Origin of the sequence: Bacillus sp. S2(2024), assembly GCF_050474045.1 — a bacterium.
GTDB classification, from domain to species: domain Bacteria; phylum Bacillota; class Bacilli; order Bacillales; family Bacillaceae_G; genus Bacillus_A; species Bacillus_A yunxiaonensis.
Genome location: NZ_JBFLUS010000003.1, coordinates 57,672 through 115,342, shown reverse-complemented (window position 1 = coordinate 115,342; position 57,671 = coordinate 57,672). Strand labels below are relative to the sequence as shown.

Annotated in this window: 52 protein-coding genes and 6 pseudogenes (2 of these 58 cut by a window edge); 23 read left to right on the top strand and 35 right to left on the bottom strand. The window is 36.1% G+C overall.

Annotated elements, in window-relative coordinates; all coding sequences use genetic code 11:
- Nucleotides 1-953, top strand: partial view of a glutamate synthase-related protein gene (locus AB1284_RS00735; RefSeq protein ID WP_429752432.1) — the final stretch only. It extends 3,487 nt beyond the left edge of the window; 953 of the gene's 4,440 nt are visible here — the last part of the coding sequence; its start codon lies beyond the left edge, outside the window; the stop codon is at nt 951-953.
- 346 nt (nt 954-1,299) lie between these two features.
- Complete coding sequence (locus tag AB1284_RS00730; protein WP_429752434.1) at nt 1,300-2,388, top strand: FUSC family protein; 1,089 nt, start codon at nt 1,300-1,302, stop codon at nt 2,386-2,388.
- 20 nt (nt 2,389-2,408) lie between these two features.
- Here AB1284_RS00730 and AB1284_RS00725 read toward each other — a convergent pair whose 3' ends face one another.
- From AB1284_RS00725 to AB1284_RS00710, 4 genes are all read right to left on the bottom strand, one after another.
- Entirely contained in the window at nt 2,409-4,166 is a 1,758-nt protein-coding gene (locus AB1284_RS00725; protein WP_429752435.1) for an ABC transporter ATP-binding protein, read from the bottom strand.
- A 56-nt stretch (nt 4,167-4,222) separates the two neighbouring features.
- The gene (gene ntdP, locus AB1284_RS00720; RefSeq protein WP_098306903.1) at nt 4,223-4,753 is read right to left on the bottom strand and encodes a nucleoside tri-diphosphate phosphatase; all 531 of its coding nucleotides are present in this window, start codon (nt 4,751-4,753) and stop codon (nt 4,223-4,225) included.
- A gap of 166 nt (nt 4,754-4,919) precedes the next feature.
- Entirely contained in the window at nt 4,920-5,165 is a 246-nt protein-coding gene (locus AB1284_RS00715) for a YgaB family protein (protein ID WP_429752437.1), read from the bottom strand.
- A 345-nt stretch (nt 5,166-5,510) separates the two neighbouring features.
- Nucleotides 5,511-5,807 carry a gamma-type small acid-soluble spore protein gene (locus AB1284_RS00710; protein WP_429754380.1) on the bottom strand — a complete coding sequence of 99 codons (297 nt, stop codon included), beginning with the start codon at nt 5,805-5,807 and terminating at the stop codon, nt 5,511-5,513.
- A 120-nt stretch (nt 5,808-5,927) separates the two neighbouring features.
- Here AB1284_RS00710 and AB1284_RS00705 point away from each other — a divergent pair, with 120 nt between their 5' ends.
- Entirely contained in the window at nt 5,928-6,113 is a 186-nt protein-coding gene (locus tag AB1284_RS00705; RefSeq protein ID WP_429752439.1) for a hypothetical protein, read from the top strand.
- Nucleotides 6,114-6,164: 51 nt separating this feature from the next.
- On the opposite strand, the gene mutY is transcribed toward AB1284_RS00705, so the two are convergent.
- Complete coding sequence (mutY, locus tag AB1284_RS00700) at nt 6,165-7,259, bottom strand: A/G-specific adenine glycosylase (protein ID WP_429752441.1); 1,095 nt, start codon at nt 7,257-7,259, stop codon at nt 6,165-6,167.
- Between the two features lie 146 nt (nt 7,260-7,405).
- On the opposite strand from mutY, the gene AB1284_RS00695 reads away from it, so the two are divergent.
- Entirely contained in the window at nt 7,406-8,386 is a 981-nt protein-coding gene (locus AB1284_RS00695) for a metal-dependent hydrolase (protein WP_429752443.1), read from the top strand.
- 27 nt (nt 8,387-8,413) lie between these two features.
- On the opposite strand, the gene AB1284_RS00690 is transcribed toward AB1284_RS00695, so the two are convergent.
- Nucleotides 8,414-8,680: a YfhJ family protein gene (locus AB1284_RS00690; protein ID WP_429752445.1), complete on the bottom strand. Its 267-nt coding sequence runs from the start codon at nt 8,678-8,680 to the stop codon at nt 8,414-8,416.
- Between the two features lie 225 nt (nt 8,681-8,905).
- On the opposite strand from AB1284_RS00690, the gene AB1284_RS00685 reads away from it, so the two are divergent.
- Complete coding sequence (locus AB1284_RS00685) at nt 8,906-9,064, top strand: small, acid-soluble spore protein K (protein ID WP_242220646.1); 159 nt, start codon at nt 8,906-8,908, stop codon at nt 9,062-9,064.
- Between the two features lie 38 nt (nt 9,065-9,102).
- Nucleotides 9,103-9,255, top strand: a complete 153-nt coding sequence (locus tag AB1284_RS00680; protein WP_429752447.1) for a YpzG family protein — start codon at nt 9,103-9,105, stop codon at nt 9,253-9,255.
- 62 nt (nt 9,256-9,317) lie between these two features.
- Here the strand turns inward: AB1284_RS00680 and AB1284_RS00675 are convergent, their stop codons facing one another.
- A complete protein-coding gene (locus tag AB1284_RS00675; RefSeq protein ID WP_429752449.1) occupies nt 9,318-9,638 on the bottom strand; it encodes a YfhH family protein in 321 nt (106 codons plus the stop codon).
- 8 nt (nt 9,639-9,646) lie between these two features.
- Nucleotides 9,647-10,459, bottom strand: coding sequence for a recombination regulator RecX (recX, locus tag AB1284_RS00670; protein WP_429752450.1), 813 nt, complete (start codon nt 10,457-10,459; stop codon nt 9,647-9,649).
- A gap of 80 nt (nt 10,460-10,539) precedes the next feature.
- Between recX and AB1284_RS00665 the strand changes: the two genes are divergently transcribed.
- The 4 genes from AB1284_RS00665 to AB1284_RS00650 all read left to right on the top strand — a co-directional run bounded on the left by AB1284_RS00665 (nt 10,540) and on the right by AB1284_RS00650 (nt 13,619).
- Nucleotides 10,540-11,442, top strand: coding sequence for a TIGR01777 family oxidoreductase (locus tag AB1284_RS00665; RefSeq protein WP_429752452.1), 903 nt, complete (start codon nt 10,540-10,542; stop codon nt 11,440-11,442).
- Nucleotides 11,443-11,497: 55 nt separating this feature from the next.
- Nucleotides 11,498-12,628 carry an amidohydrolase gene (locus AB1284_RS00660; RefSeq protein ID WP_429752454.1) on the top strand — a complete coding sequence of 377 codons (1,131 nt, stop codon included), beginning with the start codon at nt 11,498-11,500 and terminating at the stop codon, nt 12,626-12,628.
- Nucleotides 12,629-12,871: 243 nt separating this feature from the next.
- Nucleotides 12,872-13,429: a GNAT family N-acetyltransferase gene (locus AB1284_RS00655; RefSeq protein ID WP_429752456.1), complete on the top strand. Its 558-nt coding sequence runs from the start codon at nt 12,872-12,874 to the stop codon at nt 13,427-13,429.
- Between the two features lie 67 nt (nt 13,430-13,496).
- Nucleotides 13,497-13,619, top strand: coding sequence for a YfhE family protein (locus AB1284_RS00650; protein WP_429752458.1), 123 nt, complete (start codon nt 13,497-13,499; stop codon nt 13,617-13,619).
- Nucleotides 13,620-14,159: 540 nt separating this feature from the next.
- On the opposite strand, the gene AB1284_RS00645 is transcribed toward AB1284_RS00650, so the two are convergent.
- The 3 genes from AB1284_RS00645 to pflB form a co-directional block, all read right to left on the bottom strand.
- Nucleotides 14,160-15,323 carry a diglucosyl diacylglycerol synthase gene (locus AB1284_RS00645; RefSeq protein ID WP_429752460.1) on the bottom strand — a complete coding sequence of 388 codons (1,164 nt, stop codon included), beginning with the start codon at nt 15,321-15,323 and terminating at the stop codon, nt 14,160-14,162.
- Nucleotides 15,324-15,735: 412 nt separating this feature from the next.
- Nucleotides 15,736-16,467 (bottom strand): pyruvate formate-lyase-activating protein, encoded by a 732-nt coding sequence (pflA, locus tag AB1284_RS00640; RefSeq protein ID WP_429752461.1) that lies wholly within the window; start codon nt 16,465-16,467, stop codon nt 15,736-15,738.
- A 66-nt stretch (nt 16,468-16,533) separates the two neighbouring features.
- On the bottom strand, nt 16,534-18,783 hold the full coding sequence (gene pflB, locus AB1284_RS00635; protein WP_429752463.1) for a formate C-acetyltransferase: 2,250 nt from the start codon (nt 18,781-18,783) through the stop codon (nt 16,534-16,536).
- Between the two features lie 595 nt (nt 18,784-19,378).
- Between pflB and pyk the strand changes: the two are divergent.
- Nucleotides 19,379-20,788, top strand: a pseudogene (gene pyk, locus AB1284_RS00630) (pyruvate kinase); the annotation flags it as partial.
- 42 nt (nt 20,789-20,830) lie between these two features.
- Here pyk and AB1284_RS00625 read toward each other — a convergent pair.
- The 4 genes from AB1284_RS00625 to nagE all read right to left on the bottom strand — a co-directional run bounded on the left by AB1284_RS00625 (nt 20,831) and on the right by nagE (nt 25,469).
- Nucleotides 20,831-21,481: a DsbA family oxidoreductase gene (locus AB1284_RS00625; RefSeq protein WP_429752465.1), complete on the bottom strand. Its 651-nt coding sequence runs from the start codon at nt 21,479-21,481 to the stop codon at nt 20,831-20,833.
- Between the two features lie 93 nt (nt 21,482-21,574).
- Nucleotides 21,575-22,393, bottom strand: a complete 819-nt coding sequence (locus AB1284_RS00620) for a sugar ABC transporter ATP-binding protein (RefSeq protein ID WP_429752467.1) — start codon at nt 22,391-22,393, stop codon at nt 21,575-21,577.
- A gap of 90 nt (nt 22,394-22,483) precedes the next feature.
- Entirely contained in the window at nt 22,484-23,683 is a 1,200-nt protein-coding gene (locus AB1284_RS00615; protein WP_429754381.1) for a serine hydrolase domain-containing protein, read from the bottom strand.
- 286 nt (nt 23,684-23,969) lie between these two features.
- Nucleotides 23,970-25,469 carry an N-acetylglucosamine-specific PTS transporter subunit IIBC gene (gene nagE, locus AB1284_RS00610; RefSeq protein WP_429752469.1) on the bottom strand — a complete coding sequence of 500 codons (1,500 nt, stop codon included), beginning with the start codon at nt 25,467-25,469 and terminating at the stop codon, nt 23,970-23,972.
- A 343-nt stretch (nt 25,470-25,812) separates the two neighbouring features.
- Between nagE and glsA the strand changes: the two genes are divergently transcribed.
- A complete protein-coding gene (gene glsA / locus AB1284_RS00605; RefSeq protein WP_429752471.1) occupies nt 25,813-26,742 on the top strand; it encodes a glutaminase A in 930 nt (309 codons plus the stop codon).
- A gap of 183 nt (nt 26,743-26,925) precedes the next feature.
- The gene (locus tag AB1284_RS00600) at nt 26,926-27,267 is read left to right on the top strand and encodes a DUF3969 family protein (protein ID WP_336483774.1); all 342 of its coding nucleotides are present in this window, start codon (nt 26,926-26,928) and stop codon (nt 27,265-27,267) included.
- Between the two features lie 69 nt (nt 27,268-27,336).
- On the opposite strand, the gene AB1284_RS00595 is transcribed toward AB1284_RS00600, so the two are convergent.
- Nucleotides 27,337-27,495 carry a hypothetical protein gene (locus AB1284_RS00595; RefSeq protein WP_020061179.1) on the bottom strand — a complete coding sequence of 53 codons (159 nt, stop codon included), beginning with the start codon at nt 27,493-27,495 and terminating at the stop codon, nt 27,337-27,339.
- Nucleotides 27,496-27,657: 162 nt separating this feature from the next.
- A pseudogene (locus AB1284_RS00590) lies at nt 27,658-28,032 on the bottom strand (manganese efflux pump); the annotation flags it as partial.
- 157 nt (nt 28,033-28,189) lie between these two features.
- Here AB1284_RS00590 and AB1284_RS00585 point away from each other — a divergent pair.
- Nucleotides 28,190-28,858: a helix-turn-helix domain-containing protein gene (locus AB1284_RS00585; RefSeq protein WP_429752474.1), complete on the top strand. Its 669-nt coding sequence runs from the start codon at nt 28,190-28,192 to the stop codon at nt 28,856-28,858.
- 222 nt (nt 28,859-29,080) lie between these two features.
- Here AB1284_RS00585 and AB1284_RS00580 read toward each other — a convergent pair whose 3' ends face one another.
- A complete protein-coding gene (locus AB1284_RS00580; protein WP_429752476.1) occupies nt 29,081-30,502 on the bottom strand; it encodes an amino acid permease in 1,422 nt (473 codons plus the stop codon).
- 329 nt (nt 30,503-30,831) lie between these two features.
- Complete coding sequence (locus tag AB1284_RS00575) at nt 30,832-31,086, bottom strand: biotin/lipoyl-containing protein (protein ID WP_429752478.1); 255 nt, start codon at nt 31,084-31,086, stop codon at nt 30,832-30,834.
- A 283-nt stretch (nt 31,087-31,369) separates the two neighbouring features.
- Between AB1284_RS00575 and AB1284_RS00570 the strand changes: the two genes are divergently transcribed.
- The gene (locus AB1284_RS00570) at nt 31,370-32,785 is read left to right on the top strand and encodes a sigma-54 interaction domain-containing protein (protein WP_429752480.1); all 1,416 of its coding nucleotides are present in this window, start codon (nt 31,370-31,372) and stop codon (nt 32,783-32,785) included.
- Nucleotides 32,786-32,876: 91 nt separating this feature from the next.
- Here AB1284_RS00570 and AB1284_RS00565 read toward each other — a convergent pair whose 3' ends face one another.
- The 4 genes and pseudogenes from AB1284_RS00565 to AB1284_RS00550 form a co-directional block, all read right to left on the bottom strand.
- Nucleotides 32,877-34,160, bottom strand: a complete 1,284-nt coding sequence (locus tag AB1284_RS00565; RefSeq protein WP_429752482.1) for an acetylornithine deacetylase — start codon at nt 34,158-34,160, stop codon at nt 32,877-32,879.
- A gap of 176 nt (nt 34,161-34,336) precedes the next feature.
- Nucleotides 34,337-35,074 carry a tRNA pseudouridine(38-40) synthase TruA gene (gene truA, locus AB1284_RS00560; RefSeq protein ID WP_429752484.1) on the bottom strand — a complete coding sequence of 246 codons (738 nt, stop codon included), beginning with the start codon at nt 35,072-35,074 and terminating at the stop codon, nt 34,337-34,339.
- 214 nt (nt 35,075-35,288) lie between these two features.
- Nucleotides 35,289-35,492, bottom strand: a pseudogene (locus AB1284_RS00555) (DnaD domain-containing protein); the annotation flags it as partial.
- Between the two features lie 147 nt (nt 35,493-35,639).
- A pseudogene (locus tag AB1284_RS00550) lies at nt 35,640-36,263 on the bottom strand (DnaD domain protein); the annotation flags it as partial.
- 437 nt (nt 36,264-36,700) lie between these two features.
- Here AB1284_RS00550 and AB1284_RS00545 point away from each other — a divergent pair.
- On the top strand, nt 36,701-38,149 hold the full coding sequence (locus AB1284_RS00545) for a L,D-transpeptidase family protein (protein ID WP_429752485.1): 1,449 nt from the start codon (nt 36,701-36,703) through the stop codon (nt 38,147-38,149).
- A 178-nt stretch (nt 38,150-38,327) separates the two neighbouring features.
- On the opposite strand, the gene AB1284_RS00540 is transcribed toward AB1284_RS00545, so the two are convergent.
- Together AB1284_RS00540 and AB1284_RS00535 are read right to left on the bottom strand one after the other, a co-directional pair.
- Nucleotides 38,328-39,110 carry a COG4705 family protein gene (locus AB1284_RS00540; protein WP_429752487.1) on the bottom strand — a complete coding sequence of 261 codons (783 nt, stop codon included), beginning with the start codon at nt 39,108-39,110 and terminating at the stop codon, nt 38,328-38,330.
- Nucleotides 39,111-39,474: 364 nt separating this feature from the next.
- Nucleotides 39,475-40,032: pseudogene (locus AB1284_RS00535) on the bottom strand (NAD(P)H-dependent oxidoreductase); the annotation flags it as partial.
- A 19-nt stretch (nt 40,033-40,051) separates the two neighbouring features.
- Here AB1284_RS00535 and AB1284_RS00530 point away from each other — a divergent pair.
- Nucleotides 40,052-40,426 (top strand): annotated as a pseudogene (locus AB1284_RS00530) (MarR family winged helix-turn-helix transcriptional regulator); the annotation flags it as partial.
- Nucleotides 40,427-40,614: 188 nt separating this feature from the next.
- Here the strand turns inward: AB1284_RS00530 and yeiL are convergent.
- Entirely contained in the window at nt 40,615-41,286 is a 672-nt protein-coding gene (gene yeiL / locus AB1284_RS00525) for a transcriptional regulator YeiL (protein WP_429752489.1), read from the bottom strand.
- 81 nt (nt 41,287-41,367) lie between these two features.
- On the opposite strand from yeiL, the gene AB1284_RS00520 reads away from it, so the two are divergent.
- Nucleotides 41,368-42,540: an MFS transporter gene (locus AB1284_RS00520; protein WP_429752491.1), complete on the top strand. Its 1,173-nt coding sequence runs from the start codon at nt 41,368-41,370 to the stop codon at nt 42,538-42,540.
- Nucleotides 42,541-42,800: 260 nt separating this feature from the next.
- Here the strand turns inward: AB1284_RS00520 and rlmD are convergent, their stop codons facing one another.
- The 5 genes from rlmD to AB1284_RS00495 all read right to left on the bottom strand — a co-directional run bounded on the left by rlmD (nt 42,801) and on the right by AB1284_RS00495 (nt 47,863).
- Nucleotides 42,801-44,186: a 23S rRNA (uracil(1939)-C(5))-methyltransferase RlmD gene (rlmD, locus tag AB1284_RS00515; protein WP_429752493.1), complete on the bottom strand. Its 1,386-nt coding sequence runs from the start codon at nt 44,184-44,186 to the stop codon at nt 42,801-42,803.
- A gap of 10 nt (nt 44,187-44,196) precedes the next feature.
- Entirely contained in the window at nt 44,197-45,060 is an 864-nt protein-coding gene (locus tag AB1284_RS00510; RefSeq protein ID WP_429752495.1) for a DNA-3-methyladenine glycosylase family protein, read from the bottom strand.
- Nucleotides 45,061-45,118: 58 nt separating this feature from the next.
- On the bottom strand, nt 45,119-45,901 hold the full coding sequence (gene pdaA, locus AB1284_RS00505; protein WP_429752497.1) for a delta-lactam-biosynthetic de-N-acetylase: 783 nt from the start codon (nt 45,899-45,901) through the stop codon (nt 45,119-45,121).
- Between the two features lie 135 nt (nt 45,902-46,036).
- A complete protein-coding gene (gene fumA, locus AB1284_RS00500) occupies nt 46,037-47,563 on the bottom strand; it encodes a class I fumarate hydratase (RefSeq protein ID WP_429752499.1) in 1,527 nt (508 codons plus the stop codon).
- A gap of 117 nt (nt 47,564-47,680) precedes the next feature.
- Nucleotides 47,681-47,863 (bottom strand): SE1561 family protein, encoded by a 183-nt coding sequence (locus AB1284_RS00495; RefSeq protein ID WP_251229065.1) that lies wholly within the window; start codon nt 47,861-47,863, stop codon nt 47,681-47,683.
- Between the two features lie 438 nt (nt 47,864-48,301).
- On the opposite strand from AB1284_RS00495, the gene yfkAB reads away from it, so the two are divergent.
- Nucleotides 48,302-49,429 (top strand): radical SAM/CxCxxxxC motif protein YfkAB, encoded by a 1,128-nt coding sequence (yfkAB, locus tag AB1284_RS00490; RefSeq protein WP_429752501.1) that lies wholly within the window; start codon nt 48,302-48,304, stop codon nt 49,427-49,429.
- Between the two features lie 187 nt (nt 49,430-49,616).
- On the opposite strand, the gene AB1284_RS00485 is transcribed toward yfkAB, so the two are convergent.
- From AB1284_RS00485 to AB1284_RS00475, 3 genes are all read right to left on the bottom strand, one after another.
- A complete protein-coding gene (locus AB1284_RS00485; protein WP_429752502.1) occupies nt 49,617-50,414 on the bottom strand; it encodes a YfkD family protein in 798 nt (265 codons plus the stop codon).
- Nucleotides 50,415-50,594: 180 nt separating this feature from the next.
- Entirely contained in the window at nt 50,595-51,653 is a 1,059-nt protein-coding gene (cax, locus tag AB1284_RS00480; RefSeq protein WP_429752503.1) for a calcium/proton exchanger, read from the bottom strand.
- A gap of 233 nt (nt 51,654-51,886) precedes the next feature.
- Nucleotides 51,887-53,005, bottom strand: a complete 1,119-nt coding sequence (locus AB1284_RS00475; protein ID WP_429752505.1) for an RNA-guided endonuclease InsQ/TnpB family protein — start codon at nt 53,003-53,005, stop codon at nt 51,887-51,889.
- A gap of 358 nt (nt 53,006-53,363) precedes the next feature.
- Between AB1284_RS00475 and AB1284_RS00470 the strand changes: the two genes are divergently transcribed.
- The 3 genes from AB1284_RS00470 (at nt 53,364) to AB1284_RS00460 (ending at nt 54,586) form a co-directional block, all read left to right on the top strand.
- A complete protein-coding gene (locus tag AB1284_RS00470; protein WP_429752507.1) occupies nt 53,364-53,780 on the top strand; it encodes a pyridoxamine 5'-phosphate oxidase family protein in 417 nt (138 codons plus the stop codon).
- Nucleotides 53,781-53,941: 161 nt separating this feature from the next.
- Nucleotides 53,942-54,088 (top strand): BH0509 family protein, encoded by a 147-nt coding sequence (locus AB1284_RS00465; protein WP_028411195.1) that lies wholly within the window; start codon nt 53,942-53,944, stop codon nt 54,086-54,088.
- A gap of 69 nt (nt 54,089-54,157) precedes the next feature.
- Entirely contained in the window at nt 54,158-54,586 is a 429-nt protein-coding gene (locus AB1284_RS00460; RefSeq protein ID WP_429752509.1) for an EamA family transporter, read from the top strand.
- 70 nt (nt 54,587-54,656) lie between these two features.
- Here AB1284_RS00460 and AB1284_RS00455 read toward each other — a convergent pair whose 3' ends face one another.
- Complete coding sequence (locus AB1284_RS00455; RefSeq protein ID WP_429752511.1) at nt 54,657-55,259, bottom strand: DedA family protein; 603 nt, start codon at nt 55,257-55,259, stop codon at nt 54,657-54,659.
- A 364-nt stretch (nt 55,260-55,623) separates the two neighbouring features.
- Here AB1284_RS00455 and AB1284_RS00450 point away from each other — a divergent pair, with 364 nt between their 5' ends.
- Nucleotides 55,624-57,671, top strand: the 5' portion of a protein-coding gene (locus tag AB1284_RS00450) for a dynamin family protein (protein ID WP_429752513.1). 751 nt of this gene lie beyond the right edge of the window; the window shows 2,048 of its 2,799 coding nt (coding positions 1-2,048); it begins with the start codon at nt 55,624-55,626; the stop codon falls past the right edge of the window.

The following is a 57,671-nucleotide window of genomic DNA, read 5'->3' as shown; positions in this document are numbered from 1 at the left end:
TATTAGAACAAGCAAGCGGCAAGCATTTACTTAACTTACATTACCTATTACAAACATTAGAAGATGTAACATACCATGCCTTGCAAACAACATCACAGCAAAAACATGATGAAACCCCTTATGCCATTGAATCAAAAGAACTTGTTAGTGTTGGCGTTGATCAGCGTGTAATGGGCGGCATGGAATCTTGCTACCGCGTGCGTAGTAAATTGTATGAAAATCATATATTAGAGCCAATTACATTAAAGTACACAAATGGTTCCATTCCCGGAAATGGCTTAGGGGCCTATAATAGTGAAAATCTATTCATTCATGTCAATGGCGGCGCGCAAGATGGCATCGGAAAAACAGCTTTTGGAGGCGGTATTTACATTACAAAAACAAAAGGAAAAGACGATAAATACTATAACGGTTCTGTTGGAAAAGGATTCGGATACGGTGCGCAAAAAGGAGCATTATACGTACAAGGAAATGCTGACGCCAGAGCTGGGATTCGTCTATCAGGGGCTGATATGATTATTGGCGGAAGAATGACAAAACCACTCCCAAAAGAAGAGTATGGAAATATTGGTGTTCACGCTAATATAAAAGGATTTGCTTTTGAATATATGACAAACGGCCGCGCGCTCGTCCTCGGTGACCCTGGCCCGTGGATTTGTGCCGGAATGACAGGAGGAGTTGTATACTTACGTCATGAGCCTGATCTCGGATTAACAGAACAAGCACTAGAGCGACGAATTGCAAAAGGAGCGAATGTTACTCTTCGTCCACTCAGCAAAATAGGAGAATCTGATGTGAAAGAGTTATTATTAGACTATCTTCGTATATTAAATGAGCATGAACAATATGAAGAAGTTGCTCTTCTTTCACCCTTGTTAGAAGATATGAATTCGCATTTTTACGAAGTAATTCCAGCAAAAGAACAAGCTGATCCGTCTGTTTCAACAGAGTAAAATAAAGTGAAACTTCCATCAGCGAGAGGTTTCTTCCTCCCACTGATGGTTAGTTGAATCAATCAAGCACAGACCAGTTCCCCACTTCAAGATTCTTAGGGTTCCTCACAATCTTGAGGCGGGGCTTATTGCCTGCAAATAGCGGAATAAAATTTTCATTATTTGAGAATAACAGTTTTCTAATTGACGACTTATGATTCTCGTAGTACTCTATAACAAATAAAAAAACCTGCTGAATTTCAGCAGGTTTTTTTATTAAAATATTACTTGCTAACATAAGTTAATGAATGTATAGTATCATGTTGTACATTCATTATGACAAGAAAGAAAGGATATAAAAAAGAGTATGAAACTTGGTGCTCGCGTTTTAAAAACGGGTATTGCCATTACATTAGCTTTATTTGCATGTTTATTGTTTAAATTACCAAGCCCTGTATTCGCTGGGATCTCAGCAATTTTTGCTGTACAACCCTCTGTATACCGATCGTATTTAACAGCTCTAGAACAAATTCAAGCAAATGTAATTGGAGCAATTTTTGCCATTGTCTTTGTGTTTGCTTTTGGAAACAACCCTTTTATTATTGGATTAACATGTATATTAGTTATTGCACTTGCTTTACAATTACATTTAGAAAATACAATTTCTATCGCCCTCGTAACTGTTATTGCCATTATGGAATATCAAGGTGCAAATTTCTTTGATTTTGCCCTATTACGCTTTGCAACAATTATGGTTGGGATTATCGCGGCATCTCTCGTAAATCTAATATTTATGCCGCCAAAATACGAAACAAAACTTTATCACAAAATCGTCGATAGTACAGAAGAAATTGTAAAATGGATTCGTATGAGCAGCAGGCAAGCATCTGATTTCACAACATTGAAAACAGATATTGACCATATGAAAGAAAAAATGATTCGTCTAAATCATTACTACTTACTGTATAAGGAAGAAAGAAGCTACACGAAAAAAGTACAAGTTGCTAAAATTCGTAAGCTAGTTTTATTTAGACAAATGTTAACGACAACTAATCGTGCTTTGAGCACATTAAAAGCATTACATCGAACAGAAAACGAATTACGTTATATGCCAGAATCGTTTCAAGAATCGATTCAAAATGAACTTGATTCATTAACACATTATCATGAACAAGTATTGCTGAAATTTATCGGGAAATCCAAAAAACAACAATCTGTTGAATTTCTTGACGAGATTTCTATTGGTAAACAACAACTAATCGATATGTTTATGAACTATCAAAATAAAGAAGATGAAGAAAGCTATAAAATATGGCTTCACCTATTCCCTCTCGTTTCAGCTATTATTAATTATAGCGAGGAAGTAGAACATTTAGATTTACTTGTAGACAGTTTCTATACGTATCATAATCCAGAAAATGAACTACAAATTCAAGATAAACAAGAAGATGAATAATAAAAAACGACCCTTTCACATTACGAAGGGGTCGTTTCTTTTATATGTTGAATCTGATATAAATTATAATAATGACCACGCTTTTGCATTAATTGCTGATGAGAACCCTTTTCTTTTATCTCACCGTCTTCTAAATAAATGATTGTATCTACATGTGTAATTGTTGATAATCTATGTGCAATAATAATTGTAGTTCGATCAGCAGCTAGCGTTTGCAGGGCTTCTTGAATATAACGTTCATTTTCTAAATCTAACGCAGATGTAGCTTCATCTAAAATAAGTAATGACGGATTTTTTAAAAATACACGTGCAATCGCGATGCGTTGTCTTTGTCCACCTGACAATTTCACACCTCTTTCTCCGACCACTGTTTCATATCCATCAGGTAAACTCATAATAAAATCATGAATATGTGCAGCTTTAGCTGCTTCTACTACCTCTTCTTCTGTTGCTTCAGGCTTTCCGTATAAAATATTCGCTCCAACTGTATCACTAAATAAAATGTTATCTTGCAACACAAGACCAATATGACTGCGTAAATTACGCACAGCGTAATTCCTAACATCAATCTTATCTACACAAATTGATCCTTTCGAAACATCATAAAAGCGAGGGATTAAACTTGCAAGTGAAGACTTTCCACCCCCACTTAAACCGACAAGTGCTACTTTTTCACCTGGTGAAATAGATAAAGAAATATTTCGAAGTACATCTTGGTCATCTTCATTGTAGCGAAATGAAACATTTTTAAATACGACCTCACCTCGAAGTGAGTTCTTTACAATAGCATCTGGGCAATCTATAATATCATACTCCTCATCTAGCAATTCAAAAACACGGTCCATAGAGGCAAAAGATTGCGTAAGTGTGGTCGAAGAGTTTACAAGACGGCGTAACGGACTATATAAACTATCCATATATCCAACAAAGGCTACCATTGTACCGAGCGTTAACGATCCATGAATGACTTCATAAGCAGCAAAAGCGATGACGATTAAAGGACCAAGATCCGTTAATGTGTTTACAGTAGAGAATGTCCTCGCTGTCCAGCTCGTATGTGTTAGTGCCTTCGTTAAGAATCTATTATTCTTCTCTTGAAATTGCTCTTCTTCATACTCCTCTAACGCAAAGCTACGTGTCACTGGCATACCTTGAATACGCTCATGTAAGTATCCTTGCATCGTTGCCAGTGCTTGCGAACGCTCACGTGTTAATGTTCGAAGACGACTGAAAAAATATTTGACTGCAACTACATAAACAGGCAATACGAGTAAGGAAACAAGTGTTAATTTCACATTCATCGAAAACATAACCGCAATTGCAATAAAAACTGTTGCTGTGTCCAGCCAAACATTCATTAACCCAGTAATAACAAAGTCTTTCGTCTGCTCAACATCATTAATTACACGAGAAATAATTTCACCGGTCTTCGTATTAGAGTAATAACGTAAGCTTAATTTTTGTAAGTGCGCGAAAATATATTTTCTCAAATCATACAACACTTCATTTCCGATACGCTGCGCAAAATATTGACGATAATATTCAATTGGAGGCCGTAGCACCGCAAAAATAAACAATGCAATTCCAATCGCTGTAAATAATTGAGATGTTTTCTGTTCTAGTGAACTTCCTCCTTGAATAATATCGTCAATAATATACTTTAATAACCACGGCATAATAAGCGGAATACCAAATTTAATGAGGCCTATTACAATAGTAATTGTAATGGACAACCGATATGGCTTTACGAATTGCAGATACCGTTTTATTCCTTTCATGCCACTCCCCCGTTCTAACAAGACAAAACCTGCAGGATGTCCTAGCAGGTTTTTCTCTAGTCTCTATACATTAAATATCGTTCATACCACATATCAATAAAATCAGGAGCAAATGGGCCCTTTCGTTGATGAATCCACTGCGTTAAATACTCAACGTTTCGTTTTAATATCGTATCAATTACAGCTGGATAGTTCATAAGCTCACGATGTTTCTCATACTCATCTTCATCTAACAATGTATACGTCATATCAGGATACACCTTAATGTCTAAATCATAGTCAATATATTTTAGCGCTTCATAATCGTAGGCAAATGGCGAACTTAAATTACAATAGTAGTACACACCTTCCTGCCTCAGCATTCCAATAATATTAAACCAATAATTCGAATGAAAATAACAAATAGCCGGCTCACGAGTAATCCACGTTCTTCCATCTGCTTCTGTTACCATCGTTCGATCATTTGCTCCAATAACAAAACTTTGTGTACCTTTTAAAACCGTTGTCTCTTCCCACATTCTATGAATAGAGCCATTATGTTTATAACTATGTATTTGTATTTTTTCTCCTTCTTTGGGAAACCCCATACTTTCTCCCTTCTTTCGTCGTGAACGCTCTTCTAAAGTTGTTACCTGGTATACTTTTCATTTTTACTTTTTTCTCAAAACATATTGAGTCGAATTCACTTTTCTTTTTATTATAACGGTTCTGTCGAAATTTTAAAACAAAAGAGCCGATTTACAAAATCGTCTCTTAGTTCGAAAGCATTTTCTCATTTTCAAAGGAATGAATCACCGCTGCTGTTTGTTGCTCAAATTTCTGCTGTAAAGCTTTTAAAGTTTTTTCTGTTCTTTGAATTTCCTGCCGAATAAAATGAAGTTCTTTCATATCTTGCTTATCCATTTCAAGGTTTTGGTATTTCTCTAGATGAACTTGTAACTTTAACAATTCGTCCATCGTCCTTAATTGTTCTTCAACTAGTTCATCAAACTGTTTCATTTCATACCTCCTTAGAAATACTATTACATAGTTTCGAATAAAGACGGCACTTCTCCTTTGACTATATTTGTTGACTTATTAGAAGTTGTGTCAGCTTTTACAAATAAAATGAAACTTCCATCAATGAGGGGCCTACTGCCTGTTCATGCGGGATAAAGTGAAACTTCCTTCTGGGAGCGTTTTTTCCCAGAAGGTTAGTTGAACCAATAGGGCTTTTACGGACAGTTATCCCCCACCTGTCTTCTTCGATTTTCCCTGAATCTTGAGGTGGGGTCTTACTGTCCGTTAATGCAGGATAAAAAAGAAAAACACTCCTCTTACATAAAAAGGAGTGTTTTTTTGTGATTAAGATTGTGTTTTCTTTGCTGCTGATTTTGCGTTTTGTTGTTTTACTGCTTGTACATTTGTTTCTGTTGCAAACTCTGTACCATAGCTAGCAGCTGCACTTTGAGCGCTAGCAGCACCAGAAGCTTGTGATTTCTTAGCTTCTGCTTGTGCATTTTGTTGTCTTACTTCTTGTGCATTTGTTTCTGTTGCAAATTCTGTGCCATAGCTAGCGCTTTGTTGTTTTGCGCTTTGAACGCTAGCACCAGAAGTTGTTTTTCCAAAACCTTGTTGTTTGTTCATCTTTCTCACCTCCACAACACATAATGTAACCATCCTGCACTGAACATATCCGTAAAAAATCTGAAAGAAATATATTTTTTTACGCATACAGACAAAAATGTTCATTCAAACTAACTGTGATGGAGGTGTGAATATATGTATCTTGGACGTGATATGACAGAATTATCAATGACTCCGAAAGATCATTGGAAAAAACATGAACTCGCTTATTTTCATCATTCTTTGCAGCAAATGATGCCATACTTAAATGTAGAAGGCCAAACTATTTATAAAGAGATTGTAAAAGAAATTGAAGTACGCGGTGGCCTGCAGCGGCAATAAGCTGGCTAGACACACAGGACAAAAATATCCTATGATTAAAAACTCCAGCCGCTACGGCTGGAGTTTTTTTACACACTCTTCAAAAATTGTTCGATGCGATTTAGAAATTGGTAACTGTTCAAATTCCTGAACCGTTATCGCCTTTAAAATATCTGTTTCAACAATTGAATTTGTTACTGTACCATAAAATACAAATATATCCCACGTTCTATGCGTAAATGTATGCTGAACATTCATTGCATAATCATCAATAGAAACAGAAAGAGAAAACTTCTCTTTCATATAATCTGTCAATTGTTGTTTGTGGTTACGAATCCCTTCTTCAATTTCTACGTTAGGAAATTCCCACATGTTAGCAAGCAGCCCTGTGCTCTCTCTTTTATTAACCACATATTTACCATCTTCTGTACGCAATACACCAGCAACGATCGGAACCATCTTCGGTGCTTTCGCTTTACTTTTCACAGGTAATTCCTTTTGTACTCCTTCTGCAAACGCACGGCAGTGCTCTCTAACAGGACATAGAAGACAAGATGGATTTTTAGGAACACAAATAAGTGCACCTAATTCCATCAATCCTTGGTTAAAATAAGATGGATTTTCTTTTGAAATGATTTCACGAACAATATCTTCAAATACTTTACGTGTCTTTGGTTTAGCGATATCATCCCAAATCGATAAAATTCGTGATAATACACGCATCACATTTCCGTCAACAGCCGGCTCTGGAATTCCGTAAGCAATACTTAAAATTGCTCCTTTTGTATACGGTCCTACACCTTTTAATTTTTCAATTTGTTTTACATCGCTTGGGACTTTTCCACCATATTGTTCTTTTACTTCTTTTACTGCAGCGTGTAAATTACGTGCTCTTGAGTAATAGCCCAGTCCTTCCCACGCTTTTAACACTTCTTCATCCTCAGCATTAGCTAACGCTTCGAGTGTTGGGAACTTCCCCATGAAGTTTGCGTAATATGGTTTTACAGCTTCAACTCTTGTTTGCTGAAGCATAATTTCCGAAACCCAAACGCGATACGGATCTTTATTGATACGCCATGGTAAATCACGTTGCTCCGTTTCAAACCAACTGATCAAATCATGTTGATATTTTTCTATGTTAAAGTCATTTAATATCTCAAGTTTCAAACTTGATCCCCCTCATTTTTGCATATACGTACTATTATAAAGAATTTAGGAGAAAATTTAAGTAAGATGATGTAAGAAATAAAAGGTAAATGCCTTGTGATATAAAATAAAAAGAGTTACATTAATAAAAAACGGAGGTGGTTTTCATGGACACAGCCACTCATCTTGTCATGGGCGTTACATTAGGAAGCTTAGCCACACTAGATCCAGCGCTCAGCCAAAGTGACTTAGGACCTCAAGCTGTGATGTTTGCAACAATTGTTGGTTCGAATATCCCTGATATTGATACTGTCTTAAAATTACGAAACAATGCGAAATACATTCGAAATCACCGGGGAATTACTCACTCTATCCCTGCTGTTATGCTTTGGTCATTTCTGATTAGCGGGATTACCTTTGCAATATTTCAAGGAACTCCTTATCTTCATCTTCTTCTATGGTCATTTATTGCTGTTTTCATTCATGTTTTTGTTGATATTTTTAATGCATACGGTACACAAGCGCTGCGGCCCTTTACTAAGAGATGGGTGGCATTAGGCGTCATTAATACATTTGATGCAGTGATTTTCTTCATTCATACATTAGCGATTGCATGTATGCTTGTCGGCGCAAATAAAGGTTATACGGCTGCTGCTGCTTATATATTAATGACCGTTTATTATATTGGCCGAATTATGATGCGCCAAAACGTAAAAAGTGTCGTAAATAAACGGTTCCGTGATGTTGAACAAGTCATTATTTCACCATCATACCGCTTTTATCATTATCGCCTAGCTATTGTGACAAAAGATCATTACTTTGTTGCTCATTGGCATCGCGGTCATATTATGGTTCATGATAAATTCGAGCGCATTCCCTTACCTAATAACGATGTCATTCGTGCCGCTCAAAAAGATGAAAATATTTCAGCGTTCTTATCATTTTCTCCTGTCTATCGTTGGGATATTTTTGAATACAACGATCATTATGAAGTTCGATTTATTGATCTGCGCTATCGAAGCAAAGGTTATTATCCATTTGTTGCAATCGTTCAGCTTAATAAAGAGCTCGATATTATGAGTTCGTACACAGGATGGATTTTCAGTGAAGAAAAACTAAGAAAAAAATTAGAATTAATTCCCCATTAAAAAAACGACCGCAATTGGTCGTTTTTTTTAATGTTTTAAATGATTATCTTGATTAATTAAATGACTATACTTTAGATTATTCGTTTGAATTTCATGCAAACGAGCCCCTTGGTTGTTAATCCACGCTCGTACAACCTTCTCTGTCATTTCAATCCCTTGATACGTTCCTGTCTTTGCATATGTTGCACCAAAGTCCTCCCATAACAACTCAACCCAAGTACGCGCCTGAGAATAAGAAAGGGAAGCATTTTTTTCAAGAAGTTCTTTCGTTAATTTTTCAAAAATATCGTTCATTTTATGTCTCCTTAAGTCAATTCATTCATTTTTTTACATATAATTCACAGCTATGCAAAATACAACATGACCGCTTCTATGCACGGCCAGGTGCTCTCGTCCCTCCTAAAAAGAAAAGGGTTTTTAAATCGTTTTTATTTGAATTTATATAGCATATTTTCTCTCACATTGCACATTCTATAAGTGATACTTTTTGTATCAATTTGTAGCGAGGGGGAGTTCCTCTTGGGCAAACAATCTGAAATTTGGTCTGAAGCTAGAAATAACAATAAGTTAGACGGTTCTCCAAAAGCAAAAGCTCGTTTTGCTTCAAAACGACCTAACGGCACTATTAATACGCATCCGCAAGAGCGAATGCATGCCGCTAATCAAGACGAAGCATAATAAATGTCTATCGATAACTTCTTACACGAGGTGATAAGATGAGTTACCGCGATCATTTAGACCATCGTTCCGAATTATTTAACCCTACATGGGCCCGTCCAAAGCATGCAAAGGCACAAGTGAATGGACAAACGCAACAAACTCAATCTCTTATTATTTTGGCAAATGAGATGAGAAAACGCCAATTTTAACTGTCCATCTCCTTTAACAACTACGAAAAGTGAAAACCAGAGCAGCCAAGGCTCTCTGGTTTTTATTTCTTTTGTAATAGCGAAATAGGAATACCAATTTCCTCTGTTTCATTCTGTTTGTGACCCCAAGCAAATACTCCATTAAAATACGTAATGGTAAAAGATACTCCTGGCTCTTCCATAAGTTCATATGTTTCACCAATCTTAAATGCATCGATATCTGTCATATAAGCACGAGCCATTGCTATTTTTCTCATTAATACATCAAATTCATTTACAATACCAAGTTGCTCTGCCTTTACTGCCTGTTCTTTTAAAATGCCAATTTCTTCTCTTAACTCATGTGGTGTCATCTCGCTATAGCGCTTTGGCATATTTCTCATATTTTCCCTCATCCCTCTTCACGTTTCATTTGAATAAGCACTTCTATTTCATCAATTGAAAAACCCTTTCGATATAGCGCTTGCTTCATCTTATTTTCATACGTCCAGCTATCATATTTCTTGTATTTTTCATGATATTTATTACCATGATATATAAGGGCTTCTTCTTGCTTTTTATCATCCTTTTCATCCTGTAGTTCTTCTAAACAAATTTGAATGATATCACGCCCATACCCTTTGCGTACTAGCGTCTCTTCTAATTTTTGTTTCATTTGCAGAAAAGAATGTTTTTGATAAGACTTTTTCTTTTTTTCTATAAGTCCAAGACCATTTTCAATTTGTTTTTCTTGTGGATACTCCTGTAAACTATGAGTAATAATTATATCCGAAATACCCTTACTTAGCAGTTCACGTCTAATAACAATCGGTCCTTTTTGGCTCACATTGCTATGAGTACGTACATATGCAATTGCATACTCCTTATCATTAATATAACGATCATGCAATAGTTTTGAAATAACTTCAGAGATGATGGCTTGTCCAATTTCTTTTTTCCGTAATTGGTCTTCTACCTCTTGTTTCGTTCTCATTTGATGCGATAAATAAGTAATGGCGTATAAATATGCTTTTTGTACTTCTTCATCATATAAAATATTTGCTAATTCAACATCATCAAATTCTAAACCTTTTTGAAGTCCGTATTTAATTAAGGTCACTTGATCTACACTGAAACCATATTCTTCTCCATGACCTTTATCAACATAAATATTAAACCTTTCTTTTGTTCGCTTTTGTACTTCTATTTTTGTAATGACAGCCATAAAATTCACCTCAACATCATTTTAACATATATGCAACAAATTTAAATTTCTTGAATATACATAATAAGGAGGGATTTCTCTTGGAAATTGCTATTTCTGGAGGAACAGGTTTTATTGGAAAAGCACTCACTTTATATTTAGCAAGCAACGGACATACCGTATACATTTTGACGCGTCAACTGAGAGAAAATCATTCACCTTCAACTATCCAATATATAAAATGGGATGCTGCCGATTCAAAATTCCCCCTTCCTTCCATTGATGTTGTTATTAATCTTGCCGGGGAATCTATTAACAATGGACGTTGGACTAAGAAACAAAAAGAAAGAATCATCAATAGTCGCTTACAAACGACAAAAGGATTAATTGAGCAACTACAAACGTTGCCCCAATCTCCGCACACATTTATAAATGCAAGTGCAATCGGCTATTATGGTACATCAGAGACAGAAATATTTACAGAAGACTGCCCAAAATCAGGTAATGATTTTTTAGCTACTACAGTAAAGCTATGGGAAGAAGAAGCAAGCAAAGCCGCAGCACTTGATATTCGCACTGTCTATACACGCTTTGGTGTTGTTCTTGGAAAAGATGGAGGGGCGCTACCGAAAATGCTACTTCCCTATCAATTGTTTATTGGAGGAACAATTGGATCAGGTAACCAATTGCTTTCTTGGGTTCATCTTGAAGATGTTGTTCGAATGATTGATTTTGCTATTCATACAAAAGAAGTGAACGGTGCATTAAATATTACAGCTCCTCATCCCGTAACAATGAAGGAATTCGGCAGAACCATCGCAAAAGTAATGCATAGACCACATTGGTTACCGGTACCTGCATTTGCACTCAAAAGCCTTCTCGGTGAAATGAGCACCCTTATTTTACAAGGACAAAATGTATTACCTCAAAAAGCAATACAACATGGATATACACATTCTTATGATACTTTAGAACACGCGCTTCAAAATATTGTACCGTACTAATAATTTCTAAACTTCCTCAAGAGAAAAAACTCGTATGCAGAATAAAGAGGTTATTATGAAAATATTATTTAAGCAAGCCACTGTTTACCCTATTACATCTCCTAAATTGCAAGGCGATGTATTAGTAGAAAATAACAAGATTACAGCATTAGAACGATTTATTGAATCTAGCGAAGATATGACCGTTATTGATGCACGTGGTCTTCATCTTCTTCCAGGCTTTATCGATGTGCATACACATCTTGGCCTATATGATGAAGGAACTGGATGGGCTGGAAATGATGCAAATGAAACAGCTGAAATGCTAACTCCTCATATTCGCTCTTTAGATGGCATTCATCCTCTTGATATGGGTTTTCAAGATGCTGTACAAAGCGGTATTACAACCGTACATGTTATGCCTGGAAGTCAAAATGTAATTGGCGGAACAACATGCGTCATAAAAACAGCGGGAAACAGTATTGATCATATGGTCATTCAAGAGCCCGCAGGTCTGAAAATTGCATTTGGAGAAAACCCAAAAGGAATGCATAGTAATGGAAACAAAGAATCCATTACCCGCATGGGAATTATGGGGATGCTGCGCGAAGCTTTTTATGAAGCAAAGCATTATGGAAATGATGCGGACTTTCGAATGGTTCCTATATTACAAGCGCTCCGCCGTGAAATTCCTATACGTGCCCACGCCCACCGCGCAGATGATATTCTATCTGCTCTTCGCTTTGCTAAGGAATTTAATCTTGATTTACGTATTGAACACTGTACAGAAGGTCATCTTGTTGCTGATAAATTAGCAAACCACGATTTAAAAGTATCTGTCGGCCCAACATTAACACGTCGTTCAAAAATTGAATTAAAAAACAAATCTTGGCAAACGTATCATGTTTTATCGAATCATGGAATTGAAGTTTCTATTACGACAGATCACCCCTATACACCAATTCAGTACTTAAATGTTTGCGCAGCTATCGCTGTAAGGGAAGGATTAGATGAGCATAAAGCTCTAGAAGGAATTACAATTATCCCTGCTCGCAACTTACGTTTAGAAAAGAAAATTGGTAGTATCGAGCCTAGAAAAGACGCCGATCTTGTCCTATGGACTCATCATCCTTTTCACTATTTAGCCAAGCCTGTGTTAACGATGATAGACGGAAAAATTATCCATACAAAAAATCATAAAAACTAGTTTATTTTTTTGACTAGATGAAGTATTATACGATTATAAACTGAATGAAACCATGATCAATTTGTGTCGTGTTGAGTAATTTCAAATTGATGAATGGGGAAGGCAAATGGTGCGCCACCAGCATTATAGACTGGTTCTAGTGGGTTCGATTCCCACCCCGAAATTTTTTTAAGTTTTATATAAAAATTTCGAGGGTGGGGTGTTTTTTGTCGTCATGCTGCCCTCTTTTTAGGAGGAGATAGTATGTTAAAAAAACGTGACCTACATGACAGCCACGTTCTATATGATTTGATGATTCACCCTGATGTCTTCCCCTTTGTGCGTCAGAAGGCATCTTCTTATGACGAATTTTTATTTTTAACAAAACAAACAATTGAAGCTGAAGAGCGCGGAGAACTAATTTCACGCACAATTGTTGATGAATGGGGAAACCCTATTGGAACAATAACTTTATTTGATGTGCAAGAAAAGGCAGGTTTTCTTGGCACTTGGCTTGGCAAACCGTACCACGGAAAAGGTTATAATAAACCAGCAAAAGATGCTTTCTTTAGTGAACTTTTCTATGAATTAGATATTGAGACTATTTTTATGCGAATTCGCAAATTAAATACTCGCTCTATTAAAGCTGCCGAAAAATTGCCATACGTGAATCTAGCAAATGAAACAAGAAAATGTGTATATGATCAAATTAACGCGAATGATGAAGTATATAACTTATATGAAATTCCAAAAGATCAATACACACTACACACAATGCGCGAAGCAACATTCCAAGACGCTCATCATTTAAAAGAAGCATAATCTATGTATATCTCCCTCTGTCATTGGTAACGATAGGTAATGACTTTATGACACGAGGTGAACTGTAATGGATAAGAAAAGACGTGAAAAATCAAGAAATACATTATCTAGCACACAAGAAGTTCTCTATCAACGTGAATTTAAAAGGGCAGATCGTGCAGCTGGGTATAAGCCAAAAGGAATTTATTAACATACAGCTACCTCTTATTCATAGGAGGTAGCTTTTTTTGTGGAAAACTTTATCCACAAGATCGATAGAATTGTGTATAAATTCTAATATCTTTTCTATAAAAGGGAACTTTAACCACAGTTACCTTGTTTGTTTTGTGGATATATTTACTAAAAATTGTGGATATTGTGGATAGTTTTGTTAATATTTGAAGTTTACTGTATATTGTAAGCGGATTCTTTTGTGGATAAAGTGAAACTTCCATCAGTGGAGAGACTTTTTTATCCCCACCCTATCTTCTGTAGAAAAGCGGAAGCGGCTCGCTCAGAATCGCAGGACGCCCGCGCCAAAGGCAGGGAGGCGTCCGAGAGAGCGAAACGACTGAAGATTCTAGCCTCTAGAGCTGGCCAACGCTTCTCTCTCAATCTTGAGGTGGCGGTCTTACTTGCGGGATAAATTATTAAAGACGTTTCATCATCTTGTTATTTCTATAATGGCTGTCCATTTGAGTAAAACAATAAAAAAACCTCCTTCTACTCAGATAGAAAAGAGGTTCTTATATTAAGTAAAAGACTGTACAAGGGCCGGTGGATGTACTGGTGAATGTACTCGCACATGATTTTCTTCTAAAATAGAATCTACAATATGAAACGCTGGTTCCGGACGATAAATGCGTTTCATCGCTTCTTTCATTTGCAATAACTTCATATCATCTTGCAATAATTCTTTCGTTTTCCCAAAAATTTCATTATCTTCACGAATAACAACTGCTGCACCTTGTTTTTCAAAGTAATTCGCATTTTCATTTTCTTGCCCTGGTACTGGTTTATATAAAACGACAGGTACTTGCAAAGCTGCTGCTTCACTTAATGTAATTCCTCCTGGCTTTGTAATCATACAAGAGGTAATACGGAACAGCTCATCAATATTCTCTATATAACCGAATACTTTTAATGCATCTGGATTGCTTTCTTGTAATTGCAGCAAGTCCTCTTGCAATACTTTATTTTTCCCACAAACTACGGCTACCTGCAGATCAGGAACTGACATAAAGGACTGACATAACCCTTTTACACTTCCTAACACTCCATGCGCTCCTGCTACAATAAGCAAAATCTTCTTGTCCCGTGACAAATCATACTTATCATACAATGTTTCTACATTGATGACTGCTTCAAAATTTTTACGAATCGGAATCCCTGTTGCTACAATTTGTTCAGCAGGTACTCCTACCTGTATCATAATGTCCTTCACATGATCTGTTGCAACAAAATAACGATCTACTTCTCGATGAATCCATATTTTATGCAAGCAAAAATCAGTAACTACATTATAAACAGGAATAGAAATACCTGTTTGCTTTTTCAGCTCTGGCACTGCAATGATTGGAAATGTATTAATAACAATATCGGGTTTTTCAGCATGCAATATCGCTTTTAAGCGTTTTCGACCAAAATTGGCATACCATGATGCAATTTTTTTATCGTAAATTTTCTCAACACCATAATAAAATAAGCGGTACAGCTCTTTCCCAATTGTATAACTTTTTAAATATAAATATTTTGTAATGTCTGTTATGACAGGGTGCGATTCACTAAAAAGGTCGCATACGATTACATCCTCAAATCCTCTTTGACGAAATGTTTGTTCTAATGTTTTTGCCACTTGTACATGACCGTTACCGTAATGTGCTGTTAATATTAAAACCTTGGGGTTTTTTATCAAACAAATCCACTCCTAGCTTTTTCGGTCTTTCATATTGTATCTGTCACAATATAAAAAACAATTCCCTTATAATTTTGCATGTTTGAATTCCAACGATTTTTCGTTGGATCTGTACCTGTCGTGGATATGCAAAGCATATGTTATTGACCCCTTAATCCCATCTGCTCATATCTTAACATTATACTTTCCCATAACTGCTTTCGCAATAACTTGACTTTTATCTATACTCCATGATACGCCTTACATTATTTCTTAATTCTTTCTATTGTTTCGTTTTCCCTTTACATTTTTGTAAATTTATCCATATCGTTTCTTTACAAAAATAGACATTGTGTAATCATAGTATACTCCTTTCCTTATGTTTGCTCTACTATTAATCAATGGAAAGCAAAAAGTCTAATCCACAATTGGATTAGACTGCCGCTAAAATATTCTTTGCTTTTTGAATGCTTTCTTCCGTTAGAGGCTCGACTCCTTCAAGAGGATATTTGTGCCCTAACGCCTCCCATTTATAAACACCTAACTTATGATACGGTAAGACTTCTACCTTTTGTACATTATCAAGACTTTGAATAAAGGCTGCCAAATTTTCTAAGTCCTCTGTACCATCAGTAATTCCAGGTACAAGTACATGGCGCACCCAAATTGATTTCTTTTTATCTGATAAATAACGAGCAAATTGTAAAATATGTTCGTTCGGTTTTCCTGTTAATTTACGATGTTTTTTTGAATCAATATGTTTTAAGTCAAGTAATACCAAATCAGTATATTCCATCAAAATGTCTAATTTTCTTTGGAATTCTTCATCTTCAGAATAGCACCCTCCTGAAGAATCAATTGTCGTATGAATGCCGACCTCTTTACATCTCTTAAACAGCTCAATCAAAAAGTCTAATTGCAATAGCGGCTCACCGCCGCTTACTGTAATACCACCGCCAGAAGCTTCAATAAAAGGAAGGTAACATGTAACATCCTGCATCACTTCTTCAACTGTTATTTCTTTCCCTTTACCAATCTCCCACGTATCCGCATTATGACAATATTGACAACGTAGTAAACACCCTTGCGTAAATATGACATAACGAATTCCTGGGCCGTCAACAGTACCACAAGACTCAACAGAATGAATTCTTCCTTTTACCATGTTACTTCCTCCTCTATTAAAACAGCTCCCCTCTGTCTTTATGAAAAACAGAGGGAAACTTTTTACTTACATGCTTTCGTGCATTGTACGGTTAATAACGTCAATTTGTTGTTCACGAGTTAATTTAATGAAGTTAACCGCATAACCAGATACGCGAATTGTTAATTGTGGATATTTTTCAGGATGTTCCATTGCATCCATTAATGTTTCACGGTTAAATACGTTAATATTTAAGTGATGCCCTTCTTTTACTGCATATCCATCAAGCATAGATACTAAGTTGCGAACTTGTACATCATCTTCTTTACCAAGTGCTTTTGGAATAATTGAGAATGTATTAGAAATACCATCTCTTGCATCTTCATATGGTAATTTCGCAACAGATAATAATGATGCTAGCGCTCCTTTTGTATCACGACCGTGCATTGGGTTTGCCCCTGGTGCAAATGGTTCTCCAGTACGACGACCATCTGGAGTATTACCAGTTTTCTTACCGTATACAACGTTAGATGTAATTGTTAAGATTGACATTGTATGAACAGAATTACGGTATGTTTTATGTTTACGAAGCTTGTTCATAAATGTTTTCACAAGACTTACTGCAATTTCATCAACGCGATCATCATTGTTACCGTATTTAGGGAAGTCTCCTTCAATTTCAAAATCAACTGCGATACCATTTTCATCACGGATTGGTTTTACTTTCGCATATTTAATTGCACTTAAAGAGTCAGCTACTACAGATAATCCAGCAATACCTGTTGCCATTGTACGAAGAATCTCTGTATCATGAAGTGCCATTTCAATGCGTTCATAGCTATATTTATCATGCATATAATGGATAACATTTAATGTGTTTAAATATAAACTTGCTAGCCATTCCATTGTCATATCAAATTTACGCATTACTTCCTCGTAATCTAATACTTCAGAAGTGATAGGTGCAAATTCAGGTCCAATTTGTTCTTTTGATTTTTCATCTTTACCGCCATTAATTGCATATAATAGTGTCTTAGCTAAGTTTGCACGAGCTCCGAAGAACTGCATTTGCTTACCAATTCTCATTGCAGACACACAACAAGCAATACCGTAATCATCGCCATACTCTGGGCGCATAATGTCATCATTTTCATATTGAATTGCAGATGTTTTAATAGACATTTTCGCACAATAGTCTTTAAAGTTCTGTGGTAATTGTTTAGACCAAAGAACTGTTAAGTTTGGTTCTGGAGCTGGTCCTAAGTTGTCTAATGTATGCAAGAAACGGAATGAGTTTTTCGTTACTAATGGACGACCATCAAGTGAAATACCACCGATAGATTCTGTTACCCAAGTTGGATCACCAGAGAATAATTCATTATAATCAGGTGTTCTTGCAAATTTCACAAGACGTAATTTCATAATGAAGTGATCCACAATTTCTTGTGCTTCTTCTTCTGTTAATGTACCGTTTTCTAAGTCTCTTTCAATAAAGATATCTAAGAAAGTAGATGTACGGCCAAGGCTCATTGCTGCACCATTTTGTTCTTTAATTGCTGCAAGATAAGCAAAATATAACCATTGGAACGCTTCTTGTGCATTTGTTGCTGGCTTAGAAATATCAAAGCCATGAGAAACTGCCATTTGTTTTAATTCTTGAAGGGCACGAATTTGCTCAGATAATTCTTCGCGTAAACGCATTGTATCTTCGCTCATTACACCGCCAGTTAAATTCAAATCTTCTTTTTTCGCTTCAATTAAACGATCTACACCGTATAATGCTACGCGGCGATAGTCACCGATAATACGACCACGTCCGTATGCATCTGGAAGACCTGTAATAACGCCTGATTTACGAGCTGCTCTCATTTCTGGAGTATAAGCATCGAATACACCTTGGTTATGCGTTTTACGCCAGTCTCTGAAAATACGGCTTAATTCTTTGTCCATTTCATATCCGTAAGATTCACAAGCTTGCTCTGCCATACGAATACCACCGAATGGTTGTAATGAGCGCTTAAATGGCTTGTCAGTTTGGAAACCAACTACTTTTTCAATATCTTTATTTAAATATCCTGGGTCATGTGATGTAATAGAAGAAACAATTTTCGTATCCATGTCAAGGACTCCGCCATTGTCACGTTCTTGTGTTGTTAAATCCATTACTTGATCCCAAAGTTGTTTCGTCGCTTCTGTTGCTCCAGCTAAGAAGGCTTCATCACCTTCGTATACGTTTACATTATTTAAAATGAAGTTGCGGACATCAATCTCTGTTTTCCACTTTTCACCTTTAAAGTTTTCCCATGCATTTTTTACATTTTCTAATACTTCAGTCATCCTAATCTCCTCCATTTTTGATTAGTACAGGACTAAGATTTTTTATATAACAGCTTACGTATTTAGAATACTACTTTTTTGAAAAAGTGAACGTTAAAGTTGTGACATGTTTGTGAAACAGTGAGCAAACTAATATGAACATAGTGAAAACACTAATTAAATCTTGATTTAATTAGCCTCTTTTAATAATTTCATTTTTTTTGATATTCTTAATGAAGGAATCCTTTTCTGCAGTATAAGAGTCGTATTTACTTCAATCTGTAATACTCTCTCTCCCTATTCTGTTATAGTTTTTTTGAAACAGATTAAAAAAGTGTGCCTGTTTTGGCACACCTTTTTTGTATAGATGGCTATATACATTGCAAACCACGGTGAAAATAATATTTCTTCCACGGTAGGGATAAACTTCTCATAAAGTGAAACTTCTATCCCCACCGAATGGAAAGCTCTCGCCAATCGGGCTTTTACAGGCCTTTTCCCTGCCTATCTTCTTCGTTTTCCCTGAAGAGGTCTACTGCCTACGAATAGCGAAAACTTCCAGCAGTAGGGGATTTATTGTCCGTTAATATGTGGTTTAAAAAAGGAGGAATTTTATATGCGAAAAACAAAAATCGTTTGCACAATTGGACCTGCAAGTGATCAATACGAAACATTACTTTCTTTACTAGAGTCTGGAATGAATGTGGCTCGGTTAAATTTTTCTCATGGAACACACGAAGAACATGAAGCACGTATCAATACGATACGAAAAGCCGCAGCGGCAGCTAAAAAAAACATTGCACTCTTACAGGATATTAAAGGGCCTAAAATTCGAATCGATGAATTTGAAGGCGGACAAGCAGAACTGCTTGAAGGTACGCCTGTTACCGTTTCAATGAAAAAGGTACTCGGAACATCTAAACAGTTTTCTGTCACATATGAAGGTCTATACGATGATGTAGAAGTAGGGTCTCATCTATTACTTGATGATGGATTATTAGAGCTAGAAGTAACAGAAAAGACAAATGGTGAGTTACAAACAAAAGTTATACATGGCGGGATTATTAAAGATCATAAAGGTGTGAATGTGCCAAATGTAAAAATCCGCCTGCCTGGTATTACGGAAAAAGATAAACAAGATATTCTTTTCGGAATAGAGCAACGTGTTGATTACATCGCAATCTCCTTTGTACGTAAAGCTGCTGATATTTTAGAAGTACGCGACATATTAGCAAAGCATAATGCCTCACATATTCGCATCATCGCAAAAATTGAAAATCAAGAGGGAATTGATAATATAAAAGAAATTGTAGAAGTTGTGGATGGAATTATGGTTGCCCGCGGTGACATGGGCATTGAAATTCCAGCAGAATATGTACCAATTATTCAAAAAGAATTAATTCATACCTGTAATCTGCTCGGAAAACCAGTCATTACGGCAACGCAAATGCTGGATTCTATGCAAAGAAATCCAAGACCAACAAGAGCAGAAGCTTCAGACGTAGCAAATGCAATCTTTGATGGCACAGATGCGATTATGCTCTCAGGAGAAACAGCTGCCGGTGACTACCCAATAGAAGCCGTACAAATGATGAATAAAATCGCTCTGCAAGTAGAGGAGTCTTCTTTATTCCAAAATCAAAAGCAATTGCTTCATGATAACCATAAACAAATAACAGAAACAATTAGTGCTGCTGCTGTCCAAGCAGCTTATTCCTTACAAGCAAAGGCGATTTTAACACCAACCAAAAGTGGTTATACAGCGCAAATGATTTCAAAATATCGCCCGCACACTCCTATTATCGCAACAACATCTGAACAATCTGTTATGCAGCAACTCGCACTCGTATGGGGCGTACATCCATTTTTCACTGCATCAAAACAAACGACAGATGAAGTAATCGAGCAAGCATTATGTAACGCTAAAGAACAACAACTTGTCTCTACGCAAGATATTATCATTGTAACAGCGGGTATCCCTGTTAACGAACGCGGAACGACAAATCTGATGAAAATTGAAGTTGTAAAATAAAGTAAAAAGGCAGATGTACTACGCATCTGCCTTCCCTTACTCACAACCTTCTATATTACACGTCATACCATTTGAGACTGTTACTTTTTCTTTTTTTAGTTCCTGTTCAATGACAGCTTCTAACGTTGCTTTATTACGTACACCTTGTACCACACTCTCGCCAATAACAAATGTCGGCACAGCTTGTACGCCTTGTTCATAATAAGCGTGGTGAACTGCTTGTTGATGCGCCTCTTTATACGTACCATTCTCTAGCGCTTGGCGAAACTCATCTTGATTTAATCCCACTTCTCCAGCTATTTCTACAAGCACATCCACTTCTCCAATATTACGCTCCTCTTGGAAGAATGCAGTAAACACACGATGTTGATATTCATTTCCTTTTCCATTTTCTTTTGCATATTGATATCCTTCAAATGCAGTATGTGTATATGGATGTGGTGACAAACGAGGTAATTTTATATCAACACCCATTTGCTCTGCCCACGGTGCAATTGTACTTTGAAACATGCCTAACTTGTCTGGTTCATTCCATGGATCAATACGTTCCGCTGGATATGGTCGTAATTCAAACGGCATCCATTCTACTTCTACATCTTTTCCTTGAATTGCTTCTTGTAATGGTTGCTCACCAATAAAACAAAATGGGCAAACATAATCGGAATATACTTTTATTTGTAATGTCATTATTTTTACTCCTTCACCTTCATGTTGTAACAATTATAGTTACAACATGGTATTTCTGTCAACAAAAAATCGTTTCCATTTAAGGAAAGACTTCTAACGATTTTTCAATGTCAATATTGCGGCTACCGCATAATACAAAGCTTTCTCATACTTTGCATATTCCGCAATCGACAAATTAACGAGCGAACCGCCGCTCGCAGAAAAATATTCAATTGCTTCTACTGGAATCGCATCTTCTTTTACTTCAATATAACTGCCATCTTTCCAGCGTCCCTTTTGAATATTGGCATGCAAATCTCCAGTAACTTCTCCAATTTGTTCATCATGCTCAGACCTCAAAAGCCATTCCAGCTTTTTTAAATTCCACGTCTGTTTCAGTTCACAAATCTTATCTCCCGCCAAGTCATGAAACGTATAAGAAAGGTGCATTCCCGCTCTTTGTCTTACAATTAACATCTCTTCTCCTAGTTCGTTATACAAAACAAAGCGCTTTTCATGCAATGATTTCAAGAAAAAAGATACAAAAATTTTCCAAACTTTTTGCACTTCTGTTTCATATTCTTCTCTTAAACCGCCCATTGTATTTCCATCCATTGAAAAGTATGTAATTGACGTGACTAAAGACGTTTCTCTTCTTATGACAAATCGCTGTTGCTCCAGCATCGGTAATGTCTCTTCAATACAAATTGTTGTTCCAATTTTCTTAGCTCTCCCTTTTTCTATAAAACTATAAATCATAAAAAGAAAGGCCGTTATAATCATACTTACAAAGGTCATAGTATTCTTGTTCCACTGAAAATACGGTGTCCGAATATAATCAAGTATAAACGCTATAATAGCAGCAAAAAATATAAAGCTAGAAAGAAGAAATAACCTTTTCCCATTCCGGGCATGATGTTCATGAATCCCCATATCAAACCCCACTTTTTTACATATTTTTATTATTATCTCATTTTTCAAGTATTTATCCAAATGAAAAAAGCTATCTCATAAGATAGCTTTCTAACCCTCTACATGCCGAATCATCGTATAAATATCATTACTTAATACACCAAACGATTTAATGTTATTTTGAATATTAGATAATAAAACCACATACTCACTTCCATTTTTGCTAAAACTATTTAAACAATTCCATCCCGGCATAACGCCATGATTTGAGTAACTACCTGGGTCCACATACCAACCAAAACCATAATCTTTTTTAACTGCTGTAAACATTTGATGATAACTTTCATTTGAAATGAGCTTTCCTGTAAATAAAGCTTGATCAAATAAATATAAATCATATGAGGTCATATATATATCACCACATCCAAACAATTGCGACATGCTTGGTAAAGCTGATGTTGTCATCTTATTATCTACAATTTTATATCCGGTAGAAGGATATTTTTCTTGTTGAAAGTTGTCACCAAATCCTGAGTGATTCATACCAGCTACGTCAAATATATGCTTTTGAATATAATCCTGAAGAGATTCTCCACTCACTTTCTCTACAATATACGCAAGCACAGAGTAGTTAGAATCAGAGTATTTCCAATTCGATCCGGGAGGGAATGCTAATTTTTGATGTCCTATTCTTTTGATGAGTTCATCATGAGTAATGTCCTCTGCTCCCTCTGGGTACTCTGGAATACCTGATGTATGTGTAAGGAGATGTACTAATTTAATCTCCCTGCCTCTTGGGAAATCAGGAATATATTTCGCGACAGTATCTTCTGTGTTTAATTTATGTTGTTCTTTCAATTGCATGATGGAAGTTGCGACAAAAGCTTTTGTAATTGACCCAATATAGTAAGATGTCTCTGAATTATTAGCAACTTTTTTATCTTGATTGGCAAGTCCATATCCTTTATTCAAAAGAACCTTTCCATTCTTTATAACAACAGCTGTACCATTGAAGTTTTTACTCTTTAAGTACTCATCCAACTGCGCATTATTATTTATATCATGCGTAGGTTGCTCAACTGGCAATTCTTTTGGACTTAGATTCGGATTTGGATTTTTCTCTACATCTTCCTTCTTTACTTCTTTCACCGCTTGCAACGTTTCCTTTTCTTTATTGTGAGAAGTAATTTTCGTATATCCCCAATATATAAGGGTAAACAACAGACTGAGAATAATCGTTCGCTTTATATATACAATCGGTCTGTGAGATTTCATAACAATAAAAACCTGCCTTTTTGCATAGTTGCCCATTTTACATCCTACTTTATCACGCAATGAGTAGTTTACCAACGTCATACATAAAAAAATAAAAAAGAGCATTGAAAATGCAAGATAGTCGTTACATTTGTAATGAAATAACACTTCCATCAATGGTATTTTCTTCATCCTCGATTTATAGAAAGCTCTTACCAATCGGGCATCTATCCCTCTATCTTCTGCGTTTTTCTCTGAATCTTGAGGCGGGGGGCTTACTGCCGGCAAATAACGGGATAAAAAATCCCTCATTTTTATCAATGAGGGATTTCTTGTTTATTATTTATACATGTTTTTTCATATCATCAGCAACAGACTCAACGTTTGTACCAACGATAACTTGTACACTTGTATTACTTAATTTCATGACACCTTTTGCACCAGCACGTTTTAATGCTGATTCATTTACTAAGTTTGCATCTTTTACTTGTAAACGAAGGCGAGTTGCACAGTTGTCAATTACTGTTAAGTTTTCTTTTCCGCCTAACGCTGCTACATATGTTTCACCGATAGAACCAGCTTCCCCTGCCTCAACCGTTCCTTCTTCCACTAACTCATCATCATCTTCACGACCAGGTGTTTTTAAATCTAATTTCTTGATTAAGAAGTAGAAGACAAAGAAGTAAATTGCTGCATAAACTAAACCTACAACTGCTAATAGTACTGGTTTTGTTGCAATACCGAAGTTAATAACATAGTCAATTGCACCGGCACTAAATGAGAATCCATCATGAATGCCAAGCGTTGTTGTGATAAATAAAGAAAGGCCTGTTAAGACAGCATGAATACCATATAATACTGGTGATAAGAACATAAATGAGAATTCAATTGGTTCTGTAATACCAGTCAAGAATGAAGTTAATGCAAGACCAATTAACATACCAGTAACTGCTTTACGCTTTTCTGGTTTTGCTGCTGCAATCATCGCAAAACATGCTGCTGGTAAACCAAACATCATAATTGGGAAGAAACCAGTCATAAACATACCTGCAGTTGGATCTCCCGCAAAGAAACGAGCGATATCGCCATTTACAACGTTTCCTGCTGAGTTTGTAAAATCACCAAGCACAAACCAGAAATATGTGTTCATTACATGGTGTAAACCAATCGGAATTAATAAACGGTTTAATAATCCAAAAATTCCTGCACCAAGTGCTCCTAAGTTAACGATACCATGTGCTACTGCATCGATACCGCTTTGAATTGTTGGCCAAATTTCTCCAAACACTAAACCTAATAGTAGCATCACTACAGCTGTAATAATGGGAACAAAACGTTTACCAGCAAAGAATCCTAGCCATTCTGGTAATTTAATTTTATGGAATTTATTATATAGCAATCCCGCAACTACACCTGCAATAATACCGCCTAAAATGGCCATATTAATTTTCGGTGCTAACGTTGCCGCTTTCGCAACCTGACCTAAAGTATCGGCCATTTTAGATGGATCCACAGAACCAACTAAATGTTGCACACTTTGTAATTTATCGTTTAACTCTGCCGCTGAATACCCTTTACTTAAAGTATCAGTCGTATTTTTCAAAACCTCATAACCAATTGCACCCGCAAGAGCTGCGGCACCGCTGCCGTCAACAGACAAACCAACTGCAACACCAATCGCAAAAATAAGTGCTAAATTATCAAAGATTGCTGCACCGGCTTGCGCCATAACAGGAATATTAAATACGTCAGGCTGCCCTAAACGAAGCAAGAGCCCTGCTGCTGGCAATACTGCAATTGGAAGCATTAATGCTTTACCAATACGTTGTAAAAACTGCAACATCTGAATTCCTCCTATTCAAAATTATGAAAACGTTACCATTTATAAAAAAAGTTTTAGAACACGCTTTCTATCACATGAACATAATAACATATAGTTGTATAGATGTGTAGTTATTATTTTTGAATTTTTATGGATTTATTTCCCTTAATCCTAGATGTCAGTGGGATTCATCCTTATTCTAATCACTAAACAGCAATGGATTGAAATTACCGTTTTTACAAATAACGAAGCGCCCTCATGAATAGAAGTTTCATTTTATCATTCCTCATTTTCATGTTATTATTTATTTCCACGCTTGTCGGGAAAGTTAAATTTAGTAACTAATATAATAGGAGTGTTGATTATGCAGTGTATCGAAACTAGCAACTTACAACAGTTATTAGACCAAGTTCAACCTTATACAAAACAAGGGAAGCTTGCAACATATATTCCCGAATTAGGAAATGCAAATCCCGATGATTTAGGTATCGCGATTTACAATAAAGAAAGCCATTACGTTCATGCCGGAAAGTCCCAGGTACTCTTTACGCTTCAAAGTATTTCAAAAGTAATTACACTTGCTCTTGCTCTTTTAGACCGCGGTGAAGAGTATGTATTTTCTAAAGTTGGCATGGAACCTACAGGTGATCCTTTTAATTCTATTATTAAATTAGAAACAACAAGTCCCTCCAAACCATTAAATCCAATGATTAATGCCGGGGCATTAGCTATCACAAGTATGATTACAGGAGAGTGCAATGAAGAAAAGATGGAACGCATCCTTCACTTTGTTCGTGATATTGCAGATAACCCTTCCATTAACTACTCTTCTAAAGTTGCCATCTCTGAATTAGAAACTGCTTATTTAAACCGCTCTCTTTGCTACTATATGAAGCAAAACAACATTATCGATGGTGATATTGAAGAATTAATGGATCTATATACACGCCAATGTGCAATTGAAGTAAACTGTATCGACTTAGCTCGTATCGGACTTATCTTTGCGATGGATGGTTATGATCCATATCGCAACAAACAAATTATTCCAAAACACATTACAAAAATTTGCAAAACCTTTATGGTAACGTGTGGTATGTACAACGAATCTGGAGAATTTGCAATTCGTGTTGGAATTCCAGCAAAGAGCGGTGTAGCTGGTGGTATCTTTGGCTGTGTAAAAGGTGAAATGGGTATTGGTATTTTCGGTCCTGCACTAGATGAAAACGGTAATAGCCTTGCTGGATTAAAAATATTAGAGTTACTTTCTGAACAAGAAGGCTGGAGTATTTTTTAAAAAGCGTCTAAAATGGCGCTTTTTTCTGTATAATCTTGCATATTTTCTATACACCTCCGAATAGTATAGTACAACCCAGTGTTTTATCACATAAAACTTCCAGTCAGAGAATACCTTTCTTTCTAAATCGTTCACTAATCAGTTCTTACTGCCCACGAATAGCGGGATAAAATGGAGGTGCTTATGAAACTTATCCTTCAAACAGAAGATCAGGCAATTCTCGAGAAAACCATTCTTCTTTTTGTATTAAGCATCGTCGAAAGTTTAAAATTAAAAGTTGTTTCCCTTGATGAAGCCTATCGATACATATTTAATTTAGATGTACTGGAATTGTTAATGGACCGAAGCATTGATGATAAAGTACTGGAAGTCATTCACTTCGGCATAGAGTTAGAAGACATTCAAAACCTAATCCCAGAAGATTTAGAACAAAATATTGAAGAGTTAAAATGGCGCTGTATTCAAGTGCTAAGTGATTATGAAATGTATGAGGAAACAGAGCAATTGATTGAAGATATTCGGTAAAGTGAACATTCCAGTAAAATAACACTCCTCCCATTAAAGCGGTAAAAAAAGCACCTCTTTAGGTGCTTTTTAATGTTTTTTTAAACTATTTTTATATGTTTCAATATTTACTGGTAATTCTTCCTCTTCTAACGTATGTTCATTTACATCTTTATGAATGTAAGCACCCTTTGGAGGTTGATGATCGTGTCCTTTTTTCTTATGATCAAAAGATTTACCGCGTCCCATACTAACACCCCTTCCATTGAATAAAGTCTATGTTAGTATAAATAAAAGGTCGTCGACATATGCAATGGTTTGTTGTATTTCCGAGGAAATTGCAGAAGTTTGTTTGATTCCTTGCTTAACGAGCAGTGAGTCTCCGCCTATTGATGGAAGCCCACCTTTCTCTTATAAGAGTTGACCCACTGCAATTATAATAAGCAAAGCACCTGCAATTATAGTTGCCCATTTTCCTAAATACACCGCTAAATACTTTTTAACTACGTAAGAAAAGAACCTAACACTTAAAAAGCTGAAGAAACCAGAAATAATAGCCGTCATCCACAGATTCAAATTTGTTATACCTGCATCAAAACCACCTGCAATATTATTAATGGATAGTGCAATTCCAAGTACAATTGCTTCTGAAAAACCAATTGATTTCGATCCATCGAAATCAGCTGCTTCTGGATTACGTAAAATGCGCATTAACACATTACTTTGCTTCCTTCCCTGTTCTGTCTCCTTACTAAGCAACGACTGACATAGTACCAATACTCCCAATTACATAGAAAACAAATTCGTTATATACATCAACAAACGCTCCTTTATTGCATTTTTTATTGTACCTTATGCAAATATTGAGCAACTGTGCCTGTCTGTTTCATATACTTCTAATAAAATCTCAACATTTCAGTAACAAGAAGGAGCGCCTAAAACTATGTCTACTCAAAATATAAATCATCAACTCGGTACGGTATTAAAAGAATTATTACAAGAGCGTGCTTTATCTATGCGGCAGTTTGGAACGCTAACCAATATCGATCCCTCCACCATTTCACGAATTATTAATGGAAAGCAACAAGCGAAGCAAAAACATCTTCAAAAGTTTGCCGAATGTCTGCAAATTCCTATACAGTACTTATATGATGCAATGTACGTAAAACATCCTCAACAAACAGCTGAATCCCAAACAGAAATGTATACATCAATTGATGCAATTCAAAATACATTACAATCCTCTAACTTATTTGACTACGAATACACAACAACTCGTGTAAAACAAGAACTTGAAAATTACGAACGCTATGCGAAAACAACAGAAGGACAACGCCTCATTAACGAAGGATTTTCAACAAAGTTGCAACAACTTGATAGCACAGGTCCTTTCATCGATCAACTAAAAGATATGTATGATCAATTTTGCAAAGAATCTATTACACCGCAAGAACGAGCAATTATCGGAAGCGCCTTGCTATATTTTGTTTTATCAACCGATATTATTCCAGATTACGTATTTCCGATTGGATACTTAGATGATGCAATTGCAGTAGAATTAACGAAGGAAAAGTTAACTGAGATTAAAAATAAATCGGAGAAAGAACAGTAAAACCTATTATTCCACACTATAAAGAAAAGAGATGCATGTCTCTAGCTAACATGCATCTCTTTTCCCTTGTCTTTACCTCATCAACCTAAATTTTTATCCTGCTATTGGTGAGCAGTAATACTCTCACCTTAAAATTACGCCAAAAACAAAAATTTAGGCGGAGGATAAAGTGAAACTTTCATCAATGTTTTTTCATTCCCCGCTGATGAAAGTTTCACTTTATTATAAACTTTGCGCTTCTCTCGTATTTGCTTCTTCAACCTGTTTCATTTTGTTGTTCTTATTTTTAGAAAAACGGTAAAACAGTAAGCAAACAATCGTAAACGGAATACCGCAATACAATGCCATACGTTGATCTGGAATAAAAGCCATGCTCACAATTACGGCCATATTTAATCCAAAACAAAGAAGTGGCACAATCGGATACAACGGCGTTTTAAATTTCAAATCCTTAATATCCCCGCCTTGTTTTATATATGCTCTTCTCCCTAGAAAATTTGATAAACCAATCGATGCCCAGACTAGTATTCCACCGAATCCTGCAATAGAAAGAAGCCATAAATAAACTGTATCCTCTGCATATATACCGGATAATAAAGAAAGACAACCAAAAATCAAACTTGTAATTAATGCATAAATAGGAACACCCTTTTTAGATAACTTCCCAAAAATTGGACTAATCATCCCTTGATTCGCCATAGACCAAAGCATACGAGAAGTTGCATATAAGCCTGAATTTGCTACTGATAACACCGCTGTAATAATAACAAAGTTCATAATATCTGCGGCATACGGAATCCCAATTTTATCAAATACAACTACGAATGGACTTTCTACTAATCCCGCTTTTTCCCATGGGAATAACCCAGCGAGTATGAACATAGAAAGGATAAAGAAAATGAATATACGCCAAGCTGTATTTCTAATTGCTTTCGGAATGGTTTTCTCCGGGTTTTCACTCTCACCGGCCGTAATCCCAACAATTTCGGTCCCCTGAAAGGAGAAATTAACAGCAATCATTGTAATTAGAATCGCTTTCAGTCCATTCGGGAACAGTCCCCCGTGATCAGTAAAGTTTGAAAGCATCGGTGCTGCGTCAGTTCCTTTCATATGTAAAAATCCAAACATCGCCGCCCCGCCTAAAATAATAAATGCAATAATTGTAATTACTTTAATACCGGCAATCCAAAACTCAAACTCTGCAAAGCTCCGTGAGGATAATACATTAATCGAAAAAAGAAGGACTGCAAACACGATGCACCATATCCAAGATGGTACCTCTGGAAACCACCGCTTCATTAAAATACTTACTGCAATCAACTCAATCCCTATCGTAGCAGCCCAGTTTAACCATGACATCCAACCAACTACATAACCTACTGCAGGTGAAATATACTTTGTAGCATACACTTGATAAGATCCTGCATTCGGCATAGCAACAGCTAACTCTCCAAGACAAAGCATCGTTAAATACATAACAAAGCTCCCAACAAGATACGCTGCAATCGCCCCGCCTGGCCCTGCTTCATGAATTGTATAACCTGATCCTAAGAAAAGACCTGTACCAATAACCCCTCCAAGTGCAATCATAAATATGTGTCGACTTTTTAGCTCTCGCTTTAACTCCTGATTTTGCTTTTCCATATGAACCCCCCTTTAATTTTATCCCGCTATTCGCGGACAGTAAGACCCCCGCTGATGGAAGCTTCACTTTATAAGCACCCCGAAATGTAAACGCTTTAAATTTAATATGAAAAATAAAAATGAATAAAGTGCATTTTTATTTCATCGTTACTATAGATTTGTAATAGAAGGGAGATTTTTCAAAAGAAAATCTCCCAATACAAGAAAAAACCAAAATACGATAGATAGTTCATACGAAAACTTTCTTAGGCTCCACTTGATAGTGATATAAATTAAGCAATTGTTTAAAAGAGCATTAGAAAACGGTACATAATCCAGAAGGCTTTGTATTAATCACTTCCTGTGATCAACAGATCATCCCTGACTGTTATTAATAATGTTTGATTTGTGATAGCTTGTCCTTCTTCTACTTCTAACACTTCCACATAGCCACTGATTCCCACTTTAATTTCTACTTTCTGCTTATCCATAGTTTCAATTAAAGCTAATTTCTCCCACTCATACACATAGGAACTTTCATTAATAAATAATTTTTCAACCTTACCGTAACAAGGACTGTACACGTTTTCTATGACTGTCTTCATCTTTTAAACCCCTCTTTCTTATTAAATAAACATGTAAATCTTCCAATTCACCTCCCGAAAAAATCAGAACATTCAACTATTAATATGCAAGATATGTACCAACCTAATTTCTTACGTGGAATTAAGAGTTAGTACTGAAAAAATTTTAATATACGCAAAATTTTTCTTCTCCTTTAAAGATTTTTAACCCAAAAAACGCAAATTTTTTTTGCATACTTGCAATAATTTTATTAAAATTAAGAAAAGTCAGTCTTCATAGGGTATAACAAGGAGAAGATGAACGATGCACACAGAAGAAATCAATCTCAAAAAATTAGTCGAAATGAATATGCTATATGAAACCTTACTCAATGAAATTGATATTGGGATTCACATGATTAATGAAGAAGGTAAAACGATCATCTACAACCGCAAAATGATGGAAATTGAATCAATGAATCATAAGGAGGTACTATATAAAAACCTTTTAGAGGTATTTGCATTTGAAGAAAATCAAAACAGTACACTTATAGAAGCATTACAACTGGGAAAAGCGAGAAAAAATATAAAGCAAACTTATTTTAATAATAAAGGGCAAGAGATCACAACAATTAATGATACCTTTCCCATAGTAGAAAATGGAAAAATAAAAGGCGCTATTGAAATAGTAAAAGAGATTCCCCAGATAAGACAAACGAGTAAAGCGAATGCCCTTCGAGGGCATAATACTAAATTTACCTTTAATCATATAATAGGTAATTCTAAAGCCATTCAATCGGTTATTGCAGAAGCAAAAAGAGTAACACGCACCTCTTCCTCTATACTTATCATGGGAGAAACAGGAACCGGAAAAGAATTATTTGCACAAAGTATTCATAATGAAAGTCACCGTGCAAGTAAGCCTTTTATCTCACAAAATTGTGCTGCTATACCTGAAACCCTAATGGAAAGCTTATTATTCGGCACAAACAAAGGAGCTTTCACAGGTGCAATAGATAAACCAGGTTTATTTGAAGAAGCACACGGGGGAACTTTATTATTAGATGAAATTAACTCATTAAGTCCAGCGCTTCAAGCTAAATTATTACGTGCGATACAAGATAAAACAATACGAAGAATCGGAGGAACACAAGAAAAAGAAGTAGACGTTCGAATCATAGCAACTATTAATGAAGATCCAATTGAGGCCATCGCGCACAATCGCTTACGAAAAGACCTATACTATAGATTAAGTGTTGTTACTTTATTTCTTCCACCTTTAAGAAAGCGAAAAGAAGACATCTTACCACTTCTTCGTAGTTTTATTGAAAAATATAATATGCAATTTGGCTTAAAAGTAAAAGGTATAGATGACAACGTCAGAGACTTTTTCTATACACACGATTGGCCTGGAAATATAAGAGAATTAGAACATATAATTGAAGGGTCTATGAATTTAATAGAAGATGAAGAAATGATTACAACATCTCATATTCCAACACGTTTTTACGAGCTAGTAAAAAATGAATTAAATATTCACCCTCCTCTAGCTAGGTGGGAAACTGATAACTCAGATCACACATCTAGAACTTTAAAGAACACAATAAAAGAAATGGAAAAAGAATATATTATTCAAATTCTTAACGAACATAATGGTAATATCTCACAGGCAGCGAAATACTTAGGATTAAGCAGGCAAAACCTGCAATATCGATTAAAAAAGTACGGGCTGAATACGTAAAGATTATCGCTCTGTCATGAATCCATAGGAGTTTATATATATCATATGGATCTCTTTGAAATTTCTATAAGTACAGCAAAAAAGGGTGTTCTTAAAGAACGCCCTTTTTTGTATAACACCACTTATAAATAAATGACAACATCACTTTTGTAAACTCAACAAGCTGTCCTATCTCAACTTTTTCATTCACTGAGTGCGCTTCTTCCAACGTGCCTGGTCCGTAAATCACTGCTGGAATGTTAAATTCACTAAACCATCCCCCATCCGTTACTGTAGCAGACATATCAAGAATGGCACTGCGGTGCAATGTCGATTCATGTACAGCTGCAAGTTGTCGCACTGCTGGATGATCTTGATCAACTTCTAATGAAGGAAAGATTTCACCACGATCCACAATCATAGATTCCCCGCCCCATTTAAATTGTGGAGGATTTTCACGCAACCATGGATCAGCTGCCGCAAGTCTGCCAATATAATCTTCAATTTCCTCAATTACCTGTTGATGTGTTTCATTTGGGTAGAAGTGTACCGTAATCCATAATCGGCATTCATCCGCAATAAATGCCGCATGACGTCCTCCTTCAATGACTGCTGGATTAATTGTCGTTGTCCCTACTGGATAACCATCGTATGTTTTCATAACAGCCCAGTGTCTTTCTAACTCTTGCAATCCTTGCACAATTTTCATCATCTTTTCAATCGCACTCGCTCCAAACAAACGACCACCGGCATGAATCATTTGTCTGCGCGTTGCATCATGAAACGTTTGCGGACTTTTCACAGTAATCCATCCTGTAATAACCCCGCCTTGACCTTGCATATGTAAATCACTTGTATCCACAACAACTGCAAAATCAGCATTATATCCACGCTTACAACATTGAAGTGTTCCCGCTTCTCCTACTTCTTCTCCAATTACCGATTGAAAAATCAAGTCCCCAGGCAATTCAATACCAGCTTCTTGTAAAAGCTGAATGGCAAATAGAGCTCCAGCTAGTCCACCTTTCATATCAGCAGCGCCGCGGCCAACAAGCCACCCATCTTTTATAAAAGGTTCAAACGGCCCCGTTTCCCATGGTTCATCTGCTGAGACTTCTGCTACATCCATATGCCCATTAATAATTAAGCTTTTGTGTGAGTCTCCTGCTGTACCCTGTTTCACTCCAACAATATTTGGATCATTCGGATACACGTCCCATTTATCAATCTTAAAATCACGCTTCGTTAAAAAATCAGCGACAAACTGCTGCGCTTCATTTGTATTTCTTGCTGGTGGTGCAGGAGTTTCAAAACGAATTAATGTTTTTACCAGTTCTACTAATTCATCTTTTCTTACATCAATTTGTTCTAGTAGCTTTGAAATCGTTTCATTCATTGCAAATTCCCCTTTGCATGTATAGTAAATTTTTATTTTCACATAAACAATTTAGTGTCTACAAACTTTCAACGATTTATATTTTTATTCTAAACCCTTATTTACAACCGAAACAACAAAATCCCAGTAAGTGACTCCATTTACTTACTGGGATTTTGTTGTTCCTTATTATCCAATTAAAAATCAACCTTCTCTAAATACAGCCCACTTGCATCAGCAAGACAATTGATTTGATTTCGTTGTTTCGCCTCTAAAATTTGTGGTATTGCTTCAGCGTCTAACTGGCCTAATCCAACTTCTATTAACGCTCCAACAATTTTTCTCACCATATTGTGAAGAAATCCGTTTCCGCTTATTCTAATTTGGATAAAGCCTTCTTCTTCAACGATATCAAGCTTATATACTTCTCGAACCATAGACTTTTTCTTAGATTTAGCATTTGAAAAAGCAGTAAAATCATGTGAACCGATTAAATATTGAGCTGCTTTTTTCATATGTTCAATATTTAATTTTTTTCCAACGTGCATGCTGTATTTTCGCATGAATGGATTTGTATGTTCTTCATTCCAAATCTTATATAAATACGTTTTCGCCTTCGAGTTGTAGCGAGCATGGAAACGCTCTGGAACTAATTCTACATCAATAATACTAATATCATTTGGTAAGTATTGATTTAAGTACTTTTTCACTTTAGGTTCCGTTACATTCTCATCAATCGTAAAATTAGCTACTTGATTAAGAGCGTGTACACCAGCGTCTGTTCTGCTGCATCCAATGATTTCAATTTCTTTTCCTAGCATTTCAGATAATACATTTTCTATTTTCCCTTGAATGGTATTATCGTTATTACCAAGACGCTGCCAACCCTTATAGCGGCCGCCGTCATATTGAATTGTTAATTTGTAGTTGTTCATTGTTTTCTGCTATTAAAAACATAGACATTTGCCTATTTTTTATTAACAGACTCACCGCCTTTCTTTTTCCGCTACGTAAAACAAAAATCTTAAGCATTCTATGATGTTTTTCCTTAGCTTCTTCCCATAGTAACACAAGACAGCTCCTTTAGTGTCTACTTCTGCCAATGTATTATGCGCGTAGCCTACAAAGACGCAATCTTCCTCTTCCAGTTTACGGATGCCACTCCTCCAATAACTTCTGCAGCTCTTCTTCAGGCGGTACGTTTTTCTCCCATTCTTCACACTGCTTTAGAAACTTCTCAGTATCGTGGGCAACAGACGGTTCCTTCTTCCGAAACCTCACTTCTGCTTCCTCTACTTCACAAAGTTTCATATATCCTTTTCCATACCAATCTCGTAAAATGCCCTTCACATAAAGTGAAACTTCCATTAGTGGGGGTTTTCTTCCCCACTGATGGTTAGTTGAAGCAATCAGGCTTTTACGGGCAGTTGTCCCCCACCTACCTTCTTTAATTCTCTGTGAATCTTAAGGTGGGGGCTTACTGCCCGTTAATGGGGGATAAGCAAGCGTCCGCTTGTTGTTTTCATGAGCAATCTGGAGTGCTTTTAATACGAGCTGCTCCGATAAGTCCTCAATCCAGCTGTTCAGCTCCTCTGCCGTATACGGCGACAAGCTGCCGAAGTGTCGTTGATAAAACGTAAATACGTCACTGCCTGAATCCGCTTTGCAACTTTCATGCGCTTCTTGAGGAACAACCTCCTCAACTGGCATGCCGAAATGCTCCAATAATAGCGGAATGCTCAGCTCTTCCTCCAAACATTTTTGAAGAAACATATGTACAAACTTTTTGCTTTTCACAGTCTTTAGCTCGCGCAACACACATTTCTCGACGTTCGTGTTCGTAACTGGGTTATAGCGCACCCAGTTCTGGATGTATAGCTCCTTCGTTTCTGCATCATATAATATTTTTCCATAATCGATAAACCGCTGCAGCAGCTTCTCGACAGTCTCTCTGTTGTAACCTGTTTCCATCTCCGCTAAACGCTTCGGCAACGAATAAATGCCGCATTGCGTAGTTTTAGAGCATGTTAACAAATATATGTAAAAGTATCGTTCCTCCGGTGTTAAGTCCAAGACAAAATCATCTTGCCAAAAATTTATCCGTACATTCCGGTATACTGCCATATGTATCCCCCCCATCTTTAGCCGCAAATATGAAATTACCGTTTCCTTAATAGATATAAAGATGAGCGAGGAAATTTGGTAGTTTTATTTTATAAAAAATTACTACTACGATTTTATTTTCTTCGAAGCGATTCTTGTAGTAGTAGTTTTTTTGTTTTGTTTTTGTTTTTGTAATGATTTATTACTTGCAAGGGGCTTTTGATGGGCTTACAAAGGGCTTGTAAGGGGCTATTCATTGTGAATCGAAAGAATTTGATTATCACATTATAGCAAAAATCCAACTTTAATCGATTCATTACTGTAAAATCTGGTAAAAAAATAATGAAAATTTAAGAATAATAAGGTAAACTAATCAATGGTTTTGAATGCAAAAACACTAATTTAACATCGGTTGACGGTGATACCGGGGTTATATTAGGTATGCGGAGGAATGATTTATGAACAACAACACGCTAAGTGAATCAGTTGAAGAAGTTGATAAAAAACGGGTAAACTCAATTAAACGTTCTAAAAATTGGAAGTTTATCGCAACGGGTGTCATCGTTATGATTGCACTCCTAATTGCGGGAATTAGTTATTATCAGACAACCCGATTCAATTCACAGGTTACGATTAATGAAACAAAAGTTGGCGGTCTGACTGCTGATCAGGCAATAAAGAAATTAAAAACATCTGTATTAGAAAACAAAGTCTATGTCGGTCAACAACAAATTTTAGATGAAAAAGATACACAAATAGGATTTACAGATGAAGATTTGCCTAAAGTTAAGAAACTATTAAAAAGCCAGTGGACATTTTTCCCTTCCTCAAAGGAAAAAAATTATTGGCTGATACCGGAAAAGGCGGATCAATATCGAAGCGAAACGATGAAAAAACTTGTAGAAGAAAAGCTCATATCTATGAATAAAGATTTAAAAGCGCCTCAAGATGCTATGGCGAAGCTTGAACAGGGCAAAGTTGTTATCTCAAAAAGCATTGACGGAAAACAGTATGATGTGGCTAATCTATTAAAAGATTACGACAAGCAGAAGTATAAAAGTGAAATCCATTTGAATCCTGTATACATACAGCCTATTAAAGAAAATGATCCGATCGTAAAAAAAGAAGAGAAAGCGCTACAGGATCTTCTTCAACAAACCATTGATTATAAGGTACAAAATGAAGTTTACTCTTTAACAGCTAAAGATCTAATTAAAAATGCCTCTATGTCAAAGGATATGAAGGTTACAATCGACGCGAGTGACATTAAGAACAAGATTACTGAAATTAATAAATCTCAATCGACATTAAATAAAAACTTCACATTTACAACCCATTCTGGTTCGGTCATATCAGTAAAAGGAGAAGGCTACGGCTGGGCAATAGATGTTGAAAAAGAAGCAAAACAAATCCAAGAAGCCTTCGAAAAAGGGGAAAAATCGCTTTCTGCTTCTAATATTTACGGAAATGGCTGGGAGAATAAAGGCATCGGTTATGAAACAACAGCGAATAATGGCATTGGAGACACGTATGCTGAAGTGTCAATTGCAGAACAGCAAATTTGGATTTACAAAGATGGAAAATTGGCAGTTACAACGAGTGTAGTGACTGGTAAACATAGCACGAGTGAAGATACATCACCGGGCGTGTGGTATATCCTCTATAAACGATCACCGTACACACTCAGAGGCAGCGCAGTAGGTAAACCGGATTATTCCGTTAAGGTAGATTACTGGGCTCCATTCACAAACAGCGGACAAGGGTTCCACGATGCCGGCTGGCGGACAAACTGGGCAAATAATGCCTATTTAACGGCAGGTTCGGGCGGATGTGTCAACCTCCCTCCTAGTGTTGCGAAAACTGTGTATGATAATCTCAGCACTTATGAACCGGTTGTCGTGTACTAACGAATAGCAGTATCTCAAGTATTTTCTTTATAAAAAAAGAAGCAGGAAATCCTAAGTGATTTTCTGCTTCTTTTTTATTATTTATGCTCCGTACTTCTCGTGTGCAGGTGAGAAACATTTATATACTTATATTCAATTACAACAAAAAAACTATGGACGAGTGAGCTTTCTATCGCTTCTATGCCGCGGCAGACTCATCCTTACGATCTTTTTTGCTAATCGTCAAGTAGCCAACAAGAACAACAATAATAATCGTTAAGACAAGACTGACCGGACCTTCGCCCAGCCCAAGACCACCGTGAGACGTCGAGATCCAGTCCGAAAACGAGGCACCTACTGGACGAGTCATGATGTAGGCAAACCAGAAGGCAAATATCTCATTTAGACCAAACAACCAATACCCTAGAGCTGGAATGGCAAGCAAGACAGCAAACAGCACCCCAGAAGAAAAGTAACCTAAGTGCATCGTTGACGCGGTCATGTCACCTGCAGAAGTACCAAAGGCGAACGTACCCAGTACGGTGCACCAGTAAAAAATCTCGCGGCGAGTCGTGTAAATACTGTGTATAGATAGAGTCTTCTCGAACGCGTTCCAAATGAAGAATATAACTGCCAGTGTCGCTACAAAAAACACAGTTGATACAAGGTATGGGACTCCCAACACAACATGCACAGCATCAGCAGCCATCGTACCAAAAATACTGACCATCACAATAACGAACCAGTAGATCCATGGCACATATCTTCTTACTAAGAATTGAAGTACCAATGAGGCAGCTAAACCAAATCCCCCAAGAGCAACTGCAATGATCGGATTCATATGATTGACTAGATAATCAGAAAACACCTCTCCCATTCCAGTAGTCAGCACCTTGGTAATCCAAAAATAGACTGTAACTTCCGGAACTTTCGACAAGATCGGCTTTGCGCGATGCATAACGGCCGATAAGGACTTATTCATATGCTCGTTTTTCCCTCCAATGATTCTTTCCTTCACAAAAAAACAATCTGGATGCAAAAGAAATTATTTTTAAAATCTATTATTTTTTCTGAATTGGGCTTTTTATATAATCCGGTCTGTTAGCCGTTCAACAAATGGATTTGCGGAAATAATCATTTGTACAGCCACCACTGCATCAAGCCATAAAAATATGTTACAAGGAAACACCCTTCACTGCATGAAAGGAGAATGAAAATTATATTAGAAATTCATTAAATAAAGTTCATTTACTCAAAAAGAATATCGTTTACTGTTACTTGCGGCATGATTCTCCTTGGTATATCTAAATGAGGTTTCACTACATGACAAAGAAAAAATGTTTTTCTTACTGGTCTATTTTTTTGAAATAATTATAAATCTTTTCTAGCTTTTTCGTTTGGTTTCCCTTTGAGCTCTCCATATTTCCAAATTCAAAAAACTTCACTTTTTTGATTCCCACAAAATTAAATAAGGCTCTTTTCATTAGAATTTTATGTGCATTATTCAACCAGAAAAATGGATAGTGAGTAGGCCTCTTCATAGTAGACACGCATACAACGGACTTTCCTTTCAAAAGTCTTTCTGGGAAAAGCCCCTTCTTATCTTTATAGGCAAAATTGGAAGCAAATAATTGATCAATATATCCCATAAGCATTGCGGGAGGCCTCCCCCACTAAATTGGATAAATAAACACAAGCTTATCAGCCCACATAATTTGTTTTCTATATTTTTCGGTACTAGGGTCAGTATGCATATCACGTCTTCGTTTTTGCTCATTAAACACTAGAAGTGGGTTAAAGCCCTCTTCATATAAATCTAAGACCTGTAACTCCTTTATATTAGAATTTTCCTTACTTCCTTTTATAACATTTTGTAAAAATGCATAGTTTAAACTTGTATCATTTACAACTTCTGTTCATCGTGTAACACATGAATTAACAAAAAATGCGAAATCAGATTCAATTTCGCAAATTCAATACAACATTCTTGAATATATTGCAGTTAATCAACCTATCACTCCAAGTGAAATTAATGATTGTCAGAATATGTCTATGCCGAACACAAGTCGTGAGATTAGAAAGTTAAGTGAAAAAAAATTAATTAAAAAAATAAATGATAGCCAAGATCGAAGAAAACAATATATTCGTCTCTCGAATGATGGAGAAACTATGATGAACGAAGCTTTTGCAACTATAGAATCAAATTTTCTAAAACGAATACAAAATGCTTCGAATGAAGATTTAGATGATATTGAACGTGCAATAAATATTCTTCAGACAAAACTATTTTATGAATAAGCATAAATTATACGACAATAGCTCCCTTAATTGAAAATTGATTGTTCACAACCAATCACCTTTCAATCGAGGAAGCTATTTTATTTAATCTTTTACAAAAATCGATTTTTCAAGTTTTTTCTAAGCTAATAACACCCAACAAAGCTTTAAGCTGACACAATAGTAAATTCAGTAATATCCTTCCCACGTTATTTATTCCTCAACATCTCAGCAAGTTCATATAGTAGGTTGTGCTGCTGAATGCGATAGTGACGTCCTTCCTTTTGCAAATACCCTTTGTCACAAAATTGTGCAAGCACATGTAATAAATGTCGATAGGAGACGCCTAAAAAATCACAAACAGTTACGTGTTTCTCCTTATAGACCTCTTCATCCGAGGTTTGCAAAATAAAATCCGCAAGCCGGTTTTCAAGCGGGAAGGCGAGACTATACGAATACTTTGCAGCCATTTGTGTTGCTTTTACGCTTAAAAATTTGGTTAGTTCACGTAGAAATTTTGCATCTTCTAACATTTGTGTGCGACAGCGATGAAAAGGAAGCGCAAAGCAAATGGTCTTAGTGGAGGTTTGGATCCCTTTTGTATAGTACACCTCATTTAATAATTCCATTTCCCCAATATAATCATTCGCATTGATAAAATTAATTAAGGAAACTTTCCCATTTTGATGCGTTACATAAATTTTTGCTTTTCCTTCAATGACATAAAATAAAAAATCCGGTCGCATGCCTTCTTGAATAATCCATTCATCGCGTTTATATTCATGCACTTCTATAAACTCTACAATCGGAAAAGAAAATAAATGCGCAATGGAGTACTCATTCAAATATCTTTTCCTTTTCTCATTTTTATAAATTTCCATAATCCACCTCAAAAATGTGAGATATCTCATATTATTGTACGTATCTCCATGTTATCATGCAAACAATGAGGGGGATACAGAATGGACACACAACGCTGGATGAGTAGACAGTTTTTTAGTTTTTATATGACATGGGGCATTTTTCTACCCTATTGGACAGGATGGATGATTCATACAAAAGGGCTTACGCTTTCACAAACTAGTTTAATTATGAGCTTAGGTTTGGTTGCAAGAGGCCTTTCTACATTAATTGCGTTTCCTTATTTATCAAGGAAATTTAGTAGTAAAATCTTATTAAATGGGATGGCAATCGGCACACTAATTGCTATTTTGTGTTGTATTCCAGCGAGTTCCTTTGTTAGCTTACTTGTGGTAACGTTACTTTTGAATTTTGTTTACCCAGCGCTGATGCCTGCTTTAGATAGCGCAGCTGGCGTACTTGCTCAAAATAATCAATTAAGACATTATGGGAAGAGCCGCTCGTGGGGATCTATTGGGTTTGTCGTGGCAGGTATGATCTTAACCATCTTTACAGGGGCGTTTGGGGATGAAGTGATTTTATGGGCACTGTTACTCGGCACATTGGTATTCGTGTGCCTTGGTTTTATGCGTGCACCTGTTGTTTTATCTAAAAAACCGCAAACGGATCAAACAAAAAAAGGCGGTATGCTGGAATTATTTCGCATCAAACACTTTGGTTTGGTGCTCGTCATTGTGATTTTATTGCAAGCGGCACACGCTTCTTATTACAGCTATGGCTATATTTTTTTACAAGATATTCACGCACCCAAATATTTAATTGGATTAATTATTAACATTGCCGTGATCGCAGAAATCATTTTCTTCTCAATCGCAGATCAGAGCTTTCATAAGTTTTCAGTAGGCTCCTTACTGACACTAGCGGCACTTGGTTCATCCGTACGTTGGATATTAGTATTTGCCTTTCCAAATGTTATTGTTTTCTGTATCGCACAAACATTGCATGCATGCTCATTTGCAATGGGACATTATGCCTTTATGAAATACTTAATCAAAAATATTCCACATGCGCAGATTCCAAAAGCACAAGGCATGTATTCAGCACTGGCACTTAGCTGGAGTACTGCGGTGTTCACGATGTTCGGCGGTTACTTATACGAAATCGAGCCAAGATACGCCTTTATCGGGATGATTGTTTGTACCATACCGTCGATGCTGCTTGCACTTTTATATCGAAAACTGGAACTTAGAAAGGAAATTTTAGTTTCTATTTAGTTCTTTTATCTAAGATTTTACAAAGCTGAGTAAATCTTTACTCTCAAAAATCAAGGCATATCTAAAACCATCAGCGAAAAAGAGAGTTATAAGAAAATACAGGCTTATCCGTTCTAGATAAGCCTAGTCATTTTTTAATAGAACTTTACTACGTATAAGAAAACTTCATTTACTTATAGTACGGTTCACCGTAATGAATCCTGAATAAAAATTAGGCCTTATCGATTTTTCGATAAGACCTATCCTTCACTGCCACATTTTTAACTTTCTTTTCTAACAAGCCTTACTACATTCTCAACATGCGCCGTATGCGGGAACATATCAACCGGTTGTACATACTCCACTTTATAACTCTTCATTAATGTTTTCACATCACGTGCCAGCGATGATGGGTTACACGATACATACACAACTTTTTTAGGGCTTACTTTTAAAATTGTTTCAAGTAATTTATCGTCACAACCTGTACGCGGAGGATCAACAACAATGACATCTGGACGCCATCCTTCTTTCACCCATTTTGGTAACCATTGTTCCGCTTTTCCAGCTTCGTACTTTGTATTTGTAAACCCGTGACGCTTCGCATTTTTCTTCGCATCTTCAATCGCTTCTGGAATGACATCCATTCCGCGTACTTCCGCTGCATCGTTTGCAAGCCAAAGTCCAATTGTACCAACGCCGCAATAAGCATCTACAATTTTTTCTTTTCCTGCTAAAGCAGCTGCTTTTTTCGCTTCGTTGTACAAAACAACTGTTTGTTCAGGGTTCAACTGGAAAAATGCGCGTGCAGATAATTCAAACGATAAGTCACCAAGCGTTTCTTGAATCACTTCGTTTCCAGCCAAACGGAAAGTTTTATCACCAAAAATAACTGATGTTTTACGACCATTCACATTTTGCATAATCGATTTTACAGATGGCATTTGTTTCTGTACTTCTGCAATAAACTGCTCTTTATTTGGCAATTCTTCTTTTGTCGTAATTAATGTAACTTGTACTTCCCCTGTTTGAATTGCAGCACGTGTCACAATTGTACGTACAAGACCTTTTTGTTTTCTCTCATTGTAAATAGAAATGTTCAATTTTTCTAGTATACGTCTTACTACTTTTGTTGCTTCGTTCGTTGCTTTATGTTGAATCATACAATGAGAAATATCAATTAAGCGGTGTGAGTTTTGTTCATATAACCCTGTAATGACTTTTTCATCTTTACGACCTACTTGCAATTGACTTTTATTGCGATAATGCCACGGATCTCCCATACCAAGTGTCGGACGAATATCCGCTTCCATACTTCCGTTCATATACTTTTCAAATGCTTGTACAACAATATCACGTTTTTGATTCAACTGCTCTTGATAATCTAAATGTTGCAGCTGACAACCGCCACATTCATCGTATACAGGACATGGTGGCTTCACACGATGCGGTGAAGCTTTACGAATTTTTTTCACTTTTGCTTCTGCAAAACCACGTTGAATTTTCGTTGTCTCTGCAACAACTTCCTCTCCCGGTAATGCTCCTGGAATGAAGACAACTTGTCTCTTAAAGTAACCTACGCCCTCTCCGTTAATTCCGAGACGTTTAATTGTCACAGGAAACGTTTGGCCAACTTCCAACTTACTCTCATGTTGTTTTTGTATCATTGTTACACCTCTACTCTATACTTTTCCATAAATATAATGATGCATAACTGCAATATGGCTCACATTCTTGTTTCATTCGTTCTAAAAATACGTCATCTGGCTTTTGTTCTAACTGAAACAACTGTTGAAGCGCGCGTTGAATTCCGATATCTGCTTTTGGAAACATATTTTGACGTCCAAGCCCGAACAGTAAGAAATTTTGTACGGTCCATGCCCCAATACCGCGCAGCGGTAATAGTTGTTCTCTAACCTCTTCGTCTGTTTTTCCCTCTAGCTCTTCTAAGTTTAACTTACCGTCCATAATATGTTTCGCAAGCCCAACGATATATTCTGCCTTCCGCTGACTAAATTTTTGATTTCTCAATTCTTCTACTGTAATATTTGCGACTTGTTCAGGTTTGGGAAAAAAGAAAACACCATGTTTCTCTGTTCCGTATGTTTTTACAAATTGTTCTGTGAGCTTTGTGGCAAATTTCAAATGAACTTGTTGATGAATAATGCAGCGAAGAAGACAAGAAAAATAATCAAACTCCAAAATAATTGGTGTATATGCAAATGTTTCAAAAAGCGGACGTAATGACGTGTTTATAAAATGATTTTGAATCTCATGAAAAGGTTGATTCCATTGGAAAATAGACGAAATACGCTTCATAATTTTATCTTGTTTGTCTGTTTGGCTAGAGATCCAAAATTGTGGCTGTTCCATTGTTCCCTTTCCTTGTACACGTACAACAAGTTGTTCTTCATCTATGCTAAGCGGAACATGAATTGTTTTATCTTCTAGATTAACGACATTTAATGGATCAAAAGATAATCGCTTTAACACTTCTTCAAAACGATACGGGTATTCTAACGTAATTTGTTCGCTCCACATGCATTCCTCATCCTTTTTACACATCATTATAGCATGAGAAAACCGCAAGCATACATGCTTACGGTTGATTGCCTTTTACTAAATCATCTAAGCTTTTAAAATGATACCCTTTCCCGCGTAAATCATCAATGATTTTCGCTAGTGCTTCTGTGTTATCTTTGGAAACAGAGTGCAATAAAATAATAGCCCCGGGGTGAATCATATTCATAACATTATTATGGGCATATTGCCAGCCTCTTTGCTGATCTACTTTCCAATCCAGAAAAGCAAGTGACCAAAATACATTATAATAGCCCTGTTCTTTTGCAAGTGCTAATGTACGCTCACTAAAAATCCCGCGTGGCGGCCTTACATATCGTACTTCTTTTTGTCCTGTTACCTTCTTAATTTCCTCTGTTACAATTTGCAGTTCTTCACGAAGCTTTGTGTCATTTACCGTTGTAAAGTCCGGATGACTTTGTGAGTGGTTTCCAATAATATGCCCTTCATCTGCCATTCTTTTCAATAAATCTGGTTGGCTTTTTATATAATGTCCTGTTACAAAAAACGTTGCTGGTACCTTCTTTTCTTTTAACACATCAAGAATCTTTCCTGTAAAGCCATTTTCATACCCATTATCAAACGTTAAGTAAATATCTTTTTTCTTTGTATCCCCTAAATAAAATCCTCCATTTTTTTGCAGCAGCTCTGTAAATTTCTGACCAGCATCCGGAGGCGTTTCATTCTTCGCACGTGGAATCCCCCAATGATTCGGTGTATTCACATAAGCAAACACAGAAGCTGGAACAAGTACCATCATAATTGAAAAGATAATACTGATGTATAACCAATTACGCTTCATTTATATGCTCCTTTTCATATAGAATCGTACTTGTAGTTTCTGTGACCGCGATTTGTTTCATGCTGAACACGTTTTTCCATTTATGCCAATACAAAGAAAGAGCATCTCCATTATTGGAAATGCTCTTCATCTTTCTTATTTAAATACTGGCTCTTTAAACGTTGCTAATTTCTCTAAAGATGTTTTATCAACATCTGCATGTAAGCTATTACCATGAGAATCCATCGTTACAACTGCTTTGAATCCTTCTATACGTAAATGCCACATTGCCTCTGGAATACCAAATTGTAAGAAATCAACATCTTTTACTTCTTTAATACACTCTGCATAATACTGTGCTGCACCGCCAATTGCATTTAAATATACGCCGCCATGCTCATTTAATGCTGCCAATGTTTTTGCACCCATACCGCCTTTACCAATAACAGCACGAATACCAAATTTCTTCATAATATCGCCTTGGTAAGGTTCTTCACGAATACTTGTTGTTGGTCCTGCCGCTTTAATTTTCCAATTGTCGTTTTCATCTTTTACAACAACTGGTCCGCAGTGATAAATAACTTGTCCGTTTAAATCAACCGGGCAATCGTTATCCATTAAGTGTTTATGAATCGCATCACGGCCTGTGTACATCATACCGTTAATCGTTACAACGTCGCCAACGCGAAGTTCACGAATTTGCTCTTCTGTAATTGGAGCTTGCAGGACGATTTCACGTTGCGTATTTGCATCTTCCTTCGCTTCCTCGTGTTTTAACGTATCTTCACCTTCTTGATATAACCAGTCCATAATTTCACCTGATTCTGGGTGAATCGTTACACCTAAGCGGCGATATGCCCAACAGTTATACGCAACAGAAACATAGAAGCTAGCTGGAAGACGATTGTATACGCCAATTTTGCAGCCAAGCAATGTTGTTTCGCCGCCAAAGCCCATCGTTCCAATGCCAAGTTTATTCGCATTTTCCATAATATATTCTTCAAGCTGCTTCAATTCTGGGATTGGATTTTCATCATCTAATGTACGGAATAATTGGTTTTTCGCAAGCTCATAACCAGAAGTGCGATCTCCTCCGATACCAACACCAATTACACCAGCGCTGCATCCTTGTCCTTGTGCTTGATACACTGCATGAAGAAGACATTTACGGATTCCTTCTAAATCACGACCAGCTCGTCCTAACCCTTCTAGTTCACAAGGTAAGCTATATTGAATATTTTTATTTTCACAGCCACCGCCTTTTAAAATAAGACGTGCATCAATATAATCTTTTTCCCATTGCTCAAACTTAATAACAGGTGTTCCCGGTCCTAAGTTATTTCCGCTATTATCGCCAAAAAGAGAATCAACAGAGTTTGGGCGAAGCTTCCCGTCTTTTGTTGCTTGTTCAATTGCTTGATAGATCGCTTCTTTAATGTGTAATTGATTTACACCAACTGGTGTGTAAACTTTAAAAGTTGGCATCCCTGTGTCTTGGCAAATTGGCGAAATATTGTCATCTGCCATTTTAATGTTATTTGTAATTGTGCCAAGCGCCATTGCTGAACGAGTTCCTGCATTTTCTCGTTCTTTCGCTTGTTGAATTGCACGGCGAACATCTTTCGGTAAATTCGTCGACGTTGCAACAATTAGTTGATACATGCTTTCTTGAAGCTTTTTCATCATTACTTCCCCCTCAATTGTGAACGCTACCAAAACGCTTTAAAAAATTTCACAGTTTGATTATACATCTTTTTTTGTATTGCTTCTAACAAAAAAGAATCAGCAATTTGCTGATTCTTACTCACCTTTTTTAAATTGCTCGCATTTAAATTCAATATCATCTAACATTTCAAGAAGACGATCCACATCTTCTAGTTCTACATCTTCTGGTTCAATTGTATCAATAACCTCTATAAACATATTTAAACGTTCTTTCAAATATACTAATTGTGAATCTTTATCATAAGTAGCATTTCCCATAGGTGCTCTCTCCTTTTTATTCGAGTTATCCTAATTAGACTAAACATAAGTGTTCCTACATATTTACGAAAAATAACACACTTATACAACTCGATTGCTTCGATTCATATTCAGCATACTCATTGTTTGCTTGTTGAATCTTTATTTTATTATACAGCAAAAATGATTATTACGGTCATAAAATTTTCCCGTCAATTTGATTAAAATGGTTTATCCTGCTATTTGCCGACAGTAATCCTCATTCCTCAAAATTCAACATAAAGCAAAGAAATTAGGTATGAAGAAACCGCTGGCATATACACGATTGGTAAGAGCTTTCCATAAGTAGGGATGAAAAAACTCCCCACTTATGGAAGTTTCCCTTTATTAAAAAGCAATCTTCTTCTATCATAGAGAATGGACAAATTGTTATTTCAATAGTCAAAGGAGTATTTCATAATGAATACATCACAAAAAATGAAGCCGATTACTCCTTCTTATGATCCATGGGAAGCGTATATGGACCTTGAAGAGTACGGCAAATTATTATTAACAAACGTTGAGTTTACAACTACAACGTTATGCAATATGCGCTGTGAACATTGTGCTGTTGGTTATACATTACAGCCGAAAGATCCAAATCCACTTCCGCTTGATTTGTTATTACAACGATTAGATGAAATTCCTCATCTACGCTCTTTAAGTATTACAGGCGGCGAGCCAATGCTTTCAAAAAAATCCGTTGATAACTATGTAACACCGCTCTTAAAATATGCTCACGAACGTGGCGTTCGTACACAAATTAACTCTAACCTAACTATAGATTTGGCTCGTTATGAACAAATTGTTCCTTACTTAGATGTTTTGCACATTTCTCATAACTGGGGAACTATTGACGATTTCGTTGAAGGCGGATTTGCCATGATGGAACGCAAACCATCATATGAACAACGTGCCAAACTATTTGAACGTATGATTTCAAATAGTAAAGCATTATCAGAAGCGGGTGTTCTTGTTTCTGCTGAAACAATGCTAAATAAACGCACTCTTCCACACATTGAGCATATTCACCGTCAAATTGTTGAAGAGATGGGCTGCAAACGTCATGAAGTACATCCGATGTATCCAAGTGATTTTGCTAGTAATCTTGAAATTTTAACGAAAGATGAAATTCGCAGTGCAATTTCACACCTTCTTGATATTCGTGATGAAAATGTATGGATGTTATTTGGAACATTGCCATTCTATGCATGTAGCAATGACGAACGTGATTTAGAAGTATTCAAAAAGCTACATACAAGTAAAAACGTCACAGTACGTAATGATCCAGACGGTCGTTCTCGCTTAAATGTAAATATTTTTGACGGCAATATTATCGTTACAGATTTCGGTGACATTCCATTGCTTGGAAACATCCAAACGAACACATTGCAAGAAGCTTATGACAAGTGGTGCTCTTCACAAACAGCAAAAGAATTAAGCTGTCATTGTCCAGCCGTAAAATGCCTTGGACCAAATATTCTTGTGAAAAATAGTTATTACCCAACAGAAAACTTTTTAACAAAACAAGCAAATCTCACTCTATAAGTGGAAGAAAAAACGTCAGCGCAATATGCGCTGACGTTTTTTTATCCCGCCATTCGCGGGCAGTAAGACCCAACCTCAAGACTCAGAGACAAAGAAGATAGGTGGGGATAACTGCTGGCATACGCCCGATTGGTGAGGGCGTATGCCAGCAGTGGGAGATGATCTCCCCACTGCTGGAAGTTTCACTTTATTTTGGAGTAGGAGACGAAATAAACTTAAATGAAATATGATCTTGAATTGGTATGGAAGCTCCAATTCCCTGTGATGTTATATTTTTTATCATAAGTTTTCGCTGATTTCCTTTTAAGACAAGATATACTTCTCCAAATGTTACTTTTCCTTTTTCATTAACTGCTGGTGTATATGCATATAAGTATCCAAGTTGTTTCGGACTAATATTGTATACTCGTTCATGCTCAGTTCCATAACCAATAATTGTTTTAAACGAAAGAGGTAAGCGTACTTTTTCCATTGCTTTTAGTAGCATCATCTTCTTCACATCTTCCGCATCTTTAATGGAAGCAGTAAGTCCACCTTCCACAATTTTTTGTGCTTCTTGCTTATAGCGAAGCGGATAAAACCCCTGTACACCACGATTATCATGGAAATTCCGATTCACTTGTCGATATTCCCAATTCATTGTTGTCTCAGTTGATTCATAATTTAAAGGCCATTGTCCTAAATAAATTTTAGCTCGATATCCAACTGCAAGCGGTGCATTCGAAATGGAAGTTTCATTAAACATTCGAATTAAATCTGGATTCTCAATTTTTATTGGCGATGTTTCAAGCAATGTTTTTGCTAGTTCACTCGGTTGTAAACGCGGCAAATCTTGTGTTGGATTTGGATACGTATTTCCTTTTGAAATGTTTAAAACAGACGGTGGAATTTTCACATTCAGTTCTGTCTTTGCAAAGCTACTACAAGGAAATAAAAAGATAAACGAGAACATGATGATGAGACAAATACTGTACATTCGTTTCATCCGTAAAGCTCCTTCCTAATGGGACTATACTGTTATATTCTTTTCCGCACTCCTCTTTGTTATCCAAACTTTTTATCAAAAAATAGGCAGGAAAACTTCACTCGTGTTAAGCATCTACCAAAGGGGATACACGAGATCTCCCCCACTTCAAGATTCAAAGAAGAAAAGTGGCGGGATTTTTCATAATAAATAAAAACCGATACCCATAATAAAATATGCTGCAAGTAAGGTTAAGCCTTCAAACCAGTTCGTATCACCATCATTTGATATGGAAATTGTCAAAAATACAGCGGTAATCATTGCCACTAATTCCGGAAAAGTGAATATAAGAGGCATGTTTACTGCAAAAAATATAGAAATAATGACAAGTACAGGTGCAACAAACATTGCAATTTGTAATGTTGATCCAACTGCAATCTCAACGGCAATATTAATCTTATTTTTATAGGCCATAAGAATAGCCGATGCATGCTCTGCCGCATTTCCGACAATGGCAACGATGATAATTCCAATAAATAATTCACTCCAGCCAAATGCCTTTGCAACTGTTTCAAACGTATGTACAAGTGCTTCTGATACATAGGCAACTGCTGCTGTTGCAAGTGCTAAAATAAGCAATGCTCTTCCTTTTGACCATTCCGGCTCTTCATCGTGTTGTTCTAACTCTTCTTCTTTAGGCTGATATACACCTCGATGCGTGACAAGTTTAAAAAACAATGCTGCTAAATATAAAATAATCATAATGATTGAAATGCCAATACTAAGTTGAACTGTTTTCTCTGCGTTCATTTTCATTGAAAATATTTCTGGAATAACAAATGCAACAACAACTGCAAAAATTAATAAGGTTGAATTATGTCTTGCATCATATACATTAAAGCTTTGACGTTTATATTTTAGACCACCTACAAAAAAGGAAAGGCCCCCCACTAGCAATAGGTTGCCAAGAACAGAACCCGTTAACGAAGCGAGCACTACTTCAATTAATCCAGCTTGCAATGCAAAAATAGAAATAATAAGTTCAACCGCGTTACCAAATGTTGCATTTAGTAAACCACCGATACGCGGTCCTGATACAATCGACAAACTTTCTGTCGCTCTCCCCATAAAGCCAGCAAGCGCAATAATCGTAATACAATATACAGCAAACATAATTGTTTGTGGCCAGTGCATGACGTTACCAAGAATGGAAAACGGCACACCGATAACTACAACGAATAAAAAGATTTTATTAAACATCTTTTTCATCCTTCCAATTTTCATCAATTATCCTTTGTTTTATCATTATTCTTCTAACTTACCCAATTTTCATGATAATTACGTGTGAATAACCTCTCTTATCCACCTTACGGTCTGATGGCTTCCTGTTTCATAAATCGTTGCATAGTGGGGGGTCCCACTGCGTCTTACACAGTCTCCACATGCGTAGATTATACTGTTCGGACATAACCTTACCCTACAGTTTGTAGACTTTAGTTTGTGATAAGCAATTCTTCTAATCCTTTTTGTAAGATGTTCCGGCTCGCGTTATAGTCTCTATCCAATACCACTTTGCACTTTGTACAAATGTGAGTACGAATAGAAAGAGACTTCTTCACACGATTCCCACAAACAGAACAGTCTTGTGAAGTATACTTTGGTTCTACTTTGATCAGTACACCGCCATGACTTTCACATTTGTAAGCAAGCATGTTTCGAAACATTCCCCACCCAGCATCAGAAATAGACTTCGATAACTTTCTATTTTTAACCATGTTACGAATGTTCAAATTTTCTACAACGATAACGGAATACTCTTTCGCTAGATTGTAACTGAGTTTATGAAGAAAATCTCTGCGCTGGTTCGCTATCTTTTCATGCAGCTTACGAACACGCTCAACTTGTTTCATGAAGTTAGCAGAACCTTTTTTCTTCTTAGAAAGTTTCCTCTGTGCTTTCTTTAATTGTTTTTCTTTCTCACGGAGAAATCTAGGGTTTTCATATTCTAAACCATTAGAAAGAACGGCATACTTATGTAATCCCATGTCAATTCCTATCGCACGATTGGTATCGATATCAGATGGTGCCACTTGTCTTTCGACACAGAAAATAGCGTACCACCTTTTCCCTTGACGTTTTAGGATCAGTTGCTTGATTGTTCCTTCGAGTGGTCTATGAAGTAGGATATCTATTTCTCCCAATTTTTTATTGTATAACTTATTGTTATCAGAAAAAGACATCGCATAACGATGCTTTCCATTCGGTTTGAGTCCAAATTGTGGAAACGTCATACTATTGTAGTCCTTATACTTTTTCTGTTTTGGATATTTTGCATCTTTACGAAAGAAATTATCAAATGCTTTTTTCAGACGTGCAAAAAATTCTTGCAAAGGCTGAGAAGGCATTTCTTTTAGAAAAGGGTACGTATTCTTGTCCAATGTAAGTTGTCTTTGCATATCATAACGATCGTAATTTTCTTTGTTTTGCTTATATTTTCGTTCTTTGTCTAGTAAGGCAGAATTGTAGGTTTGACGACAATATTGTAACCAACGGTCTAACACTTCTTTTTGTGCTTCTGTTGGAAAGATTTCATATTTTTGATTCAACAACATTGTCTTCACCTCCCGTTGGTTTTGTCCTTGTGTTTCGATGTATTGTTTAGAACTTTTAATACTGCACCACCTACAGTCAACAAACAATAACCTTGAGACCAAAAGCATTCTTTACACGAATTCTATCTGATTTGAGGAAATTCCTTTTTCATTTTTTTGGCTTACGCCAACCAAAATTCATCCCCTCCCTACTCATTGCTTTTCACCCTTCTCGTTCCTTGAGGAATGAGAATTCTTTTGGAGATATGTTTAAAAAAGAGCATTGAAGAAAAAAGTAAGAGGAAACAAAACCAATTGAAATCTTACGAGAATTTCCCCTTAAAAAATATGAGTATTGACGAGGAAGGAGCATAAACAAATGCATATAAAAGAAAAAATAGCAAATATCATTCAAAATCAAAAAACAGGTGTACTGGCAACAATGCGTGACAACAAACCACATAGCTGCTTTATGATATTTTTTCATGAAGATTTTGTATTGTACGCTGCAACAGATCGCCATTCAAAAAAGATAGCAGATATAGAACAAAATCCAAATGTTCATATTTTACTTGGGCGAGAAGGAAAGAACTGGGATGAAGAGTATATTGAGGTAGAAGGAATCGCTTCTATTGAAGAAGACCATACATTAAAAAATAAATTCTGGACAAACAGCTTGAAACGTTGGTTACTTGGTCCTGAAGATCCAAATTACGTTTTAATAAAAATTAATCCTGAAACAATTTATTACATTGATAGTGCTGGTACAACGCAACCAGAATTTTTACGTCTATAGCAAAAAGAAACGAGATCTCACGAAATATGAGGTCTCGTTTTGTCGAAAAGTTCTTTTCCAAAAAAAATTGAAAAAGCTGGAACTTTATAAAGTTTCTGTTATATAATAGCATTAACTTAAATAAACTGTATTAAAACAGAGTGAGAGGGGAAATAAAAATGATGAAAAGAGAAGAACGGAAAAATATGATTGAGTTTATTGAAAAGAAAAAAGGAATTGAACGCGAAGAACTTATGTATATGACAGATGACGAAGTAGAACATATTTATAATGTGACATACTTCTTATATGAGGAAATTGCAGAATAATACAGAAGACCATTCCCTAACAGGAATGGTTTTTTTCATGTAAAATAATATATGATTGGAGGAATTTATATGAGCTCATGGTTATTATTCGCATTACTATCAGCAATCACAGCAGCGCTTGTATCTATCTTCGGAAAAATAGGACTAGAAGGAATTGATTCGAATGTTGCAACGACAATTCGTTCAATCATTATGGCCTTATTTATGGTTGGCGTTATTATCATCCAAGGAAAATTCCAAAATATCGGAGAAGTATTAGTAAATAAGAAAGCATTATTATTTATCACACTGAGCGGTGTAGCCGGTGCTTCTTCTTGGCTCTTTTACTTTCTCGCCTTAAAGACAGGAAAGGTTTCACAAGTAGCACCTGTTGATAAATTAAGCGTGGTCTTTTCGATTATCTTGGCTATGATTATTCTTGGTGAAAAATTAAGTTTCATGACCGGTATCGGTGTTCTCTTTATTACAACAGGCGTTCTTTTTATTGCTTTTAGTTAATAAAGAGAAACCTTCATTAGTGGAGGCTTACTGTCCACGAATAGCGGGATAAGAAAAACCGCTATATACATTAGCGGTTTTTCTTATCTTTTTGTATTTTTACATATGTATACACAAGCAAAGCGATGACGATTGAAATAATACTAATCCAAAATCCATATCGATGTAAATTGTACTCTACATCTCTCCACTTTTCTCCTAATTTCCAACCAAGCCCAATAAACACACTCACCCAAATCAAAGCACCGCTATACGCATATAAACAAAACTTACCCCATTTTAAGTTGGACATTCCTGCAAAATATGCAGTTAGCTGTCTGACACCAGGTAAAAAATAGCCAATCATTAGTAAAAAAAGACCATACTTCCCAAATAAAATATGAGTCCTTTCAATTTGTGCTTCTTTAATCCCCACTTTAGAACCATATTTTTTTAGTACAGGAAGTCCTAGTTTTAAACCGAGCATATAACTTAATGTAATCCCAAGTATAGCCCCAGTCATGCTGCTTATAAAAGCCTCTGTACCTGACATATATCCTCTTGAAATATTGTATCCGACAAATGTAAGTAAAAATTCATCTGGTATCGGTAATCCAACGATTCCTCCAGCAAGTGCAATAATAATTCCATAATAACCATAGTGTGCGATTAACTCACCAATATTTTGTTCCATTCGCACGACACATCCTATACGCTATCGTTATTCCACATTGTACCCTCTCTATCAATGAAGCAAACATGGCATACATATTCACTATACATTGTTTTTATGACGAACTCTATATACAATGTTACAACTTCATGGAGAATATTATATCCACATTAACTTATTAGGAAGACATAATGTTGTTTCACAACTGAAAGGAAATTGAAAAATAACTGAAACTTTTTGCATTAGAATTCAATCCTACTTAAAAATTGAAAGGAAAATGAAATTTTCCAAAAGAAAATCTTTGCTAAAATAAAAAGCATACAGACAAAAAAGTGTTGACACATGGAGGAAAACGTATTCTTTCAAGATATAGTGGGGGAAAAAAATGAGACTAGAAAAACAATTAATAAAAAAGATATATTATGAAACATTCCTATTGGAGAATGAAACACATCCACCTCTTCAAGTGCTTGGAGAAGCTTATTTAAACGAACAAAAAAATGAATTTTCCGATGGATCTTATATTCGTTTTGCTCAAGGTGAATTTTATTATCACCATCAAGATTTTGAATCAGCTATTTTTAAATGGGAGAAAGTCAATAATGAATTAGCATCATGGGCACAAAAAAATATTGCAGATGCTTACTTCGAACTTAACCAATTATCAGTTGCTGAAAATGTTTATACATCTATTACAACTGATAATAAAATACTTATGACCGAAATATCACTGCAATTACTCTCTCTTTACATCGAGCAAAATAAACTTGATTCAGCTTTCACCGTTATAAAAGAAGCGGTTTCTTTAAATCCCGATTATCCAAACGTTACAGCAATCGCTCGTTCCTTTTATGAAGAACAGCAGGATTTTGGCAGTGCAGTAGAGCTTGCTGTAAATGAGCTAATTCGAACAGAATCTTTCCCATGGTTTGAAGTTCTAAAAGAATATATTGATAAAGGATTTACGAAAACCATTTCACCAGATTATTTTTACGAAGTATTAACTACATTACATAATGTAGACCAAGTACAATTTACGCAAATTGTTTCATCGCTTTGGCAGAGCTATAAAAATGAACAAACTTATTTATTATGGCTTAAAACGATAAATAAATTTTTCTTACATATCGAAATACATTCGTCCGATATATGGGACAAAATTTCTTCTCTTTACGAAGAAACGTACTTTGAATTAATTCAAGGTCAATATATGCTGAGACAATTACACGATATCATTCCGAACCTATTAACAAATTGGTTAAAGGTAGCCAATCCGTCTTATTCTTTCTTTCCATCTGCAGCAGTATTGGCGTGGGATGAGATTTTCCCTTCCCAAATAGATTCAACAGATGTAGAACATGCAGAAAATAATCTATCATATTCTACCAATCATACAGATGGATTAGAGTATAGTTTACATCTTTTTGAATCTATTACACAGTGGGCACAAAGAAATGATTTAGAAATAGGCCATCGATTTAGATGGTTAGTTGGCGAGCTTGCAGATTTAAAAACAAATCGTCTTTTAGTAACAGGAACTTCAGGAAACGGAAAATCTTCATTTATTAACTCTATACTAGGAGAAAATATATTAGAAGACTCAAGCTCAAATGTAGTTGTCTTTAAAAATGATGATCATACCGAAATTAACGCCATAACAGATTCAGCAATTACAACGACTGAGGATTTCTCTGAATTCCATAACATGACGTCTATGCACCGCCAAACATATAGAGATAGAGCGTGTGTTGAATTTAAATTACCATGCAGATTTTTAAGTAAAAATAAACTTACATTCGTTGTTACACCTAGCTTTAGCAGAAACAACGATAGCAGAAATGAAACATTCGAATATTTACATTCGGTAGACGAATTATTATACGTATTGAATGCTGATTCACCTTTTACTGACAAAGAACGTGACATTCTATTAAGTATTCAAGAACATTCACCAAATCTACAAATTCATTTCTTATTAAATAAAATTGATAACATTTACAGTGAAGCAGAAGCAAAAAGAGTTATACATGATACGCAAGCGAGAATAAACACATATTTCCCGCATGCGAGAGTTTTCCCTTATTCTTCGTTATATACAAATAGTCAACAACTAAACGATTTAACTGAGTTTATTCATTTTAACTTTAACCATAAAAACATCGATACAGAACGCACTGAAAAGTTATTATCTTTCATTCGAAAAACAATCACATATCTTTTGGATAAACGAGTTGAGATGGAAAACGGCCTAGTGGATTCTATTAATTGGAATGAAGATATTTTAGTTAGACTAAATGGTTTCATTAATAATCTTACTGCTTTTGAGAAGGAAAAAATTCATTCTATTACAGAATCATATCGTACAATGAAAAACGAAATTACGAATGATATGACAGAACATATTCCGAAACTATTGCAAAGTTGTTCTGATTT

Bases quoted from the DNA above. Each gene is read 5' to 3' on its own strand.
- AB1284_RS00730 (WP_429752434.1), top strand. From the start codon at position 1,300: ATGAAACTTGGTGCTCGCGTTTTAAAAACGGGTATTGCCATTACATTA.
- AB1284_RS00725 (WP_429752435.1), bottom strand. From the start codon at position 4,166: ATGAAAGGAATAAAACGGTATCTGCAATTCGTAAAGCCATATCGGTTG.
- ntdP (WP_098306903.1), bottom strand. From the start codon at position 4,753: ATGGGGTTTCCCAAAGAAGGAGAAAAAATACAAATACATAGTTATAAA.
- AB1284_RS00715 (WP_429752437.1), bottom strand. From the start codon at position 5,165: ATGAAACAGTTTGATGAACTAGTTGAAGAACAATTAAGGACGATGGAC.
- AB1284_RS00705 (WP_429752439.1), top strand. From the start codon at position 5,928: ATGTATCTTGGACGTGATATGACAGAATTATCAATGACTCCGAAAGAT.
- AB1284_RS00695 (WP_429752443.1), top strand. From the start codon at position 7,406: ATGGACACAGCCACTCATCTTGTCATGGGCGTTACATTAGGAAGCTTA.
- AB1284_RS00690 (WP_429752445.1), bottom strand. From the start codon at position 8,680: ATGAACGATATTTTTGAAAAATTAACGAAAGAACTTCTTGAAAAAAAT.
- AB1284_RS00680 (WP_429752447.1), top strand. From the start codon at position 9,103: ATGAGTTACCGCGATCATTTAGACCATCGTTCCGAATTATTTAACCCT.
- AB1284_RS00675 (WP_429752449.1), bottom strand. From the start codon at position 9,638: ATGAGAAATATGCCAAAGCGCTATAGCGAGATGACACCACATGAGTTA.
- recX (WP_429752450.1), bottom strand. From the start codon at position 10,459: ATGGCTGTCATTACAAAAATAGAAGTACAAAAGCGAACAAAAGAAAGG.
- AB1284_RS00660 (WP_429752454.1), top strand. From the start codon at position 11,498: ATGAAAATATTATTTAAGCAAGCCACTGTTTACCCTATTACATCTCCT.
- AB1284_RS00655 (WP_429752456.1), top strand. From the start codon at position 12,872: ATGTTAAAAAAACGTGACCTACATGACAGCCACGTTCTATATGATTTG.
- AB1284_RS00650 (WP_429752458.1), top strand. From the start codon at position 13,497: ATGGATAAGAAAAGACGTGAAAAATCAAGAAATACATTATCTAGCACA.
- pflA (WP_429752461.1), bottom strand. From the start codon at position 16,467: ATGGTAAAAGGAAGAATTCATTCTGTTGAGTCTTGTGGTACTGTTGAC.
- pflB (WP_429752463.1), bottom strand. From the start codon at position 18,783: ATGACTGAAGTATTAGAAAATGTAAAAAATGCATGGGAAAACTTTAAA.
- AB1284_RS00625 (WP_429752465.1), bottom strand. From the start codon at position 21,481: ATGACATTACAAATAAAAGTATATTCCGATTATGTTTGCCCATTTTGT.
- AB1284_RS00620 (WP_429752467.1), bottom strand. From the start codon at position 22,393: ATGGGGATTCATGAACATCATGCCCGGAATGGGAAAAGGTTATTTCTT.
- AB1284_RS00615 (WP_429754381.1), bottom strand. From the start codon at position 23,683: ATGGGCAACTATGCAAAAAGGCAGGTTTTTATTGTTATGAAATCTCAC.
- nagE (WP_429752469.1), bottom strand. From the start codon at position 25,469: ATGTTGCAGTTTTTACAACGTATTGGTAAAGCATTAATGCTTCCAATT.
- glsA (WP_429752471.1), top strand. From the start codon at position 25,813: ATGCAGTGTATCGAAACTAGCAACTTACAACAGTTATTAGACCAAGTT.
- AB1284_RS00600 (WP_336483774.1), top strand. From the start codon at position 26,926: ATGAAACTTATCCTTCAAACAGAAGATCAGGCAATTCTCGAGAAAACC.
- AB1284_RS00595 (WP_020061179.1), bottom strand. From the start codon at position 27,495: ATGGGACGCGGTAAATCTTTTGATCATAAGAAAAAAGGACACGATCAT.
- AB1284_RS00585 (WP_429752474.1), top strand. From the start codon at position 28,190: ATGTCTACTCAAAATATAAATCATCAACTCGGTACGGTATTAAAAGAA.
- AB1284_RS00580 (WP_429752476.1), bottom strand. From the start codon at position 30,502: ATGGAAAAGCAAAATCAGGAGTTAAAGCGAGAGCTAAAAAGTCGACAC.
- AB1284_RS00575 (WP_429752478.1), bottom strand. From the start codon at position 31,086: ATGAAGACAGTCATAGAAAACGTGTACAGTCCTTGTTACGGTAAGGTT.
- AB1284_RS00570 (WP_429752480.1), top strand. From the start codon at position 31,370: ATGCACACAGAAGAAATCAATCTCAAAAAATTAGTCGAAATGAATATG.
- AB1284_RS00565 (WP_429752482.1), bottom strand. From the start codon at position 34,160: ATGAATGAAACGATTTCAAAGCTACTAGAACAAATTGATGTAAGAAAA.
- truA (WP_429752484.1), bottom strand. From the start codon at position 35,074: ATGAACAACTACAAATTAACAATTCAATATGACGGCGGCCGCTATAAG.
- AB1284_RS00545 (WP_429752485.1), top strand. From the start codon at position 36,701: ATGAACAACAACACGCTAAGTGAATCAGTTGAAGAAGTTGATAAAAAA.
- AB1284_RS00540 (WP_429752487.1), bottom strand. From the start codon at position 39,110: ATGAATAAGTCCTTATCGGCCGTTATGCATCGCGCAAAGCCGATCTTG.
- yeiL (WP_429752489.1), bottom strand. From the start codon at position 41,286: ATGGAAATTTATAAAAATGAGAAAAGGAAAAGATATTTGAATGAGTAC.
- AB1284_RS00520 (WP_429752491.1), top strand. From the start codon at position 41,368: ATGGACACACAACGCTGGATGAGTAGACAGTTTTTTAGTTTTTATATG.
- rlmD (WP_429752493.1), bottom strand. From the start codon at position 44,186: ATGATACAAAAACAACATGAGAGTAAGTTGGAAGTTGGCCAAACGTTT.
- AB1284_RS00510 (WP_429752495.1), bottom strand. From the start codon at position 45,060: ATGTGGAGCGAACAAATTACGTTAGAATACCCGTATCGTTTTGAAGAA.
- pdaA (WP_429752497.1), bottom strand. From the start codon at position 45,901: ATGAAGCGTAATTGGTTATACATCAGTATTATCTTTTCAATTATGATG.
- fumA (WP_429752499.1), bottom strand. From the start codon at position 47,563: ATGAAAAAGCTTCAAGAAAGCATGTATCAACTAATTGTTGCAACGTCG.
- AB1284_RS00495 (WP_251229065.1), bottom strand. From the start codon at position 47,863: ATGGGAAATGCTACTTATGATAAAGATTCACAATTAGTATATTTGAAA.
- yfkAB (WP_429752501.1), top strand. From the start codon at position 48,302: ATGAATACATCACAAAAAATGAAGCCGATTACTCCTTCTTATGATCCA.
- AB1284_RS00485 (WP_429752502.1), bottom strand. From the start codon at position 50,414: ATGAAACGAATGTACAGTATTTGTCTCATCATCATGTTCTCGTTTATC.
- cax (WP_429752503.1), bottom strand. From the start codon at position 51,653: ATGTTTAATAAAATCTTTTTATTCGTTGTAGTTATCGGTGTGCCGTTT.
- AB1284_RS00475 (WP_429752505.1), bottom strand. From the start codon at position 53,005: ATGTTGTTGAATCAAAAATATGAAATCTTTCCAACAGAAGCACAAAAA.
- AB1284_RS00470 (WP_429752507.1), top strand. From the start codon at position 53,364: ATGCATATAAAAGAAAAAATAGCAAATATCATTCAAAATCAAAAAACA.
- AB1284_RS00465 (WP_028411195.1), top strand. From the start codon at position 53,942: ATGAAAAGAGAAGAACGGAAAAATATGATTGAGTTTATTGAAAAGAAA.
- AB1284_RS00460 (WP_429752509.1), top strand. From the start codon at position 54,158: ATGAGCTCATGGTTATTATTCGCATTACTATCAGCAATCACAGCAGCG.
- AB1284_RS00455 (WP_429752511.1), bottom strand. From the start codon at position 55,259: ATGGAACAAAATATTGGTGAGTTAATCGCACACTATGGTTATTATGGA.